The 56,734-nt window shown below is 69.1% G+C and carries 57 protein-coding genes, 1 tRNA gene and 1 pseudogene (1 of these 59 cut by a window edge); 43 read left to right on the top strand and 16 right to left on the bottom strand.

Features of this window, described 5'->3' with window-relative positions; genetic code table 11:
- From ADL08_RS33415 to ADL08_RS33330, 17 genes are all read left to right on the top strand, one after another.
- Positions 1–455, top strand: the final stretch of a protein-coding gene (locus ADL08_RS33415; protein WP_053649777.1) for a major capsid protein. The gene continues 556 nt to the left of window position 1, outside the view; only the last 455 of its 1,011 coding nucleotides appear in the window; its start codon lies beyond the left edge, outside the window; it ends in the stop codon at positions 453–455.
- The gene (locus ADL08_RS33410) at positions 455–670 is read left to right on the top strand and encodes a hypothetical protein (RefSeq protein WP_053649774.1); all 216 of its coding nucleotides are present in this window, start codon (positions 455–457) and stop codon (positions 668–670) included. The genes ADL08_RS33415 and ADL08_RS33410 overlap by 1 nt, the downstream gene beginning before the upstream one ends.
- 3 nt (positions 671–673) lie before the next feature.
- A complete protein-coding gene (locus ADL08_RS33405) occupies positions 674–1,072 on the top strand; it encodes a hypothetical protein (protein ID WP_053649771.1) in 399 nt (132 codons plus the stop codon).
- Positions 1,066–1,386, top strand: coding sequence for a hypothetical protein (locus ADL08_RS33400; protein ID WP_053649769.1), 321 nt, complete (start codon positions 1,066–1,068; stop codon positions 1,384–1,386). Before ADL08_RS33405 ends, ADL08_RS33400 begins: the two co-directional genes overlap by 7 nt.
- Complete coding sequence (locus ADL08_RS33395; RefSeq protein WP_053649767.1) at positions 1,383–1,730, top strand: hypothetical protein; 348 nt, start codon at positions 1,383–1,385, stop codon at positions 1,728–1,730. The genes ADL08_RS33400 and ADL08_RS33395 overlap by 4 nt, the downstream gene beginning before the upstream one ends.
- A complete protein-coding gene (locus tag ADL08_RS33390; RefSeq protein WP_053649765.1) occupies positions 1,727–2,158 on the top strand; it encodes a minor capsid protein in 432 nt (143 codons plus the stop codon). Before ADL08_RS33395 ends, ADL08_RS33390 begins: the two co-directional genes overlap by 4 nt.
- A gap of 11 nt (positions 2,159–2,169) precedes the next feature.
- Positions 2,170–2,682 (top strand): phage tail tube protein, encoded by a 513-nt coding sequence (locus ADL08_RS33385; RefSeq protein ID WP_053649763.1) that lies wholly within the window; start codon positions 2,170–2,172, stop codon positions 2,680–2,682.
- Entirely contained in the window at positions 2,682–3,164 is a 483-nt protein-coding gene (locus tag ADL08_RS33380; protein ID WP_053649761.1) for a DUF7426 family protein, read from the top strand. The genes ADL08_RS33385 and ADL08_RS33380 overlap by 1 nt, the downstream gene beginning before the upstream one ends.
- 239 nt (positions 3,165–3,403) lie before the next feature.
- Positions 3,404–5,812 carry a phage tail tape measure protein gene (locus tag ADL08_RS33370; protein ID WP_234352363.1) on the top strand — a complete coding sequence of 803 codons (2,409 nt, stop codon included), beginning with the start codon at positions 3,404–3,406 and terminating at the stop codon, positions 5,810–5,812.
- 2 nt (positions 5,813–5,814) lie between these two features.
- Positions 5,815–6,720 carry a phage distal tail protein gene (locus ADL08_RS33365; protein ID WP_053649893.1) on the top strand — a complete coding sequence of 302 codons (906 nt, stop codon included), beginning with the start codon at positions 5,815–5,817 and terminating at the stop codon, positions 6,718–6,720.
- Between the two features lie 13 nt (positions 6,721–6,733).
- Positions 6,734–7,717, top strand: coding sequence for a hypothetical protein (locus ADL08_RS33360; protein ID WP_053649755.1), 984 nt, complete (start codon positions 6,734–6,736; stop codon positions 7,715–7,717).
- 12 nt (positions 7,718–7,729) lie between these two features.
- On the top strand, positions 7,730–8,836 hold the full coding sequence (locus tag ADL08_RS33355) for a hypothetical protein (protein WP_053649753.1): 1,107 nt from the start codon (positions 7,730–7,732) through the stop codon (positions 8,834–8,836).
- On the top strand, positions 8,836–9,720 hold the full coding sequence (locus ADL08_RS33350; protein WP_053649751.1) for a hypothetical protein: 885 nt from the start codon (positions 8,836–8,838) through the stop codon (positions 9,718–9,720). Before ADL08_RS33355 ends, ADL08_RS33350 begins: the two co-directional genes overlap by 1 nt.
- 36 nt (positions 9,721–9,756) lie before the next feature.
- A complete protein-coding gene (locus ADL08_RS38615) occupies positions 9,757–11,691 on the top strand; it encodes a hypothetical protein (protein WP_053649749.1) in 1,935 nt (644 codons plus the stop codon).
- A gap of 71 nt (positions 11,692–11,762) precedes the next feature.
- On the top strand, positions 11,763–12,554 hold the full coding sequence (locus ADL08_RS38610) for a peptidoglycan-binding protein (protein ID WP_053649747.1): 792 nt from the start codon (positions 11,763–11,765) through the stop codon (positions 12,552–12,554).
- Between the two features lie 67 nt (positions 12,555–12,621).
- Positions 12,622–12,885: a hypothetical protein gene (locus ADL08_RS33335; RefSeq protein WP_053649745.1), complete on the top strand. Its 264-nt coding sequence runs from the start codon at positions 12,622–12,624 to the stop codon at positions 12,883–12,885.
- Positions 12,882–13,136: a hypothetical protein gene (locus ADL08_RS33330; RefSeq protein ID WP_053649743.1), complete on the top strand. Its 255-nt coding sequence runs from the start codon at positions 12,882–12,884 to the stop codon at positions 13,134–13,136. Before ADL08_RS33335 ends, ADL08_RS33330 begins: the two co-directional genes overlap by 4 nt.
- Before the next feature lie 127 nt (positions 13,137–13,263).
- Here ADL08_RS33330 and ADL08_RS37420 read toward each other — a convergent pair whose 3' ends face one another.
- Complete coding sequence (locus tag ADL08_RS37420) at positions 13,264–13,599, bottom strand: hypothetical protein (protein WP_159043159.1); 336 nt, start codon at positions 13,597–13,599, stop codon at positions 13,264–13,266.
- Entirely contained in the window at positions 13,596–14,018 is a 423-nt protein-coding gene (locus ADL08_RS33325) for an ATP-binding protein (protein WP_078968596.1), read from the bottom strand. Before ADL08_RS33325 ends, ADL08_RS37420 begins: the two co-directional genes overlap by 4 nt.
- Positions 14,019–14,269: 251 nt before the next feature.
- Here ADL08_RS33325 and ADL08_RS33320 point away from each other — a divergent pair, with 251 nt between their 5' ends.
- From ADL08_RS33320 to tgmC, 6 genes are all read left to right on the top strand, one after another.
- A complete protein-coding gene (locus tag ADL08_RS33320) occupies positions 14,270–15,124 on the top strand; it encodes a helix-turn-helix domain-containing protein (RefSeq protein WP_053649739.1) in 855 nt (284 codons plus the stop codon).
- A gap of 11 nt (positions 15,125–15,135) precedes the next feature.
- Positions 15,136–15,339, top strand: a complete 204-nt coding sequence (locus ADL08_RS33315) for a DUF397 domain-containing protein (RefSeq protein ID WP_053649737.1) — start codon at positions 15,136–15,138, stop codon at positions 15,337–15,339.
- Positions 15,340–16,106: 767 nt separating this feature from the next.
- Positions 16,107–16,970, top strand: a complete 864-nt coding sequence (locus ADL08_RS33310) for a hypothetical protein (protein ID WP_053649735.1) — start codon at positions 16,107–16,109, stop codon at positions 16,968–16,970.
- A gap of 39 nt (positions 16,971–17,009) precedes the next feature.
- Positions 17,010–17,276 carry a putative ATP-grasp-modified RiPP gene (gene tgmA / locus ADL08_RS33305; protein ID WP_053649733.1) on the top strand — a complete coding sequence of 89 codons (267 nt, stop codon included), beginning with the start codon at positions 17,010–17,012 and terminating at the stop codon, positions 17,274–17,276.
- A gap of 2 nt (positions 17,277–17,278) precedes the next feature.
- Positions 17,279–18,244, top strand: a complete 966-nt coding sequence (tgmB, locus tag ADL08_RS33300) for an ATP-grasp ribosomal peptide maturase (protein ID WP_053649730.1) — start codon at positions 17,279–17,281, stop codon at positions 18,242–18,244.
- A complete protein-coding gene (gene tgmC / locus ADL08_RS33295; RefSeq protein WP_053649728.1) occupies positions 18,241–19,401 on the top strand; it encodes an ATP-grasp peptide maturase system methyltransferase in 1,161 nt (386 codons plus the stop codon). The genes tgmB and tgmC overlap by 4 nt, the downstream gene beginning before the upstream one ends.
- A 76-nt stretch (positions 19,402–19,477) precedes the next feature.
- Here the strand turns inward: tgmC and ADL08_RS33290 are convergent, their stop codons facing one another.
- The 3 genes from ADL08_RS33290 to dcd are packed head-to-tail and all read right to left on the bottom strand — an operon-like array spanning position 19,478 to position 21,000.
- Positions 19,478–19,975 (bottom strand): phosphoribosyltransferase, encoded by a 498-nt coding sequence (locus tag ADL08_RS33290; protein WP_053649726.1) that lies wholly within the window; start codon positions 19,973–19,975, stop codon positions 19,478–19,480.
- 46 nt (positions 19,976–20,021) lie between these two features.
- Entirely contained in the window at positions 20,022–20,411 is a 390-nt protein-coding gene (locus ADL08_RS39290) for a phosphoribosyltransferase family protein (RefSeq protein ID WP_234352362.1), read from the bottom strand.
- A gap of 13 nt (positions 20,412–20,424) precedes the next feature.
- Entirely contained in the window at positions 20,425–21,000 is a 576-nt protein-coding gene (gene dcd / locus ADL08_RS33280) for a dCTP deaminase (protein ID WP_046910319.1), read from the bottom strand.
- Positions 21,001–21,422: 422 nt separating this feature from the next.
- Here dcd and ADL08_RS33275 point away from each other — a divergent pair.
- Positions 21,423–21,493: transfer RNA gene (locus ADL08_RS33275), tRNA-Gly, on the top strand.
- 233 nt (positions 21,494–21,726) lie between these two features.
- Here the strand turns inward: ADL08_RS33275 and ADL08_RS33270 are convergent.
- The 5 genes from ADL08_RS33270 to ADL08_RS33250 all read right to left on the bottom strand — a co-directional run bounded on the left by ADL08_RS33270 (position 21,727) and on the right by ADL08_RS33250 (position 25,752).
- Positions 21,727–22,881 (bottom strand): helix-turn-helix domain-containing protein, encoded by a 1,155-nt coding sequence (locus tag ADL08_RS33270; protein ID WP_053649724.1) that lies wholly within the window; start codon positions 22,879–22,881, stop codon positions 21,727–21,729.
- A gap of 30 nt (positions 22,882–22,911) precedes the next feature.
- Positions 22,912–23,553: a hypothetical protein gene (locus ADL08_RS33265; RefSeq protein WP_159048515.1), complete on the bottom strand. Its 642-nt coding sequence runs from the start codon at positions 23,551–23,553 to the stop codon at positions 22,912–22,914.
- 162 nt (positions 23,554–23,715) lie between these two features.
- On the bottom strand, positions 23,716–24,855 hold the full coding sequence (locus tag ADL08_RS33260; protein ID WP_053649720.1) for a tyrosine-type recombinase/integrase: 1,140 nt from the start codon (positions 24,853–24,855) through the stop codon (positions 23,716–23,718).
- Positions 24,855–25,073, bottom strand: coding sequence for an excisionase family DNA-binding protein (locus tag ADL08_RS33255; RefSeq protein ID WP_053649717.1), 219 nt, complete (start codon positions 25,071–25,073; stop codon positions 24,855–24,857). The genes ADL08_RS33260 and ADL08_RS33255 overlap by 1 nt, the downstream gene beginning before the upstream one ends.
- A gap of 184 nt (positions 25,074–25,257) precedes the next feature.
- Positions 25,258–25,752: a helix-turn-helix domain-containing protein gene (locus ADL08_RS33250; protein ID WP_053649715.1), complete on the bottom strand. Its 495-nt coding sequence runs from the start codon at positions 25,750–25,752 to the stop codon at positions 25,258–25,260.
- Between the two features lie 293 nt (positions 25,753–26,045).
- On the opposite strand from ADL08_RS33250, the gene ADL08_RS33245 reads away from it, so the two are divergent.
- The 4 genes and pseudogenes from ADL08_RS33245 (at position 26,046) to ADL08_RS38900 (ending at position 30,895) form a co-directional block, all read left to right on the top strand.
- The gene (locus ADL08_RS33245; RefSeq protein WP_053649712.1) at positions 26,046–27,248 is read left to right on the top strand and encodes a DUF3631 domain-containing protein; all 1,203 of its coding nucleotides are present in this window, start codon (positions 26,046–26,048) and stop codon (positions 27,246–27,248) included.
- 300 nt (positions 27,249–27,548) lie between these two features.
- Positions 27,549–28,493 (top strand): DUF2637 domain-containing protein, encoded by a 945-nt coding sequence (locus ADL08_RS33240; protein WP_053649710.1) that lies wholly within the window; start codon positions 27,549–27,551, stop codon positions 28,491–28,493.
- A 332-nt stretch (positions 28,494–28,825) separates the two neighbouring features.
- Complete coding sequence (locus tag ADL08_RS33235; protein WP_234352361.1) at positions 28,826–29,185, top strand: plasmid mobilization protein; 360 nt, start codon at positions 28,826–28,828, stop codon at positions 29,183–29,185.
- A gap of 4 nt (positions 29,186–29,189) precedes the next feature.
- Positions 29,190–30,895, top strand: a pseudogene (locus ADL08_RS38900) (relaxase/mobilization nuclease domain-containing protein).
- A 1,070-nt stretch (positions 30,896–31,965) separates the two neighbouring features.
- Here the strand turns inward: ADL08_RS38900 and ADL08_RS33225 are convergent.
- On the bottom strand, positions 31,966–32,574 hold the full coding sequence (locus ADL08_RS33225; protein ID WP_078968598.1) for a GNAT family N-acetyltransferase: 609 nt from the start codon (positions 32,572–32,574) through the stop codon (positions 31,966–31,968).
- 23 nt (positions 32,575–32,597) lie between these two features.
- Positions 32,598–34,139: an XRE family transcriptional regulator gene (locus ADL08_RS33220; protein WP_159048514.1), complete on the bottom strand. Its 1,542-nt coding sequence runs from the start codon at positions 34,137–34,139 to the stop codon at positions 32,598–32,600.
- 264 nt (positions 34,140–34,403) lie between these two features.
- Here ADL08_RS33220 and ADL08_RS33215 point away from each other — a divergent pair, with 264 nt between their 5' ends.
- The 6 genes from ADL08_RS33215 (at position 34,404) to alaS (ending at position 40,849) form a co-directional block, all read left to right on the top strand.
- Positions 34,404–35,234: an aspartyl/asparaginyl beta-hydroxylase domain-containing protein gene (locus tag ADL08_RS33215; RefSeq protein ID WP_053649705.1), complete on the top strand. Its 831-nt coding sequence runs from the start codon at positions 34,404–34,406 to the stop codon at positions 35,232–35,234.
- A 39-nt stretch (positions 35,235–35,273) separates the two neighbouring features.
- Complete coding sequence (locus ADL08_RS33210) at positions 35,274–36,146, top strand: hypothetical protein (RefSeq protein WP_053649703.1); 873 nt, start codon at positions 35,274–35,276, stop codon at positions 36,144–36,146.
- Entirely contained in the window at positions 36,143–36,751 is a 609-nt protein-coding gene (locus ADL08_RS33205; protein ID WP_234352358.1) for an LOG family protein, read from the top strand. The genes ADL08_RS33210 and ADL08_RS33205 overlap by 4 nt, the downstream gene beginning before the upstream one ends.
- Complete coding sequence (locus ADL08_RS33200; RefSeq protein ID WP_053649701.1) at positions 36,748–37,302, top strand: orotate phosphoribosyltransferase; 555 nt, start codon at positions 36,748–36,750, stop codon at positions 37,300–37,302. Before ADL08_RS33205 ends, ADL08_RS33200 begins: the two co-directional genes overlap by 4 nt.
- Positions 37,299–37,952, top strand: a complete 654-nt coding sequence (locus tag ADL08_RS33195) for an HAD family hydrolase (protein WP_234352357.1) — start codon at positions 37,299–37,301, stop codon at positions 37,950–37,952. Before ADL08_RS33200 ends, ADL08_RS33195 begins: the two co-directional genes overlap by 4 nt.
- 242 nt (positions 37,953–38,194) lie before the next feature.
- Entirely contained in the window at positions 38,195–40,849 is a 2,655-nt protein-coding gene (gene alaS, locus ADL08_RS33190) for an alanine--tRNA ligase (RefSeq protein ID WP_053649699.1), read from the top strand.
- Between the two features lie 56 nt (positions 40,850–40,905).
- Here the strand turns inward: alaS and ADL08_RS33185 are convergent, their stop codons facing one another.
- A complete protein-coding gene (locus ADL08_RS33185; RefSeq protein WP_159043162.1) occupies positions 40,906–41,370 on the bottom strand; it encodes a GNAT family N-acetyltransferase in 465 nt (154 codons plus the stop codon).
- A 281-nt stretch (positions 41,371–41,651) separates the two neighbouring features.
- Here ADL08_RS33185 and ADL08_RS33180 point away from each other — a divergent pair, with 281 nt between their 5' ends.
- From ADL08_RS33180 to ADL08_RS33145, 8 genes are all read left to right on the top strand, one after another.
- Positions 41,652–43,001 carry a hypothetical protein gene (locus tag ADL08_RS33180; protein ID WP_159043163.1) on the top strand — a complete coding sequence of 450 codons (1,350 nt, stop codon included), beginning with the start codon at positions 41,652–41,654 and terminating at the stop codon, positions 42,999–43,001.
- Positions 42,998–43,894, top strand: a complete 897-nt coding sequence (locus ADL08_RS36210) for a DNA adenine methylase (RefSeq protein WP_053649692.1) — start codon at positions 42,998–43,000, stop codon at positions 43,892–43,894. The genes ADL08_RS33180 and ADL08_RS36210 overlap by 4 nt, the downstream gene beginning before the upstream one ends.
- A 1,389-nt stretch (positions 43,895–45,283) precedes the next feature.
- Positions 45,284–47,503: an MMPL family transporter gene (locus ADL08_RS33170; RefSeq protein WP_078968599.1), complete on the top strand. Its 2,220-nt coding sequence runs from the start codon at positions 45,284–45,286 to the stop codon at positions 47,501–47,503.
- Between the two features lie 5 nt (positions 47,504–47,508).
- On the top strand, positions 47,509–48,690 hold the full coding sequence (locus tag ADL08_RS33165) for a sensor histidine kinase (protein ID WP_053649690.1): 1,182 nt from the start codon (positions 47,509–47,511) through the stop codon (positions 48,688–48,690).
- 1 nt (position 48,691) lies between these two features.
- Positions 48,692–49,336 (top strand): response regulator, encoded by a 645-nt coding sequence (locus ADL08_RS33160; RefSeq protein ID WP_053649688.1) that lies wholly within the window; start codon positions 48,692–48,694, stop codon positions 49,334–49,336.
- 749 nt (positions 49,337–50,085) lie between these two features.
- On the top strand, positions 50,086–50,370 hold the full coding sequence (locus tag ADL08_RS33155) for a hypothetical protein (RefSeq protein ID WP_159043164.1): 285 nt from the start codon (positions 50,086–50,088) through the stop codon (positions 50,368–50,370).
- A gap of 87 nt (positions 50,371–50,457) precedes the next feature.
- The gene (locus ADL08_RS33150; RefSeq protein WP_053649684.1) at positions 50,458–51,150 is read left to right on the top strand and encodes an ABC transporter ATP-binding protein; all 693 of its coding nucleotides are present in this window, start codon (positions 50,458–50,460) and stop codon (positions 51,148–51,150) included.
- Positions 51,151–51,365: 215 nt separating this feature from the next.
- Positions 51,366–53,426 (top strand): FtsX-like permease family protein, encoded by a 2,061-nt coding sequence (locus tag ADL08_RS33145; RefSeq protein WP_159043165.1) that lies wholly within the window; start codon positions 51,366–51,368, stop codon positions 53,424–53,426.
- A 275-nt stretch (positions 53,427–53,701) separates the two neighbouring features.
- Here the strand turns inward: ADL08_RS33145 and ADL08_RS33140 are convergent, their stop codons facing one another.
- The 3 genes from ADL08_RS33140 to ADL08_RS33130 are packed head-to-tail and all read right to left on the bottom strand — an operon-like array spanning position 53,702 to position 56,093.
- Positions 53,702–54,361, bottom strand: coding sequence for a response regulator (locus ADL08_RS33140; RefSeq protein WP_053649681.1), 660 nt, complete (start codon positions 54,359–54,361; stop codon positions 53,702–53,704).
- Positions 54,358–55,461 (bottom strand): sensor histidine kinase, encoded by a 1,104-nt coding sequence (locus ADL08_RS33135; RefSeq protein ID WP_159048513.1) that lies wholly within the window; start codon positions 55,459–55,461, stop codon positions 54,358–54,360. Before ADL08_RS33135 ends, ADL08_RS33140 begins: the two co-directional genes overlap by 4 nt.
- Entirely contained in the window at positions 55,458–56,093 is a 636-nt protein-coding gene (locus tag ADL08_RS33130; RefSeq protein WP_053649677.1) for a DUF998 domain-containing protein, read from the bottom strand. The genes ADL08_RS33135 and ADL08_RS33130 overlap by 4 nt, the downstream gene beginning before the upstream one ends.
- Before the next feature lie 472 nt (positions 56,094–56,565).
- Between ADL08_RS33130 and ADL08_RS37415 the strand changes: the two genes are divergently transcribed.
- Positions 56,566–56,730, top strand: a complete 165-nt coding sequence (locus ADL08_RS37415) for a hypothetical protein (protein WP_159043166.1) — start codon at positions 56,566–56,568, stop codon at positions 56,728–56,730.
- Positions 56,731–56,734 lie beyond the last annotated feature (4 nt).

Genomic DNA, 56,734 nt, shown 5'->3' with positions numbered 1-56,734 from the left:
AGTTCCTCGCCCTGCTCGACGGTGCCCCCTCGGCGATCTTCGGGAACAAGAAGACCATCGCCCGGGTGCGGTCGCTCGCCCGTCGGGCCGGCTACTTCTCCCGCAGCGAGAACTCGTTCGGGCAGCGCGTCGAGACGTACAACGGCGTCGCCCTGGTGGACCTCGGCGACAAGGCCGGCAGCACCAACCCGGTGATCCCGATTGAGACCCGCGACGTCGACGGCGCCGGAGCAGGCGGCAACATCACCGGTCTCTCGGACCTGTACGCGGTCCGCCTCGGGGTCGATGGGTTCCACGGTGTCTCGACCCTCGGCGGGCAGCTCGTGCGGCAGTGGCTGCCCGACTTCACCACCGCGGGCGCCGTCAAGGTCGGCGAGGTCGAGCTCGGGCCCGTGGCCGTTGCTCTCAAGGCGACCAAGGCCGCGGCGGTTCTCCGGAACATCAAGGTCCAGTGATGCGGTACGAGATCACCGCGCCGCACGACGGCGACGAGCAGATCGCCGATCTCACCCTCACCGACGGCCGCGGCACCGCGACCGGCCCGAGCGAGGGACTGCTGCTCTACCTGCGCAGACACGGCTACATCGTCGACCCGGTCGACGAGACGAACGCCCCGCCGGACGACGACAAGCCGGCGGGGCGTTCTGCTGCCCGCAAGACGAGGGGGTGAGCGTTGGCCCGACAGCCGTACGCGACCCCCGAGGCCCTCGCCGCGTGGCTCGGCACGCCGGCCCCGGCCGACGCCGAGCGGCTGATCGCGAGGGCGGGTGAGGACATCGACTCGGCGCTGCTGACCGCCGTCTACCGGGTCGACGAGGACGGCGACCCGACCGAACCCGACATCGCCGCCGCCCTGTCGGCCGCGACCTGCGCGCAGGTCGAATGGTGGCTCGCCACCGGCGACGACGGCAGCGGCGCGGCGGACCGATGGGGCTCGGTCTCCATCGGCCCCGTGAGCCTGTCCGACCGCAAGACCTCGGCCGCGGGCGCGTCCGGGGTCGAGCTCGCCCCGCGCGCCCGGCGAGCCCTGCGCCGAGCCGGACTCGAACCGGGGCGGGTGTTCGCATGGTGAGCCTGCCCGAGTTCCTGCTGCGGCACCGGATCACCGTCGAGGCGTACGAGGGCGACGGCGCGTACGGGCCCGTCTACGGCGCCCCCGTCCCCGAGGTGCCGGCGCTCGTCGCCGCCTCGGTCCGCATGGTGCGCGCCCCAGACGGAAGGGAGGTCACCAGCAGCGCGCAGATCATCGCCGCCCCCGACCTCGCCTGTCCGGTCGGCTCGCGCATCACCCTGCCCGACGGGCGGGTGACGACCGCGCTCTCGGTAGCCCGCCACACCGCGCCCGGTCTCCCAGTGCCCGCCTGCTCGGAGGTGATGTGCGAGTGAGCCGTGCCCGACTGCGCTGGAACGGGGCCGCCGCCAACGACGCGATCCGCGAGGCCGCGGCCCGGGGGCTACTGCTCGGCGCCGAGCACGTCCTCGCCGCCAGTAGGCAGCGTGTGCCGATCGCCGAGGGAACCCTCGAACGGTCCGGCGCCGCCTCGGTCGACGAGCAGCAGATGACCGCCGCCGTCAGCTACGACACGCCGTACGCCGCCCGGGTCCACGAGGACATGAACGCTCGGCACGCCCCGGGCCGGTCGGCGAAGTACCTCGAATCCGTGCTGCCCGAGACGTCCGGCGAGGTGCAGGCGCTGATCGCGGCGCAGGTGCGGCGGGCGCTGCGGTGAGCTACTCCACCGATCTCGCCGACGGGGCCGCGCGGCTGCTCGCCGCAGCCGGGGTCGGCATCTACCGGCCCGACGGCGTGTACGCCGCGGGCGAGACCGCGATCACCGTCGCCGCCCTTCCGCCCGCGCCCGACCGCGCGATCTGCCTTTCGACCTACCCGGTCACCGACTCGCCCGGTCTCACCGACACGACCACCGGCCTACAGGTGCGCGTGCGCGCCGGCGCGGACCCGCGCGAGGCCGAGGTGCTCGTCGACCAGGTGCACGACGTGCTGCACGCGTCCGGCCCCCACGTGTGGGGCGAGGTGCGGGTGCAGCTCGTGTTCCGCGTGTCGGCAGCGCCGATCGGGACGGACTCGGCGGGCCGGTGGGAGCGGACCGCGAACTACCACCTTCGCGCCCATCGGGCGCACCCCAACCTCGAATAGGAGGAACGCCATTGAGCACGCCGCCGCCGATCGACGACGTGACCCTGCTCGCCCGGCGGTACCGGCTTGAGCTGGACATGGGCACGAACACGCCCACATGGACCCTGATCCCGGGCGTGAGCGAGTTCGCGCCGAAGATCGAGCCCACTGTGCAAGAGCTGAACCTGTACGACGGCGAGGGCTATCCCGAGCAGGTGGTGACCATGCTCAAGTGGAGCGTCGAGACCACCCTCGCCCACCGCGCGAACCCGGTCACGCGGAAGTTCAGCAGCTCCCAAGAGGCCCTGCGCGCGGCGTCGATGTCCTTCGGGCCCGGCAGCTACGTGAAGGTGCGTTGGTTCGACCGGACCGGTCTCCCGGACGCCTACGAGGGGCGGGCCGTGGTCCAGTGGGAGCCGGACGGCGGCGACGCCGCCGAGGTCGACACCGTCAAGGTGACCTTGACCGGTTCGGGCCCGCTGACCGCGATCACGAACCCGGTCGCGTCCCCCGGGCTGCTCGCCGCCAAGGGGGGTGACAGCTGATGGCGTTCGAGGCCCTCGACGAGCTGCTCGTCGAATCGCTCACCCTCCCGATCGGGGGCCGGCACTACGCGGTGCCGGCCCCGTCCGCCGAGGTCGGTCTGCGCACGCAGGCCCTCGTACACGCCGCCGCGGTCGCCGCGGACGGCGGCCGAGCCGACGAAACGGTTCTCTCGGACGCGGCCGAGCGCGACCACTTCCGCGACGTCCTCGGCACCGCCTACGACGAGATGCTCGCCGACGGCGTGTCGTGGCCCGCGCTCAAACACGCGGCCCTCACCTGCATGGTGTGGATCGCGCAGGACAAGGTCGCCGCCGAGCGGTTCTGGAACTCGGGCGGCGACCCAAATCGTCTGGCCCCGAACCGAGCGGCGCGCCGGTCGGGCGGGGCGAATTCGACGAGGAATCCGGGCTCTGGGAGTGGTACGAGTACCCGGCCGGAACCGGGCCGCGGCAAGCGCAAGGGCGGCAAGCGTCGCAAGTGACGTGGGCTCGCATCCTCGACGACTGGCCGATCGTCGAGGCTGATCTGCACGAGACCTACGGGCTCGATCTCGGCACCCCCGGACTACTGCAATCCCGCTCGTGGCGGTGGCTGCGTGTTCGGGTGCTCGGCCTGCTCAGCACCGAGACGCGCCTCGCGCGCCTGCTCAACCCCCCGCCTGACTCGCCCGCTCGGTAGCACCGTGCGGCACGACCGACCGGGGGGTGAACTGTGGCCCTCATGGTCGGCGAGCTCGCCGCCACCATCACCGTTGACGAGTCCGGCGCCGTCGCCGGTGTCGCCCGCGCCGAGCAGGCGATGCGACAGGGCGGCGATCGGATCGCCGCCGAGGCCGACCGCGCCGGCGAGCAGGCCGGCGACGCACTCGGCGACGGGCTCGCGGACGGCGCGGCCGACGGCGGCGCGGAAGCGTCCCGCGGCATGGGTACCGCCCTTAAGGGGTTCGCCGTCGCGGCGATCGGCGCCGGTATCGGGGCCGCGCTCATGGCCGGCATCGGCAAGGCCCTCGAACAGGACAAGATTCCCGGGCAGCTACAGGCGCAGCTCGGCGCGACGGGCCCGGTCGCCGCCAAGTACGGCCAGGTCGCGGGCGATCTCTACGCCTCGGCGATCGTCGACTCGGTCGGCGACGGGGCCGAGATCATCAAGGGCATTGCCCGCGGGGGGCTGCTGCCGCCCGAGGCGACGCAGGGGCAGGTCAAGACCCTTGCGACGCAGGTCGCTTCGGCCGCCTCGGTCATGGGCGAGGACGTCTCGAAGGTGAGTCGGTCCGTCGGCACGATGATGAAAAACGGGCTCGCCAAGTCCGCCGAGGAAGCGCTCGACGTCCTCGTGAAGGGGTCGCAGAACGGCGTCGATGCCGCCGAAGACCTCTTGGACACTTTCGCGGAGTATCCGACTGAATTCCGGCAGCTCGGTCTCGACGCTCAGACGTCGATGGGGCTGCTACAGCAGGGCCTGCAAGGCGGTGCCCGCGACGCCGACACCGTCGCCGACAGCCTCAAGGAATTCACCTTGATGGCTCAGTCGATGGAAGAGGCCACGGCCGACGCCTATACGAGTCTCGGTTTCAATGCCGAGAAAATGCAAACGGTCTTCCAGAAGGGCGGGCCGGAAGCGGCAAAGGCCCTCGATCAGGTTCTCGACAAACTGCGGGGCGTCAAGGACCCAGCCAAACAGAGCGAGCTCGCCCTCGGCCTTTTCGGCACCAAGGCCGAGGACATGCAGAAAGCGATCTTCTCGCTCGACCCCTCGAATGCAGTCAAGGCTCTTGGCGACGTAAAGGGAGCGACGGACGCCGCCGGTAATGCGCTGCACGACAATGCGGCGACGAAAATCGAGGCGTTCAAGCGGGGCGTCGAACAGAAGCTCGTCGGCGCCATCGGGAATTACGCGATCCCGGTTATCGAGAAGCTCGCGAATTGGGTCGGGGCGGGTGGGCTCGGCGCTGCGTTCAGCGCGGGCGCTGCGTTCGTCTCGGAGCACTCGACGGCGCTCTCGATCGCCGCCGGCGTGATCGCGGTGCTGATGCTGCCGACGCTCGTCGCGCTCGGGGTCACCGCGTGGACGGCCACCGTCGCGGTGGTCACCGGATGGGCCACTCAGACCGCCGCAGGGGTAGCCGCAGCAGCGCGGTTTGTCCTGCTCAACGCGTCGATGCTCGCGGGCTGGATCGCCCAGGGAGCGGGCGCCGCGGCTGCTGCCGTACGAGTGGTCGCGGCGTGGGTCGTCATGGGCACGCAGTCCCTGATACAGGGTGCCCGGATGGCTGCGGCGTGGCTGCTCGCCATGGGGCCGATTGCGCTCGTGATCGCCGCGGTGGTCGGGATCGTCGCCCTGATCGTCGCCAACTGGGACACGATCGTCGGCGCAACAAAGGCCGCGTGGGATTGGGTCTGGGGAAAGTTGAAATGGGTCGGAGAAACGATCCTTCAATTCTTCTTGAATTGGACGATCGTCGGCCTGATCATCAAGCACTGGGACTCCATCAAGAGCGGAACCGTCAGCGCGTGGAACGCCACGGTCGATTGGGTTAAGGGTGTTCCCGGCCGGATCGTCGATTTCTTCCTTAACTGGACGTTGATCGGCCTGATAATCCGGCATTGGGATTCCATCAAGACGGGCACGGTCCGCAAAGCGGGCGAGATGCTCGACTACGTTCGCGGACTCCCCGGCTCGATCGCGGGCTACTTCGGCAACTTCGGAACCATGCTCTACGACAAGGGCCGCGACCTGATTTACGGGCTGTGGAACGGCATCAAGGGCATGGGCTCATGGCTCAAGTCGACCTTGATGTCTTGGGCCAAGAATCTGATTCCGGGACCCATTGCGAAAGCGCTCGGAATTCATTCTCCGTCGCGGCTCATGCGAGACAAGATCGGCCGCTTCATCCCCGCGGGAATCGTCGAGGGCATCAAGGCGGGGTCACCCGCCGTCGCCCGGTCCATGCGCAATCTCGTGCAGGTGCCGGCCGGTCCGCAGCTCGCCACCGCGGGGGCGCCCGCGGGCGGGGGCGCCTCGGCCGGTGGTTGGGGGCCGACCGTCCATATCGAGAACTGGCACGGCGGCGAGCAGTCCCCCGACCAGAACGCGACCGCGCTCGCGTGGCACATGAAGGCACGGGGGTGATCATGGCCCCCGGTGATCGCGTCCGCAGGCCCGGACACGTCCAGTTCGGCGAGCTGCTGCTCGGCCCCGGCACCCTGTACGGGTGGGAGTCGCTCTCAGGGTGGGAGGACTCCCCCGGGCTGGACTCGGGCACCGTGCCCCGGTCCGACGGCCACGGGGCCTACCCCGGGCGGCTGCTCGCGCAGTCACGGACGATCACGCTCGACGGGCTCGCAATCCGGACCGAGCCCGGACGGATGGGGGCCGCGGTCCGTGAGCTGTCGGCCGCGACCGCGCTCCGCGACGACGAGCTGCCGCTCGTCGTCCAGCTCGACGACTCCCCGCCCCTGCTCGTCTGGGCACGGTGCCTGCGCCGAGCGGTACCGGTCGGGGCCGGTGGCTACGCCCTCGGGCTCGTCACCGGGGGCGCGCTGCAATTCGAGGCCACCGACCCGCGTCGGCACGGCCTGATCGAGCAGCAGGCCGAGACCGCTCTGCCTGCGCCCGAGCCCGGTCTCGACTGGCGGACCACTCCGGGCCCGGAACGGCTGCTGTACCCACTGGACTTCGGGGCCCCCGGCAGCACGGGCGCGCTCCGCTCGGTGAACGAGGGCGACGCACCCGCGCACCCGTCAGTCACCTTCCGGGGCCCGGTCTCGCTCCCCTCTCTGACGAACGTCCGCACCGGCGAGGTGATCGAGTACGACATCGACCTCGCCGCCGACGACACGCTGCTCGTCGACACCCGCGAGGGCACCGTGACGCTGAACGGCAGCACATCGCGGCTCTACACCGCGACCGCCCGCAGCGTGCCCGAACCCGTTTTCATTCTTCCGCCGGGCGCGACCTCGCTCGCCTTCCGCGCGGCCCCCGGCTCCACCGACCCTCGCGCCTCGTGCGAGATCCGGTGGCGGTCGGCCCACTGGTAAGGAGGTATTCCCTTTGACCGTGCGCGCCGGATGGCTGCTCTCCGCAGGGCAGACCCGCGAGGACACACGGCTTGTCCCCCTCGGCGTCATGGCCCCCGAGGGCCCGATGACCACCCGAGACGGCGTGATCGCCGGCGGGGACGCGCTCAAGGCGACCGGCACCTCGGCCATGCAGGTGCAGATCGGTGTCGGCCGCGCCTTGGTGCAAGGCACCGACGCACAAGGCGCCTACCCGGTCGCCGTGACCGCCCCCGAGACGCTCACCGTCGGCGACGGACACGCGCAGTATGGGCGGATCGACGCCGTAGTGCTTCGGGTCTACGACGAGGCGTACGACAACGGCACTCAGACCCTCGCTCGCGTCGAGATCATCCGGGGCCCTGAGATCGCCACGCCCACCCCGCCCACGCTCCCCCCGGCCGCGCTGCGGCTGTGGGAAATCACCGTGCCCGCGGGTACGAGTGCGGGCACCGGCGGGATCACGTGGGGCTCGGCCCTCGTCGACCGGCGCAGGTACACCTCGGCGTACGGCGGGATCATCCCCCGCGGGTACGGGCTGAGCTTCTCCGGCGCGTATCCGGGTCAGTTCCGGGACAACGGCAGCGGCCTCGACCGGTGGGACGGCGCGGCGTGGCAGACCCTCGACCCGGTGATCGGGTGGACGGCGCCCACCCTCGCCGCCGGCTACACCAACGGCGGCAACAACCAAGGGACGCTGCGGTACCGGCGGATCACGCTTGGCGGAGTGCCTCACCTCCAGTGGCGCGGCGGGATCTCATGGGCGACCAACGCCTCGCCCCCCAACTCGGGTCAGCCTCTCGCCGCTGCCCTGCCTGCTGCTGCCCGCCCTGCGCTGCACACCTCCCTCTCGATCGCCGCCGGCGGCGTGCCGATCAAGGTCGATGCTCAGACGAACGGGCATCTCAAGCTGATCGGAAACCCCTCGCTGACCACGTGGGCCGCCATGTCCGGCCTGATCTACCCGCTCGACGCGTAGGGGGGTGCCCGGTTGGCGTTCCCCACGTACAGGGTTGTTCTCTGCGACCTGCGCAGCGACCAGGTCCTCGACGTCCTTCCGATCACCGACGTGTCGCTCGACGACTACATAGGCAAGGTGGGCACCGCCTCGGCCACGATCCCCCTGCCGAACCGCGCGGTCGCCGCCCGCGCCCGCGCCGCGGTCGAGCCTGGCCGAACCGCCGTGTGGATCGAGCGTGGCTCGGAAATCTGGTGGGGCGGCGTGCTCTGGACCGCCTCGCTCACCAGCAGCAGCCGCGGGTTTCTCGGCCTACAGGTGCAGGCGGGCGGGTGGGCGTCATACCTCGATCACCGCGCGATTCTCCACACCCAAGAAGCCAAGCAGGTTGATCAATTCGACATCGTGCGGGGGCTGCTCGACTACGCCGCGAGCCTGCCCGGCGGCGAAATCGGCATCGAGTACGACGCCGAGCAGCTCTCGGGCGTGCTCCGGGACCGGACCTTTCGCCGGTACGACGTGCCCCGAATCCGGGAGGTGATCGACCAACTCGCCGCGGTCGAATCAGGGTTCGAGTGGCGGATCGCGAGCTACCGCGACCCCGGTAGCGGCCGGCGGATCAAGCAGGTGCAGCTCGGCGCCCCCGTCATCCGAACCGGGGCGAGCGAGGTAGTCCTCGACCACCCGGGCCCGATCCTTTCCTACGGGTGGCCCATCGACGCCACCGTGCAGGCGAACGTGTGGCAGAGCCGAGGGGCCAGCGACAACCGCAACCAGACGAAAGAGTCGCTGCCGATCATGTCCGAGCTGCTCGAAGAGACCGGGCAGCTCACCGCCGGATGGCCTCGGCTGGACGGCACCAGCGACTACAGCACGGTGACCGAGCAGGCGACCCTCGACGCACATGCACGCGCCGACCTGGCCGCCGCTCTGCACCCGCAGACGATCCCCGAGCTCACGGTCGCACTCGACCGCACCCCCCTCTCGCCCGCCCTGCTCGGCGCCACCGTCCGCGTGCGCATCCGTGACCTGTGGTGGGCCGAGGGCCTCGACCGCCGGTACCGCGTGGTCGGCCTCGCGATCTCCCCACCCCTTCGCGGCCGGCCCGAGACCGCCCGCCTATTTTTGGAGGCCGCCTAGTGGCAGCAATCCCCCTCGACCTGCTCGACCGAATCCGCGAACTCGAACGGCGGGTGCGCGAGCTCTCCGGCCGCGCGAACATCCGCCCTGCCCTCGATCAGATCCTGCACGGCGACATCGTCATCGGCGAGGGAGGGCAGCTCATCGCCCAGACGCCCGAAGGGGTCGCGACTTTCAAAGTCGGTCAAACCGCTCAAGGGGACTGGGGGCTGTTCCTGCGTCGAGCCAACGGAACCCGCGCGCTGACCGTCGGCGACGACATCCTCGAAGACGATCAGATGATCCGCATATGGAGCCGCGACAAGGAACGCCCGACGCCCATCCTCATGGATGACGCCTTCTCCGACCGGTTTCTCGGCCGGCCCATGCTCCCCCTACAGCTCCACCCCACCGAGCGACAGAACACGGCACTCACCACCTATCAACCGGCGTGGTGGGGGTCCGGCCCGGCAACACACGCGGTCGCCGAGATCGAGCTCTACACCTACGCCAACACCGGCGGCGGACAGGTCAAGGTCACCATGAAGCCCGAGGGCGGCACCGCGATCACGGTCGCCGAATACGACTGCGCCCCCGGTACGTGGACCAACCGATTCATCCAGCAGCCCATGCACGACGTGGAATTCATGCAGTGGGTCGAGTGGACGGTCGAGCACCGCAACAAGGAACCGAACCGCGACGTCGAGACACGGCTCTATTCGGCGCTCTACCGCCACACCTACACGCCCGACGAGGCCCCCCGCGTGCCGACACGTCCCACAACAGCCACCGTCGCCGCGCAGCAGGGCACCGGCCCCGCGGCAACCGAGGCGTCTCCGTCCGAGACCAGGCGACGGCCCGACCCGGAGCGCGCCCCGCTGGGACTGCGCACGATCGACGACTAAGGAGGGTCCGCCCTGCTGCCACCGTCCATACCCACCGTGACCCTTCGCGCTCGCTTCCTCGCCCCCGACGGCACGCCGCTGTCGGGGGCGCTCATCGTTCGCTCACCCGCGACGCTGACCTTTCCTGCCGCCGACGTCATCCTCGGCGGGCCGGTAACCGTGCAGCTCGACGCGCAGGGCGCGGTCGAGGTGACGCTGCCCGCCACCGATGCCCCCGACATGGACCCGTCCGGGTGGGCGTACGTCGTGACCGAGCAGCTCTCGGGAATCCCCCTGGGCCGCTCGTACAACGTGCTGTTGCCCCGGGCGCGGCCCGAGGTCGACCTCGCCGATATCGCTCCGACGGACCCCTCGAAACCGAACTACGTCGGCGTACCCGGACCCGCCGGACCACAGGGCCCGGCCGGCTCGCGGATCTACACCGGCGCCTCGGCCCCGGCCGCCGGCCTCGGCACCGACGGCGACCTGTACGTGCGGTACGAGACAGCAACCGCACTCGGGGTCACCTCGACGACCGTCTCGACGTGGCAGCGCACCGCCGGTGCGTGGGCGCAGCTCGGCGGCGACGTGCGGGGCGCCGCTTGGTACGTCAACGACAGCACCACACCGACAGCCGGCACACGCGCCGGCGACATGCTGCTCCGCATCGACAGCGGCAACATCTACCAGCGTCAAACCTCGGCGTCGTGGGGAAGCGTCCTCGGCTCCCTCAAGGGTCCGAAGGGCGACAAGGGCGACCCCGGAGCGATCGGCGCAACCGGCCCCGGCGGCGTCGTGCAGTCCGTCAACGGCAAGAGCGCCGCCGCCGTGGTCCTGGCCGCGGCCGACGTCGGCGCCGTACCCGCGGCCGGCCCGGCCGTGGTCACGCTCCCTGCCGGATCGTCCGAGCTGCCGCTCGTCGTCAAGGCCGAGGACAAGGCGACCACCCTCTTTGAGATCCGGTCGACCGGCTCGGTTCGAGTCCAGACCGGAAACGTCTACATCGACCGCAATCTCAGGGTCGGCGACGCCACCGCGGACAGCGGCGGGGGCCTCGGCGTGATCGTCGTCAAGGACGCCACGACCGTACCGACCGCCGCCGCCGCGGGCGCCGCAGTCCTCTACAGCGAGGGCGGCGTCGCCAAGATCCGGCAGGGCGACGGACAGATCGTCACCGTGGGCGCGAGCGGGGGCGGCGCCGTAGCGTCCGTCAACGGCAAGACGGGCGTCGTCTCGCTCGTCGCGTCCGACGTCGGCGCGCTCGACCAGGCCGCGGCCGACGCACGGTACGCGCAGACCTCGGCCGCCGTCCTGCTCGCAGGAAGTCAGACGATCAGCGGAAGCAAGACGTTCAGCGCCGTCCCATCCTCATCTGCCGCGCCGACCACCGACAACCATCTCACCCGCAAGTCCTATGTAGACGCGCTCGGCGGGGGCGAGTTCCGCGCGAGCGACCACGGTCTGCTGACGTGGGCGTTCGACCCCGCCCTCGGTCACTCCGCCCCGCTCTACCCCGGGTCGGGACCGATCCGGGTCACAGCCGTATACCTGCGGTCGGCAGCGTCCGTGACCAAGATCGCGTGGCACTTCGGCGGATACGCGGGGGGACTCGCCAGCGGCTCATGGGCCGCGCTCTACAACGCTTCTGGGACGCGAGTCGCGCAGACCGCCGACCTGTCGACCGCGGGCGCCGAGCCGGCCGAGGTCCACAACACCGGCGGCGCTACCGTCTCGGTCCCGCTGACCGCTGCCTACTCCGCCCCCGCCGGCCTGTACTTCGTTGCCTGGCGCTTCCAGTACAACACCAGCACCGGCGACGGCCCCATGATGCTCGTCGCCGAGAGCTCGTTCGGCTCACCGCCGAACGTCTTCGGACTGACCCCGGTTCGCCGATTCGGCTCCTACGCGACCGGCGCCGCCACCGCCCCCGCCTCGCTCACCCTCGCCTCGATGGAGAACGGCTCCAACAGGTTTTGGACGGCGCTCGCCTAGCCCGTCCGCCCCCTCATCCACCGTCCCGCGCCCGATGTGGCTCGGGGCTTTTTCTATGCCCGGAGGGCCCTTTGAAGTTCGTCAGCCGCGCCCAGTGGGGCGCACGTCCCTCCCGCTACGCGCTCGCCTACATCGGCAGCACCCGCGGAGTGAAGATCCATTACGAGGGGTCGCCCGTCCCCGCGTCCCTCGCCCGCCCGGAGAACCACGGCCAGTGCGCCGGCAGGGTCCGGGCGATTCAGGCGAGCCACCTCGCCAACCGAGAGGAGGACTACAGCGACATCGCGTACTCGGCGATGGTCTGCCCGCACGGCTACGTCTACGAGGGCCGCGGCGCCCACCGTCGGACCGGCGCGAACGGGTCCGCCGCGCTGAACACCGGTCACTACGCCGTGTGCGCCATGGTCGGCGACGAGGGACTCACCACGCCCACTGACGCGCAGCTCGACGGCCTGCGCGACGCGATCGAGTGGCTGCGCGAGGACGGCGACGCCGGCAACGAGATCCGGGGCCACAAGGACGGTTACGCGACCGCGTGCCCGGGACCGGCGCTGTACGCGTGGGTCCAGCGTGGCGCCCCGCGCCCGAGTGGCGGGGGCGGTACGCCCTCGCCACAGTTCGAGCCGTTCCCGGGCGTCGCATGGTTCAAGCGCGCTCCGCGGTCGCCGATCGTCACGGCGATGGGGCGCAGGCTCGTTGCCGAGGGCTGCTCGGCCTACCGCGAGGGCCCCGGTCCCCAGTGGACCGAAAGCGACCGCCAGAGCTACGCCCGGTGGCAGCGAAAGCTCGGGTTCTCCGGTGACGACGCCGACGGGTGGCCGGGCGCGACCTCGTGGGCTGCGCTCAAGGTCCCCAAGAGCTGACCGATTCGCCCGCCCGGCAACCCGGGCGGGCGCCCGTCCCCACCCTGTGGAAGAAAGAGGTACACCCATGACCGATGCCACCCGCCGCACCGTTCGCACTGTGGTGCAGACCGTGCTCGCCCTCGCTGCCGGACTCCCCCTGATCATCGACGCAGCCGGTATCCCGCAGACCGCGGCCGGCGTCGGCGTCGCCCTCGCGGTCGCCGCGGGAATCACGCGCGTGATGGCGCTGCCGGTCGTCGAGAACCTGCTGCCGGCGTGGCTGCGCGCCGCCCCGCACCGCGACGCCGAGCTGCTCGCGCTCGACCGCGGTCCGGACGGCCGCCCGTGACCGATCCCTCGCCGTCCGACGTCGCCCTCGAACTCGAAAGGCTGCGCGGTGTCGTCGAGGCGGGATTCGCCCGCCTCGACGGACAGCTCGCCCTGATCATGCAGCGGGGCGATCAGGTCGACCGGCAGCTCGCCGATCACGAGACACGGCTCGACGCCCTCGAAAAGAACCGGTGGCCAGTGTCGAGCGTGCTCGCCCTGGTGGCCGTTCTCGGTTTCGCTCTCACCCTCTGGCAGATCGCCACCCGCTGAACGCAGCGCCCCCGCTACCGGCCTCGTGCCGGTAGCGGGGGCGCTCTTTGTCGTTCTCCGGAACACGAGGGGGCCCTCGGCGATGCACCGCCGAGGGCCCCCTCGTTGGGGTCACCGTGCGGGCGATCTACGCGACCGCGTGCACGGGAGGAACACCCCAAGGGCCGCCGACCGCCCCCGCGTGGGAGGCACTTTCCGGGCGAGCGGCGGGGTCTATGACGTAGCGGGTTCGGCGGCGCCTGCCTCCCCGGCGGCGCTTGCCGCCCACGGGTTCGGCGACGCGCACGACGATGATGTGTTTCCAGCAGTGGCAGCGGTAGCTCTCACCGGGGCGGGTCGGCGGGTCAACGAGCCATCGGCGTGTACTCGGCATGGACGCCCACACGGCAGTGAGTACCAGCAAACAGACGCTGCCCCCGATGATGATCGCGAGCAGGACGAGGGGGTTCTCGAAGGTGCTCACGCTGCCTCCCCGTAGGTAAGGGTGAAGATCACGCGCTTACCGTCGCCGTTCGGGACGGCGCGCAGGTCGGCGGCATGGGCCCGGATCAGAGCCAGACCTCGGCCCCGTTCCGCGCGCCACGCGGCCGGCGGGCGGGGGCTCGGGAGCCATCCGGGGCGGTCGTCGTCCACGGACACGGTGACGGAGGTCCGGCCGAGGGTGGCCTCGACCGTGATCCGTTCGACCCGGGTGTGCAGACAGGCATTCGTCACCGCCTCGGACGCGCAGAGTCGCGCCTGCTCGGCGATCTCACGGTGTCCGAACGACCGCAGCAGCATGGCGAGCCAGTCTCGGACGATTCTCGGCGTGGTGTTAGCGCGGGGCGCCGTCATGCGGTACGTGCGCTCGGGCGGGTCCTGCGGTAAGGCGGTTGTCGTCATCTCGTCGTCTCCCAACGCGGTCGAGCTCGCGCGCTGCGCGCCATGCGTGGCGATGGCCGCCCCCGGGGTGACTGCGCATCAAGGCGCAAGTCAGCGGCTGCACTTCGGACTTACTGGCGTGCGTCGCGGTGCTGCCCAGGACCATAGGGTAAAAGGTTGGACCGGTACAACCCTGTACCCCCAAGAATCTCTGCGGGTGGACCCGTGACGTCGGACCCGGCAAACTCAGGTAGGACAAGGGGAAGGGACACATGCCGCCGAGGGACAATCCGACCGCCCGACAGATCCGCTTGGGCTCTGAGCTGCGGAAGCTGCGGGAACGCGCAGGCATGACCGCACGTGACGCCGGCGGCTTGCTCTCCACCGACGCGGCCAGGATCAGCAACATCGAGGCAGGCCGCCTCGGCATCAGCGACGAGCGCATTCGCAGGCTGTTCACGTTCTACCAATGCGACGACGCCGCCCTGCTCTCCGCACTGTGCGTCATCGCCGGAGAGCGCCGCGGTACCCACTGGTGGGATGACTACCGCGGGATTCTCGCGCCCGGATTTCTCGACATCGCCGAACTCGAACACCACTCGCCGAAGCTGCGTTGCTTGCAGCCCATGACGTTCCCCGGTGTCCTACAGACCGAGGAGTACGCACGGGCCCTGTTTGCCGGCGTCATTCCCCAGGTACCGGGGGACGAGGTAGACGCCCGAGTCGAGCACCGTATGAAGCGGCGCGCGATCTTCGACCGCGACACACCGCCACGTTTCGAGGCGATCGTGCACGAGGCCGCACTGCGAATGCGAGTCGGTGGTCGCAAGGTGGCCCGAGCGCAGCTCGAACACCTGCTGCAAGCGTCCGAGCAGGAATGGATCACTCTCCGGGTGATCCCCTTCGCGGCCGACGACTTCATCGAGGTCACACAGACCGTGATGTACGCGACCGGCGCCGTCCCGCAGCTCGACACCGTCCATATCGACACGCCGTTCGGCGGTCGGTTCCTGGACACAGCCGCGGACCTCGACCGGTACAGGGCCCTGCTCGACTTCGCCGAGCAGACCTCGCTCGACCCCGGCGAGTCGCGAAGCTTCATTCACCACATCGCAAGAGAACTGTGAGAAATACAGGGATGAACAGCGAATTCAACTGGCAGAAGTCGAGCTTCTCCGGGGGCGGCGGCGAGCAGTGCCTGCACGTTGCCGCAGGGCACGACGGCGCGATCCTGCTGTGCGAGAGCGACGACCCCGCGAGCATCATCACCACGTCGCCCGAGAAGCTCGCAGCCTTCATCAAGGGTGTGAAGAACGGCGAGTTCGACCACTTCGTCAACTAGGGACGCTCGCGCGCTCGGCGCCCCACGCCGACAACCCCCCACCTGACCAGGGCCGGGGGGTTTTTGCATATGCCAGTCTGCATGTTTGTACCGGTCCACCCTTGCAACCGTTCAGCGCGTGGCGCTACGGTCTCCCTGCGTTACCACGGTGGGGCGGATTCACGGCCCTACACCGTGCCTGACGTGCCCTAACTCCGCTCTCTTGTCCAGCCATTGGGCGAGGGTCTCCCCAAAGTTGCACCATGGCCGCCGTTCCAACCGTGGTCCGGCAGAGCTCAGCCGAGACACCGTGGCAGGGAGGTACGAATGCAGGCATTACCGCCCCGCCCGGCATATGCGGGTACAAGCTTGCAGACCGTAGGGAGATTCGACCAGGCCGCGCCCGTGAGCGCCACGGTCGCTCGCGGGTTCGTACTCACCGTTGTGCGGTATGCGTCGCAGAACTCGACCCGTGCTGTACCTGTCGAGGCACCCCGCATCCTTCCAACGGCCGCAAGCACCGTTCGGGCGATGCGCGTTCAAATCCGGACAGCTCACGTGTTCGGCATGACTCCACGCGAGATCGCGCGAGCCGTCGAGTGGTCCGATTCCGGATGGCACTACGCCCTTGGGCTGCTCAACTCGGGCCATCACGCCGGCTTCACCGTGGTATTCGGGAGTGGAACGGTCGCCGAGTGGTCAGCGCGCCCCCTGCGGTACCTCGACCTACACACATCGAGCCCGTGCCGATTCCTCGAACGCCGCGCATCTCAAACGGAATTGAGCTCATGAGTACCACCATCATCACGGATCATCCGGCATGGCGGAGCCGCACGGAGGGTTACCGAGTGAGGCTCGTCGAGCACGATGGTTCTCCCTGGCTCGCTACGCTCAACCGGGCGCGCGGGCACCTGCTGCTGCAACCTGTCGGCGCGGGCGCGGCTGAACCACCAGCGTTGTCGTACACGTCGGCGATCACTCTCCCGCCGGCAACGGAACAGACCTGTTCCCTGCTCGACTCCCTTGTGCGGCTCGGAACGGTGGTCCGCCTCACAACGCCGTCGCTCTGGGATGCACTCGTCGCGGCCATCCTCCGGCAGACCGTGAGCGCCTCGATCGCACGGCGGAAGCACACCGCATTCTGCTCCGCCTACGGGCAGCACTTCACCACCCCCGCGGGCGAGCTCGCGCTCACCCCGTCCCCCGAGCGGGTGCTCGCCCTGTCCGTCGAGGGATTCGAAGCCGTGGGCACGAAGTTCAACGCGTGGGCCCTGCGGAGTGCTGCCGAGGCGTACCTCGACCGGGGCGAGAAGTGGGCCGGGCTTCACGGCGAGCGGCTGATCGCCGAGCTCGCCTCGGTGCCCGGGATCGGACCATGGACAGCCGCCGCCACCGCTGCCGACGCAACGGGCGATTTCTCGGTCTACCCACACAGCGACCTCGCCGTGCGCACGTGGGCGGGTCGCGCCGCCCCCGGTCTCGCTCTGCCGAGCGCCGAGAGCGAGTTCGCGGCGCTCTGGCGCGAGTGGGCACCTGCCCCTGCCCAACTGCACGCCCTGACCCTGTTCACCCTCGCCTACGGCAGCGACCTTCCCGAGGTTGACCAGGCGGCCCACCCCCAGACTTCCGGCCGCGCTCCCGCGGTCGGATAGCACCACCCGACAGAGTCCCGTCCACGGAAGAGAGAGCAGATGCCCGTCGCAGTGAAGCCGTGGGGCTTGCAGCGCTTAGCCCCGTACCCGAACACCGTGCACTACCCGTTCGCCCGGACCGAGATCGACGCCGAGACGCAGACGACGAGCTACTTCGACACCGCGGGGCAGCGCGTCGACATGGGCGGCGGCCACGGCACCAACCAGTCGACGTCCTCGCCGACCTCGACGGGCGCCGACGGCGGGGGCTCTCAGCCGCCCGCGCCCGCGGACTCGGACGCCCTCGAAGACCACGTGCCGGACTAGACATGACCGACTCGCCGGTTCTCGTCATCACCGCACTCGGTGACGTCACGGCGGATCTGGTGCTGAACGAGCTGTACGGCCGGGGCGTCCCGGCCGTACGGCTCGACCCTGCGATCGACTTCCCCGAGCCTGCCCGCATGAGCGCTCGCGTCGGAGGGTCCACACTCGCCGGGAATCTGACCACAGCAACCAGACACGTCGATCTCGCCGCCGTCCGCTCGGTCTACTGGCGGCGCCCCACGCCGTACGGTGACCCGAGGCAGGCCGAAGGGCCCGAGCAGCGGTTCGCCATCGAGCAGGCCCGCGCCGGATACACGGGGATGCTGACCGCACTTCCCGGAGTGCTGCACGTCAACCACCCCATCCGAAACCGGGCGGCCGACTACAAGCTTGCGCAGCTCGACACCGCCGCCCGCCTCGGGCTCGCCGTGCCTGAAACCTTGATCACGAACGTGCCCGAGGACGCACGTAAGTTCGCGGCCGCCCACCGGTCCGTGATCTACAAGCCGGTGCACGGCGTACACCTCGCCGGCGAGGACGGGCGCAACCGAACCATTTGGGTCCGCCCCGTCCACCCCGACGAGCTCGACGACTCGATCGCGGCGTGCCCCCACCTGTTCCAAGCCTGCGTGCCGAAGATCGCCGACATTCGCCTCGCCGCCGTCGGCAACGACCTGTTCGCAACCCGTATCGACACCGACGGCGATCACGTGGACTGGCGGCAAGACCAACGCCTGATCACATGCTCACCCGTACCGATACCCCGCACGGTCCGCGAGGCCGTCCGGTCCTACCTTCACGCGTTCGGGCTCACTTTCGGCGCCTTCGACTTCGCCCTCGACGAGGGCGGCCGATGGTGGTTCCTCGAATGCAACCCAAACGGACAGTGGGCTTTCGTCAACCCTGCCACGATCCAAGACATCACAAGCGCGCTCGCCGACACCCTTCAGAAGGGCGCCCCCGCATGACCCCTGATACGTCCACCGTCCTACGCCGCCGCCTCGTCGAGCAGCTCGTCGACGAGGATCTACTGCACGATCCCGACGTGCGCCGCGCCGCCGAGACCGTCCCGCGCGAGCACTTCCTCGGCCGCGCGATCTACAAGCCGACCGACCCCCCGGGCGTCACCGTGTGGACGCCCACACGCCGCGACGACGTACCCGCCGACGAGTGGCTGCGGCTCACCTACCAAAACACCACGTGGGTGACACAGATCGACGGTGTGCTCGCCGAGGATGCCGCGGGCCCGGTCACCGGAGGAACCCCGACGTCATCCTCGACCCTCCCCGGGGTCATTCTGTGGATGATCGAGCAGGCCGGCGTCGCCCGCGGGAAACGGGTCCTGATCATCGGGGCCGGCACCGGCCTGTCGACCGCCTACGTCTGCGAGATCGCCGGCGCCGAGAACACGACCGCGATCGAGACCGACGCCGCCGCCGCGGAACGCGCCCGAAAGGCACTCGCCGAGGCCGGATACTCCCCGACGCTCCTCACGGGTGACGGACTGCGCGGCCACTGGGAAGGCGCCCCGTACGACGTCGTCATCGCGTTCTGCTCCATGCGGCACATCCCCTACGGCCTGCTGCGCCAGATCAAGGAAGGGGGGACCCTGCTCGTCACCCTCGGCGGATGGGGGTTCGGTCACGGCCTGGTGCTCCTCACCGCGGACGGCGACGGCGGGGCGGCCGGCCGCTTCCTGCCCGGGTACACCTCGTTCATGATGGCCCGCACGCATGACCGGCCCCCGCACGGCCCCTTCGAGCTGCTACCGGGCGAGCAGCGGCACAGCCGCATCGACCCCGCTCTGCTCGACGACTGGACCGGCCGGCTCGTCGCACAGCTCGCCGCCCCTTCGGCCGAACGGCTCGGCGCAGGGTACGAGCAGATCCTGCTCGACGTCGCCACGGGCTCTCAGGCTCGCACGCAGGTCGCCGAGGACGGCGACGGCTGGACCGTGATTCAGCGGGGCCCGCTCAAGCTGTGGAACGCCGTCGAGGACAGCCTCGCCATCTGGCAGAGCAACGGCTCGCCCCACGTGTCCGGGTTCGGCATGACGATCACGGCGGAAGCCCAACGTGTCTGGCTCGGCACCCCGGAGGGGCCGAGCTGGACGCTACCCATCTAGCGGAGATCGGTACGGCACCGCCCGCCGGCGCAGTATGCGCTCGGCGGGCGGTGTCATGTTCAGTGGCGATCGCCGATCAGGCGTCGAGCACCTGGCCCTCGCGCTTGACGACCGGCGGCTCGGTCGACCACGGGAACTCGATCCAGTCGTCAGTCTTCTTCCACACGTACTCGCACTTCACGAGGCTGTGCGACTTCTCGTAGACGACCGCCGAGCGCACCTCGGCGACGTGGCCGAGGCAGAAGTCGTGCACGAGCTTGAGCGTCTTGCCCGTGTCGGCAACGTCGTCCGCGATCAGCACCTTTTTATCGGTGAAATCAATCGCTTCCGGGACGGGGGCCAACATAACGGGCATTTCAAGAGTCGTACCGACTCCTGTGTAAAATTCAACATTCACGAGGTGAATGTTTTTGCAGTCGAGCGCGTACGCCAGACCGCCCGCCACGAACACGCCACCGCGGGCAATGCTCAGGATGATGTCGGGCTCGTACCCATCGTCGGCGATCGTCTGCGCGAGCTCGCGCACCGCCCGACCGAAGCCCTCGTAGTTCAGCGTTTCGCGTACGTCAGTCACAGCGTTCAGTGTCCTTCGCAGCCCTTAGAGCCGCACTCGGGGTGAGTCAGATACGGCCGGCCGGGCGGCGAGCACCGGCACATCGAGCAGCGACAGCAGGGCGGCGGGTGGACCTGCGGGAAACCGAGCCACGCACCCGACCGTGTGATTTACTCGGGACAACCAACGTCATCCCGAGCTCGTCCCGGTGATGGCCAAACCGGTCCTTGCTCGGCATCTCCAGCGTGGTCCCCACCCCGGTGTAGAACTCCACGTTGACGAGGTGGATGTTCTTGCAGTCCAGGGCGTAGGCCAGCCCGCCGGCGACGAAGACGCCGCCGCGGGCGATGGAGAGCACGACGTCCGGCTCGTAGCCGTCGTCGGCGACGGTCTGCGCCAGCTCGCGGACGGCCTGCCCGAACCCCTCGTACGTCAGGTTCTCGCGTACCTCACTCATGACTGCGACCGCCTCACACCTGGGTCCGATGGAAGTTCATGTACGAACGGGAGGCCGTCGGCCCCCGCTGGCCCTGGTACCGCGAGCCGTACCGCTCGCTCCCGTAGGGGAACTCGGCGGGCGAGCTCAGCCGGAACATGCACAGCTGGCCGATCTTCATCCCCGGCCAGAGCTTGATCGGCAGGGTGGCGAGGTTCGACAGCTCCAGGGTCACGTGCCCGGAGAACCCGGGGTCGATGAACCCGGCGGTCGAGTGCGTCACGAGCCCGAGCCGCCCGAGGGAACTCTTCCCCTCCAGCCGGGACGCGATGTCGTCCGGGAGGGTGATGACCTCGTAGGTGGAGGCGAGCACGAACTCACCCGGGTGGAGGATGAACGCCTCGTCGCCCTCCGGCTCCACCTCGCGCGTCAGGTCGAGCTGCTCGATCGCGGGGTCGATGTGCGGGTGGCGGTGGTTCTCGAACACCCGGAAGAAGCGGTCAAGCCTCACGTCGATGCTCGAGGGCTGCACCATGGATTCGTCGTACGGGTCGATGCGCACCCGTCCGGCGTCGATCTCGGCCCGGATGTCCTTGTCTGAGAGAAGCACGCCCCCACGATACGCAGGGGGCGCGGACCTGCCCCAATCGGCAGGGCCCCGCGCCCCGGGCCGTTCCCCCGGCGTGCTCCTCAGCGCCGTTCGAGCTCCACGGGCACGGCGTGCCGCAGCCGCGCGCACCGAGGACACCGGACGAGCCGCCCGGGCCCGATCCGCCCGGCCCCGAGCTGCTGGAGCGGGAACGAGGCGGTACTGAACACGTGCCCTTCGGCACAACGGACGACGGTGCGCTCCACGGAACCCATCAAGTCCCTTCCCCTACACATGCGGTGGACGAGACAGCCACATTAGGGGACCGGACCCCCCTTCCCGTCACGGCACTCCGCACACGCCCGGGGGGGGCGGCGACTTCGCCTCAAGTGGCGCATGGGGTACAGTGTGCAACGATGCGGCAGGGATCATTGGGCCGCTGTGCGGATGTAGTTTAATGGTAGAACATGAGCTTCCCAAGCTTATAGCGCGGGTTCGATTCCCGTCATCCGCTCCTGCGCGAAGGCCCTGGTCAGAGACCAGGGCCTTCGTCGTTGTCTAGACCTGTCGGGGGCTGCCGTGCCCTCCGCGTGCCCCAACTCGAGGATATGCCCTGGAGAAAGGGCTGCCCCTGCACCACCTGGGTGGTGCAGGGGCAGCCCTTTCCCAGAACGCGAGCGCAACTTCGCTGTGACTCGTGCCACTTCCAACCGGCGGAACGTTCATCCGCACATGCAAAGGCGAGTGTCAGCGCACGACGGAGAGCTGCGGTCTACGGGAGGCAGCCGTACGGGCGGCACCGCGCCCGCCCTCCTGGGCGATGACCACCAAGCCGAAGATCAGGTCACTGAGGTCCGCCGGCCTCAGGTCGAGATCACGGGCGACTTCCGCCAGTGGGGTGCCTTCCGCTCGAAGGGCGGCGAAGACCTTGCCCAACACCTGGGAGGTCTCTCGCGTGAGTGTGCTCTGGGGTTCCGCCTTCCGGTAGCCCATGCGGCTGAGGTCGACGCAGTGCGTGCGGTACTGCCATTCGGTGGTGAGGTTGAGTTCGTGCAGGCGGTGGGCGAGTGCCATGGCGGCAACTTTCCAGCGGCGCTTCGCCTGCAGGATCCAGGCGGTGCTCGGGTTGCGAGGGGCGTGCGCCAAGACGTCTGCGGCTGGCATGAGCAGGGCGGCCGCGAAGCGGTGCGCTTCCCCTTCGGCCTGGGGCCCATGGGGGACCTGTTCCTCGCCATGCAGAACAAGGTGGCCCAGCTCGTGTGCGGCGTCGAAGCGTCCGCGTTCGGCAGTCTTCCCGGTGTTCAGCAGTACGAACGGGATGCCGCGGTCCCAGAAGGAGAAAGCGTCCACTTCCGGGCAGTCCCGGGACAGCGAGAACACGCGCACGCCGTGCGCTTCGAGCAAGTGAACCATGTTGGGAATCGGGGCCACTCCCAATCCCCATCGAGTGCGAACCAGTTCGGCTGCGCGCTCGGCAGGACAGTTCTCGGCACCGGCCTCGCCGGGAAACACCGGTTCATCGTCGCTGCCAAGACGACTGAATGAGGTCAAGGACGGGAGGTCTGGCGCCGGCAGCTTGAAGCGAGCCCGGATCCAGTCCTGCAGGATCCGGGCGAGGCGACCACTGCTCAGTGCGATGTCCCGTTGTGAGGCCGTCATCTTACTGAGCGCCCTGAAGCTGACCGACTCGACGGGCAGGTCGGCAACCTCTTCGGCGACGAAGAAGGACTCTGGGAACTCCAGAGCCTCGGCAAGGCTGGCCAGGGAGGCCGGGGGAGGGTAGGCCCGGCCGTTCTCGTAGTCGGACAACCGGCGGGCGGTGAGTCCGACCATCTGGGCGAGACGGGTGACGGTAAGCCCGCGGCGCTTGCGCGCCAGGACGAGCCGGGATGCGGTGGTCATGGGAGTGCCAATGGGTTGTGGGGTAGACGATCAGCGGCCCAGACGCTCGATCGGGATGTCGATGCCGTCTTCGCCGTCGTCGTCGTTCGGGAACGGGTTGAAGCCCTCGAAGTCGATGTAGGGGAAGATGATCCGCTCGTGCCAGCTGTCGATCTTGCCACGGCTCCCCGGGTTGGTCGGCAGCGACAGCTCGTAGTAGAGCCGCGTGCCCGTCAGGGTGTTCACGTGCTGGTACAGGAGGAACCAGGTCGGGATCCCCTCGCCGACTCCCTGAGGCTCGGATTCGGCCTCGTAGCCAGGGAACATCAGCTGCCGGTTGGTCTCAACACGGCGAATAACCGCCGTGCCCTTCGAGTAGCGGGTGGTAGGGGTGAGCGCGGCGTAGCCGGTGGCCTTGTTACCGCTGGAGGCGGTGATGGCGAAGTCCTCTTCCGGCGACAGCAGGAGCGAGACGTTCTGAGGGCTCACGCTGCGCCATCCGTCAGGGATGTACGCCTCGCGCAGGAAGCGGATGGTCCTACCCCAGAAGATGTTGCCCGGGAGCGAGACCGGGTCGAGGGGCGTGCAGAAGTTGCGTTCCGCCTCAGCGCGCCGCAGCACGTTCTCGATGGTTTCGGCCGAGAGCCCCAAGTCTGCGAGACGGTTCTGGCCGCGTGAGTCCTCAACGTGCATGACTGCCATATTCAGCCCCTGACCACGGAGTGCGATTTCCGGAAATCCTCCCTCATTCGAGGGAGAAAATCAAGAAGCACTGCTGGTCAGTCGACTGTCGAGCTTCGGCCATCCCCGGTCAGAGCTGATCGTGAATCGCTCTGACCGGGGACGTAACGGATCTCAGTCGGACGCGACGTGAGCCGCACGTCCGCGTAGCTCACGGACCTTGGCGTCGATACCTCCGGCGACCTCCTGCTGACGGGCGTCATCGGAGTGCTGGTAGATCATCGCCGCCTTTTCCGAGGACTGGCCGGCCCGGACCATCGTGTCCTTCAAGGTAGCGCCGGACTGGGTGGAGAGGGTGTGGCCCGTGTGCCGGAGGTCGTAGAAACGGAAGTCCTTCGGCAGGCCCACCGCCGCGCGGGCCTTCGCCCACTTCCGGCCGAAGGTGGTCCGTCGGAAGGGCGCTCCCTTCTCCCCGATGAAAAGCAGCCCGTCGGGCTCCTTCTGCGCGAACCAGTCCAGGTGCCGCTTGACCTCGATATAGAGGAACGTGGGCAGGTGGATGGTCCGGACACCGGCCGTGGACTTGGTGTCGCCCTCGGCACGGCGGCCGGTGTTCAGCTCCGGGGCAGCCTCCGTGACCCGTACGGCCAAGGGGTCGAGGGTGATCGAGCTCCGACGCAGAGCCGCCAGTTCCTCCGGGCGCATCGGGCCGTAGGCGCCGAGGTACACCATCAGCCGCCAGCGGATCCCGATGGCTTCGGCGAGGGCGTCGACCTGCTCGACCGTGGCCGTCGAGCGTTCCTTCGCCTTCTCGCTTCCCGCGCCCCGGATCCGGCACGGGTTGCGGCGGATCAGCTCGTCGTCCGCCGCCGTCTCCATGATCGCCTTGAGGAGACGGTAGGACTTGGCGACGGTTGTGGCCCCCGTGGCGGCCAAGCGCTCCGCGCGCCAGGTCCGCACCGTCGGCGGGGTGATCGTGTCGAGGTCTACGTCACCGAAGAAGGGCAGGAGGTGCAGCCGCAGTAGGCGGCGATACAGCTCGTCCGTGGTGGCGGACAGGCCGCGCTCCGCGACCCACTTCAAGGCGTATTCCTGGAAGTTGACCGCTCCTGCCTCCGGGTCTACCCAGACGTTGCGCTGGATGTCGGCCTGCGTGAGGACGAGCCAGCCTTGGGCGTCCGTCTTCGTCTCGAAGGTCTCGGGTGCTGTGCGTCGAGCCCCGTCCGGTGCCCAGTACCGGGCCTGCCAGCGGCCGGAGGGGAGCTGCCGGACGCTGCCGAACTCACGCCGCCGCTGCGGCTTGCGGGCCGCCATCAGGCCGCCTTACCGAAATGGGAGCGCACATCGCGGAGGGCGGGGACGGTGCGCTCCTCGACGTACGCAATCAGCACGCTGTCGGCAATGCGAACGTGCTTGCCGAGCTTGACGTAGCGGATCCGGCGTTCCTGGACGAGTCGGCGGATGAAGCGCACGCCGGTGCCGAGGCGTTCGGCGGCCTCGTCGACCGTGAGCAGGCGGTCGTTGTTGTTCACCTCCTTCGGCGTGTGGGGGTGGGTGGAGGCGTGAGGTATTGCCGTCTGGCGCAAGCGGGGTCCTCTCCTGGCCTCGGCGGGTGGGGCGGCAACCCCGGCCGGACCGGTGTCGTTCAGGGATGGGATGGGCGTGTGGTGCGGCCGGGTCCTGGGGTTTGCGGTCCAGGGCGGCCGGAGGAGCGGGTTACGGCTGGGGCGGGAGCCCGAACTCCTCCTGGTTGATCTTCATGGTGTTCTCGGCGATGGCGTTGCTGACCATCACGTCGGCTTCCTCGCGGATGTCCGGGTGCTCGTCGAGGTAGGCGGCCAGGTCGTTGGTCGCCCGGCGCCACGCGTGCTGGGCTCTCTGGGCGGCCAGGTTGGCGGCCACGACGGTGTCGATCAGCTCCATGGCGCGGCCGGCGGCGGCCAGGGCCGGCGGGCCGACGAGGTTGGACAGCGAGACCCCGAAGACCTCGGCGAAGCCGATGGCCTCGTCGAGGTTGATGCGGCGCTTGCCGTTCTCGATCCGCCACACCGCCGACGGGTTCATCTCGTAGCCGGCGTCGTTGAGGCGGTCGGAGAGCGTGGTGGTGCTCCAGCCACGGTTCTCGCGCTCGGCCTTGATCCGCTTGGCGGCGTTGTCCTCGCCCTTGAGCAGGACGCCCTCGGGCTCGCTCTCGTGGTCGTCGTCGGACATTCCCTCTCCTTCCTCTCGCAGCATGTTCCTGCAATTCGCATCACCCTAGACGGTACACCATGTTCTGCCGCTTGCAAAGCACCTATGCCTAGTGCATAGTGATAGATGTGCCGCACCGCTGCGATCCGCTGGAGACCGCCATCACCTAGCCCGACAAACAGAAAGCCCCCCGGTGCTGAAGACACCGAGGGGCTCAGAGCGCAAACCTCACGCCGCCCATCCCTGAACGACCGATCGCAAGGCCGGGATTGCCGTCCCATATGGCCTGCAGATTGAGGAGCTCAATGTCCAGTATGGACGAACCCACCCCGAACACGCCATCGCGTCCCGTCAAGTGGCCGCCGACGGCGATCCCCGGCCGGCCGAACAGCCCGTCGCCCACCGCGGACCCCGAGGGCATGGAAGTCCTGGACCTGGTCCGGGACGCGATCCGGCGCTACGTCGTCATGCCGAGCGACGAAGCCTTGACCGCCACCACGCTGTGGGCCGCGGCGACCCACCTGCAGACCGTGTGGCAGCACGCGCCGCGCCTGGCGGTGGTCGGACCGGCCAAACGGTGCGGAAAGTCGCGGCTCCTCGAAGTCCTGATCGAGGCGGTCCACGAGCCGCTGATCACGGTCAACGCCTCCGCCGCAGCGATCTTCCGGTCGATCGGCGAGGGCGACCCGCCCACGCTCCTGGTCGACGAGGTCGACACGATCTTCGGCAGCGCGAAGGTCGCGGAGAAGAACGAGGAGATGCGCGGCCTGCTCAACGCCGGCCACCAGCGCAACCGTCCCACCCTGCGCGTCACCGGCCCCAACCACGAGGTGGTCAAGTTCCCCACCTTCGCCATGGCCGCCCTCGCCGGCATCGGCGACCTGCCCGACACGATCATGGACCGGTCGGTCGTCATCCGCATGCGCCGCCGGGCCGAGACCGAGAAGGTCAGCTTCTGGCGCTACGGCCGCGACGACCTGGCGGTCCGCGAGCTCCGCACACGGCTGGCGGCCTGGCTGGCCTCCGTACGCGAGAAGGCCCTCGCCCTGGAGCCGAAGCTGCCGGTCGAAGACCGTGCCGCCGACACCTGGGCGCCGCTGGTCAGCATCGCCGACCTCGCGGGCGGACACTGGCCCGTCCTGGCACGCACCGCGTGCACGGCCATGACCGACTACGAATCCGGTCGCGACGAGGACGGCGGCCTGAAGATCCGCATCCTCGCCGACATCCGCCGCGCCTTCACCTCCGAAGGCGACCAGCCGGTACTCCGCACCGGCCGCCTCCTGGACATCCTCAACGCCGACCCCGAGGCACCCTGGGCCGAACACGGCCCCCACGGGCTCACCCCGCGCGGGCTGCAGATCCTGCTCCAGGACTACGGCATCAAGTCGGCCAACCGCCGCTTCCCCGGCGGCCACCAGGCCAAGGGCTTCAACCGCGCCCAGTTCACCGACGCCTGGACCCGCTACTGCCCTCCCGAGGCAGTCACCACCCTCCCGGCCGAGCCCGGCGCCTGACCCTCCCCGACTCGTCCCACTCGTCCCCGCGCAGGTCAGCGCGGGGACGGGTCACCGACCCGCAACGAGTCGACCCGACATCACCGCCCCACCCGTACCTGCCCTGACCAGCGACGGGACGAGTGGGACGAGTCCCAGTCGCCCCCCGCCGGGCGCCCACGCCCTGCACAGGCACTCCTTCCGCACTCTGGAGAACCCACCCCCTTGCACTCCCCTGTCCTGAACACCCCGCCAGCCATAGGCAGCGCCCCCGCCGGCACCGCCCCGCCCGCCTCGGCCGAACCCTCTGACGGTCGGCCCGTGAACCGTGCGGGACGGATCGCTCTCGTCATCGGTCTGGTGGCCGTCGTCCTCATGGCCTTCCGGGTCTCGTGGAACGCCCTGTCCGACGTGGCCCGTGCCATCGGCGCCGACCCCACCGCCGCCCTCCTCTACCCGATCGTGGTCGATGGGCTGATGGCCCTCGCGCTGGTCGCCGCGCTCGTGCTGACCGGAACCGACCGGACGTTCGCGCTGCGAGTCCTGGCGACCTACACGGTCGCAAGCCTCCTGCTGAACTACGTGCACGGCCTCGTACCCGACCTGCACACCGACTCGATCCGGTGGGGTCGACTGACCGTCCTGGACTACGCGAACTGGGCCCTCGTCCTGCTGGCAACCTCCCTCCCGGTCGGGTCGATCTACTTCGGGTCGGACCTCGTGGCCAAGGTGCTGCACCACAACCCCGAGTCGGCCGACTCCCCCGATACGGCCTCTGCCCGGTCGGTCGGCGATCAGGCCCCACGGTCGATGCCTGACCGGCCCAAATCGGCCTCTGAGCAGTTGACCGAATCGGCCCCCACAGAGGTCACCGAGGCACCTGCCACGGGGCTGACCGAGGGAACCGAAGCGGCTCCCGACACCCGACCGCCTCGGCCGACCACGGTGGCGGAGTCGACCGGAGCCGCCCCACGTCGGGCGACCGGTCGGGTCCCCGACGCCGCCAAGTCAACCGCCGACCGCACCCGCACCGACGCCGAAGTTCTCGACAAGGCTCGAGTCCTGACCGCCGACTGGACCGACGACCAGCTGACCGCTGAGCGTCTGCGCCGCGAACTACGGATCGGCCTGCCCCGGGCCCGCACCCTGCGCGACCAGCTTCAAGCCGAGCGCACCAGCCAGGCCCAGCCCGCCACGGACGACGACTCCAAGGCCGGACCACTCGACGGACTGAACGAAGCCGCCTCCCCCGACGGCACCGGCTGACCCTCACAGCGCCCCGAACTGCCCTCCGGCGCATTCCGTGTCCCCGTGCAACCGAGCGCGGGGACACGGGGCCGGCCGCACACAGCCAAGCACCCACGGAGAACCGATCCATGCACGACCCGAACCACGAACTCCCCACCACCCAGCAAGAGACGGCCACCGGCCTCGACCGCGCAGCAAGTTGTCGGGTAAGGAGTCCTTACCCGGCCTCCGCCCCCAGGGTGGCGGAGGTTTCCGGCGCCGAGGGGGCGCCGGTGTCGGCCGGCCCGGGGGAGCCGACTCGGGAAGAGACCTCGCCGTCGTCCGTGCCGCGTCGTCGTCTGCGTGAGCCCATGCTGCGTGAGAAGCGTGTCCACCCGCGCTTCAGCGACAACGAGTTCGCCCTCCTCGTGACCGCCGCCCGCTTGAGCCGCATGTCGGTCGGCGGCTACGTCGCCGAGACCTCGCTCGCCGCCGCCCGCTCCGACGACCCCGCTGCCGCGGTCGCCGACTACCGAGCCACGGTCAAGGCGCTGATGGCCGCCAACGGGCGGCTTGCCCAGGTCGGCAACAACCTCAACCAGCTCACCCGCCACCTCAACCAGGACGGCCCCTGGCCCGAAGCGGACCTCGTGCGGCGGCTGCTGAGCCACATCGAGACGTCGATCGCCGACGTGGACGTGGCCGTCGCCCACGTGACCTCGGGACGGTGACCTCGTGATACCGAAGATCATCCTCGGCAAAGGGGCCCGCGCCACCCGCCGCCTGATCGGCTACCTCTACGGCCCGGGCTCCGCCAACGAGCACACCGACCCCCACCTGGTGGCGTCCTGGAACGGCTTCGCCCCCGACCCCGGCCGCAGCCCCCACCGCAACGCCAAGGACGTCGAGGACCAGCTCGCCGCGCAGCTCGACCAGCCCGTGAACATGCTCGGCAACAAGGCCCCGGCCACCACGGTGTGGCACTGCCCGGTCCGCGCCGCACCCGAGGACCCGATCCTGACCGACGCCCAGTGGGCGGACATCGCCCGCCGGATCGTGGCCGCCGCCGGCATCGCCCCCGAAGGCGACGAGGAAGCCTGCCGCTGGGTCGCCGTCCGGCACGCCGACGACCACATCCACATCGCCGCCACCCTCGTCCGCCAGGACGGCCGCCGCCCCGCCGCGACCACGACATCCGCGCCGCCCAGCACGAAGCCCGCAAGATCGAGATCGACCTCGGCCTGCGCCGGCTCAACCCCGGCGACGGCACCGCCGCCAAACGCCCCACCAGCAAGGAACACTTCAAGGCCAAACGCCAGGGCCAGGACACCACGACCCGCCAGATCCTGCGCCGGCGCGTCCGCCGCGCGGTGGCCGCAGCCTCCACCGAGACCGAGTTCTTCGCCCTGCTGGAAGCGACCGGCGTGAACGTGCGGCCCAAGACCGGACCGTCCGGCGACACCCTCGGCTACAGCGTCGCCCTGCCCGGCGACCTCAACAAACACGGCGAACCGGTCTGGTTCTCCGGCTCCACCCTCGCCGGTGACCTCTCCCTGCCCAAGATCCGCCACCGCCTCACCACCACCAGCCCCGAACCCGTCCCCGCGCGGCCGGTCGACCCCTGGCACCAGGCCACCGCCGCCACCGAACGCATCCCCGACCACCTCACCCACAGCAGCGACCACACCGCCCAGGGCCAGCTCGTCGCCCTTGGAGAAGCCCTCGACCTGTTGCCGCTCACCGCACCGGCCGAGGCGAAACGGGAACTCGAACGAGCCGCCGCCCTCTTCGAGCGCGCCACCCGCTCCCGCATCACCGCCGACCTCGACAGCACCCGCGTCCTGCGCCGCAGCATCCAGACCATCCTGCTCACCCCCGCCACAACGCGCGAGGGGTCCGGGCTGGCGATGCTGCTGGACGCCGTCCTCATCGCCGTGGCCTTCGCCCGGCACTGGCACCACACCCACCAGCACGCCCAGCAGGAAGCCGCCGCGGAACAGACCCTCACCCACCTCCAGGCCGCCTACGCCCACGTCGCCGCCCCGGTCCTGGACGGCCTCGCCCGCTGCACCCCCGGCGCCCAGACCAAACAGCGCTACGCCCGCCACCTCCAGCAGGCCATCCCCGAGCATGCCGACCGCATCCTGAAGGACCCCGCCTGGGACGCCCTCGCCACCGTCCTCGCCGGCGCGGAAACCGCCGGCCACAACCCGGCCACCCTCCTCGACCAGGCTCTCGGCCAACGCCCCCTCGACGACGCCCGCAACCCCGCCCGCACCCTGACCTGGCGCATCCACCGCCTCGGCCAACGCCACACCCCCAGCCCCCGCGCCCAAGCAGCCATGGCCCGCAGCACCACACGACGCCCCGGCACCCCGGTCCACCCTGCGACGGGCGCGCCCGCCGCCGTGCAGCCGCCGTCGCATGCGCGGCGGCGCTGATCACCTTGCTGCGGCAGTACGCCCTCAGCGAGACCGGTGCTGCCTGAATGCCGTAAGCAGAATCGCCACAAAGTCAAGTGAGAGGTCACCGTCAGCACCTAGAAAGACTCAGTGGCGCTTTTCGTGTGACACCAGAGGGTGCCGGATTGGCGCTCCCGCTGGGAGTAGGGGGAGGATGCGGCATCGGGAACTCCCGACCCTCGGTAGAGATTTACGCCAGGGGCGGGGGCATCGGAGCGCTCCGTGTTCCCGTAAAGCTCCCGCACGGCGAAGAGGAGCCCCAGCACTGCACCCCAGCTTGCCGGCAAGGTGCAGCGCGGGGCTCCCCGAAACCGCACAGGAGGCCGTATCCGATCCGTACCAAAAGGACTGAATATGAACCCTGAAGCGGCAACAACCGACCGTACCGCAATTAGTACAGCAAGTGGCGCGGCAGACCACCTTGAGCGCGCTGGCCAGTGGCTTCCTGGGCTGGTGGCGCTTCTGGCGATGGCCGTTGTGCTTTTCATGGTCGCTCTCGGCGAGACGGAGCAGATCCCCGCAGTCGCGTGGTTCGGCGGTTCCGTGTTCGCCGGGGGCACGGTTGCCAGCACGGTTCTCACCGTGACGGTCCATATCCGTAGGTAACAGAAGATCATGGAGTGCCCCGGCCCCACAGGCCGGGGCACTGCCATGTTGGCGGCCAGGCAGTTCGCTAGCGACGTAGAAGTTTGCTGCGGCCTCGATGGCGGCCGCCCCTCGTTCCGGTACGCGTAGCCGCTTCGACAGGAACGTCACACGGTGCCGTCCGAACAGGCTCATCACGGTGAAGGATGGATCGCCAGACCCGCTGTTGAAGTTCCTCGATGCAGGGAGCACAGGCGTACATCGGGGCCTGGGCACCAGCCACGCTCGCCGGCCCGATCCACAAGACACGGGTCCACTGCTCTCCGCAGTAGAGCCAGCAGACCCCGTCGACCCAGTCGTTGCCGTCGTCGGTGGCCGGTGAGGCGGGCAGACCGCCGCGCGCGAATTCGGCGATGCCGGGGATCACCAGATGGTGCAGTAAGCCCGCCTCGGTGATCACCGGTTCACCCCTCTTGGCCGTAGTTCGCGTCGGGCGAGGCAGCGGACGGGCAACCTTCGGCATCGATGCCGTCGATCGGGGCCCACTCGTGCTCCAGGATCGAGTAGGTGATCGAGTCCCGCCACGCTCCGCGGACGAAGACGTGGTCGCGGATCCGGCCGTCCTCGGTCATGCCCGCCCGCAGGAGGGTTCGCGCGGACGCCTCGTTGAGGGGCGAGCGAGCTGCCCAGATGCGGTGCAGACCGAGCGTCCGGAAGCCGAGCGCGCACAGCAGGTGGACGGTCTCGGTGCCGAGGCCCTTACCCCATTCGGCCGGGTGCAGAGCGAATCCGATCGTGGCCGCTTGCTGTGGTTCGGTCGCCAGACGCGCGTAGCCGATCAAGCGATGCTCACCACGCCGGGTGATGGCAAGGCAGTACTCGGTCCTGGGCGTGTCCGAGGCGGAGGTGACGGACCGGTCGACGATCGCCTGGACCTGCTCGAGGGTACGTGGTTCGAAGCTGAGGTGCCGGGTCGCCTCGGGGTCGCCGTAGACGGCCAGGAGCGCATCGGCGTCCTCGGGTTCGACTTCGCGCAGGGCCAGGTGGGGGCCGGTCAGATGGACTGGGGTCATGGGCGCGGAGCCTATCTGCGGGTTCATCGGACGAGGACGGAGGTCGGGGTGGCGGTGAAGGCTTCGATCTCCCCGCGCAGGTCGGCCGCAGCGCCGGTGTTCCGCCGCCCGTCGGCGTGCAGTGCGGCATGGACGCGCTGGGCGCTGCTCGTGATGCCGAAGTTCCTCTGCTCGACGGGAAGGTCGAGTACGGGCCGTACGGCCTCGATGGCACCCTCGATCTCGCCCCGGGCGATGCGTGCGAGCGCGAGGTCGGTCTGCGCGCCGGCCTCGTCGCCGAAGGCCCACTCGTCCTCGGAGGCGTTCCGGTAAGCGCTGACGGCGGCCTCGGAACGGCTCTCGCCGAGCACAGGATCCTCGCCGAGGTGCACGGTGGCCTCGGCGACGTAGTAGAGCTGCCGGGGCTCCGGGAAGGTCATGATGCCGCCGAAGGCGTCGAGGTCGTCGGGCACGACGGCGGCCCGGGCGTCCTCGGCCTGCTGGATGGCGGTACGGGTGGCCTCGGCGTCGCCGATCAGAGCGTGCGCGCGGGCGGAGAGACAGGCCAACCAGACGCTGGTCGTGCCGCGGACGTCGTCGGCCGTGCTCTGACCGAGGAGGGCGTAGTCGGCCGCCTCGGCGGGGCGCCCGGCCCAGTAGGAGATGAGCGATTGCAGGGAACGGACCCAGGCGCGCATGGCCTGGTGGTCGGCGTTGTCGGCGCAGACGAAGGCAGTACGGGCCTGCATCATCGCGGCGCTCGGGTTGCCCAGGTCGTGGCTGGCCTTGGCGAGCATGCCGGACGTGATCCCGGCGAGCAGGTACAGCTCACGGGCCTGCAGGGGCTTGACCCGGCCGTGTTCGAGCAGGCGGAAGGTGAGGTCCTGCACCTCGACCAGGTCGCCGAGCAGGGTCGGCAACGCCAGCCTGGGGTACGCGGCGGTGAGACGCCGCACTTCGTCATGGATCTGTCCCAGGGTCTCAGGACCGATGCTGCTGCCCTCTGCCATCGCGGTGAACCGAAGCGCACGACGAGCCGCCATCGCGACCTGCCTTTCCAATTCCGTTGTGCCCGCGTTGAAGCGGGGCTCGCTGCTGAACGGGCCGCCGACAGGCAGTGCCGCTGCCTGCTCGGTGGGGAGGAGGACAGGGGCTGACCGGGGCGGCGGGATGACGAGCGGGGATTCGGACGCAGGCGTGGTCCGTTCGACGGCCTGCGGCGCGGGAGCGAGAAGGAGATCGACGCCGACGCCGAACATCGCTTCCAGCACCCTGCACTGGTCGGGATAGGGTCGGGTCTTCACGGCGCCGCCGTACCAGCGCTCGAACTGCCGCTTCGAGACCGACAGGCCCCGGAGCCGCGTGTCGTTCTCGTCGTCCGCGATCGACGTCGCCGTCGCTTCGAACCGAAGGCGGAAGGTCTCGTAGACCTGCCAGTGCCGCCGGAGCGTCAAGACCCGTAAAAGCGTGGGAGTTTCAGCCACGGCAGATCCTCTCCGTACCCGTTCGTCTCCACCCGACGATAGCCCTGTCCGATCGACGGAAAACCCCTTCGGTGGCTCGCCGACGAAGATGACGGCAGCCATGACGGCAGTCATGACGCGCGACGGTCAGAGAGCGTCGCCGACCGGGTCGCAGGCCATTCGGCGATGACGGCTCCGTGACGGTGGTGACGTCGTATCCATGCCCTGCCGTCCCCCCTCATGCTGAACGCCACTTCGCCGTGCGTGCACCTCCGGCGACGAAGCGTGAGATTGCGGGCCGCCTCGGCGACTACGCCCGATCACCCCCATCCAGCACCACGTGCCCGCCGGCCCGTTCACGGGCGGGCCGGCGACGGGAGGGAACCGATGGACACCTTGACCGCCCTTGCCGGGCAGATCGCCCAGCTCGACACCGTCGACTCCGTTCAGTTGGAACGGATGCGCCACGAGGCCCTGACGGCCCGGGCGCCATGGAAGGCCGAGTACGGCGCCTACCAGTCGGGAGGCTGGTTGACGACATCGCTGATGAACGCGTCCGGCGACGCCGCCGACGTGACGATCGGCGACTGCGCGGCCAGGCCGACCGACCTGCTGTCGCAGATGCCGGCCACCGCCGCCCTGCTGACCGAACTCGGCCTGGACTACATGTGGGTCCGGCTCGCCCGGCTGGAGGCCAACGCCTTCCTGTGGGAGCACCGCGACTACGACGAGCTCGACCAGATCGAGCGGCACCGGCTGCACATCCCCCTGCACACCAACACGTCGGCGTTCCTCGTCACCGGCGGCACGAAGGTCCACATGACCGGCGGACGGATCTGGCGGCTGACGCCGACGTACGCCCACGGGGTGTGCAACCTGCTCGGACCGGCCCGGATCCACCTGATCGCCGACGTGTACGCCGACGACGCCTACCGGCGCCTCGCCCGCCGGCCCGCACTCCAGCCTGAATCGGCCGAGCCGCTGCCTACGGCCGACCCATCGGTGCTCGCCGAGCGGCTCCAGGCGGCCCGCGGCATGGCCGGTCTCGGCTACACGGACGCGGCCGAGCGGATGCTGCTGCGGCTCTTCTACACCTACGCCCTGCCGGAGGGGGCGGTCTACGACCTGATCGCCGAGCTCCACACATCGCTCGGCGACAAGGAGGCCGCCATGCGCTGGACGTCGGCCAAGCGCCGCCTCCTCGCCCTCACGGCCTGACCGCCACGGCTCACACCAGCATCCGATCGGAGGACGCACGTGCCCACCCTGCACCTGGCGGAACTCACCTTCGCCAACCGCCCGTCCCAGCTCCCGCTGCTGTCCCGGCTCGCCGACATCCTGGCCACCTCGCCGGCCGTCACGCACCTGATGGTGAGGGGATCGCTGGCCCACGGAACGGCCGACCGCCTTTCGGACGTCGACTTCGTCGTCGGCGTCCAGGACGCCGACCTGCCCCCGTTCGTCGAGTCCCTGGACGACCTGATGTCCACCGAGGCCGGCGCCCTGCTGCCCGGGTGGCGCGACACGATCGTCGCGGACCTCGGCGGCGTCGGCATGGTCTTCCTCGTCCCGGACGAGGGGCGCCTGCACCAGATCGACATCTATCTGGTGCCCGCGTCGCGCATCCCACGTCTCCGGGCGACGGTCGACACCGCCTTACTCCTCGACCGCGAGCCGGCGCTCGTCCCGGCCGAGGGAACGGCGGTCGCCGAGCGGTTCGCGGCCGAGTTCCTCGCCCGGCCCCGTACCTGTGCCGAGCTGCTCATCGAGCACCTGGTCCTGGCGGTCCTGCTGCACAAGCGCATCAGGCGCGGCCAGCGGTTCGTCGCGTACTCCGAGTGGCACCGCCTCCACACCGCGACGAAGGACCTGATCAAGGCCGCTCTGGCACCCGCCTCGCGGTTCTGGGGCTGGTACCAGTTGCGCGAGGAGATCGCCATCACCCCGATCGGCCGGGCCTGCCTCGGCGACCTGGAGGCGGCGATCGGTGCACCGGCCGTTCCCCTCGCCGCCGACGTCGACGCGGCCGTCGAACGGACGCTCGCCCTGGTTGAGCGGGCCTGCCCCGAAGCCCTGCGCGGCCTGGAGGACGCCATCGCCGCGTACCGCACCTACCTGGAGCTGATGTGAACGCGCTCCACCTGGCGGGCCCGGCCGCAGACCGGGCCCGCCAGGGCCTGACCGCAGTCTTCTTCGGCGGGGTCCGCCCCGCCTCCGACGACGAGGAGAGGCTGGCCGAGGAGATCGGCCGCGCCTTGGCAGGAGCGGGCTACCAGCTCCTGCACGGCGGCTACAACGGCCTGATGGAGGCCGCCGCGCGTGGTGCGTCGTCCGGGGGCGCCCTGGTCACTGCGGTGACCTTGATCGGCAAGCACGATGAGTGGGGCGCGTTCAACCCGTACACCACCACGTCCGTCCACCTCCCTGACCTCGGCGCCCGGCTCAACCACTATCTGAACCACGCCGACCTCGTCGTCGCCATGGGCGGAGGCGTCGGCACCCTCCACGAGCTGACCGCCGCCATGTACTACGCGACCACCGTCCGGCCCGTACCGGTCTTCCTCGCCGGGGCCTCCGCGCGGCGCCTGCTCACCCTCCTGCGCGAGGAGGAGTGGCTGTACGAGACCCCGACCCGGCCCCTCGGCTTCCTCGGCACCGCCGAGTCCGCCGAAGACTTCCGCGACCGCCTCGTCGCTCTCGACTTGGTTGAGACGGCACCGATCGGAGGAGCATGACCACCAGCACGCGCCCGCCCGACCTCACCGTCCGGCTCGCCGAGACCGCCCTCGTCACCGCCCCCTTCCACCTCGCCGACGGCGCGAGGCTCGACCGCTACTTCGACGAGTACCGCCTGGCCGCCGATCCCGAGCTGCTGCGCGACACCGCCGCCGCCATGGTCCCCCTCGTACCCGGAGACACCCAGCTCCTCGCCGGCATCGAACTCGGCGGCGTTCCCCTCGTCGTCGCCCTGTCCGCCGCCACCGGCCTGCCCGCCGTCTTCCTGCGCCGCCGGCCGAAGGGATACGGCTCCCGTCGGCAGATCGAGGGCGCCGCCTTCACCGGCCGTCGGACCGTCCTTGTCGACGACGTGGTGCGCTCCGGCGGACAACTGCTCGCCATGGCCCGCATCCTGCGGATCGCGGGTGCGCCGGTCAGCAACGCGTTGTGCGTCCTCGAGCGCCCACTCGGCGGACGAACACTGCTGGCCGAACACAACGTCACCCTCCATTCCCTGCTCACCGAGGCCGACCTTCCGGAAGCGCCCCGAAGGGGTGATTCCACGTGAAGCGGGCCGTGCTGTTCGACCTCGACGGCGTTCTCGTCGACAGCCGACACGCCCAGCTCGCCACCCTGGCCGGCTTCGCGACCTCCGCCCTCGGCCGACGCGTCACCGTCGCCGACCTGCCGACCTGGGCCGCGACCACACCACGCAAACACGTACTCGCCGAACTCGGACACACTGGAGTGATCAGTCAGGACGGCTGGGACGCGGCGACGGCCACCGCCACCCTCGCCGCCGAGGTGTTCCCATTCGTCGCCGACACGCTCTCCGCGCTCCGTGCTGCCGGCGTCGCCACCGGCATCGTGACCCTGCGAAGCCGCCAGCGGGTCCACTGGCTCCTGCCACCCACCGTCCTCGAACTGATCGACGTCGTCGTCTGCTACGAGGACGCGGCACCGAAGCCCGCGCCGGACGGCCTCCTACTCGCTCTCGACAAGCTCGGTGCGTTGCCCGGCGACGCCGTGTTCCTCGGTGACATGGAGTCCGACATGCACGCGGCCCGGGCAGCGGGCGTGATGCCGATCGGCTCCGGCTGGGGGTTCTCCGCCCCCTCCACACTCACCCGGGCCGGAGCCGTCGTCGTGCTCCCCGACGCCGAGGACCTCGCCGGGACGCTCCTCTCCCTGATGGGCACAGGGCGACGGAGCGCATAAAGCCAAGCGATCTTGACTCCAAGGCCGCTACGCTGGGTGGTGCAGTCGCAGCGGACCGTTGCGTCCGGTGTCGGCTGCGCCACCTCAAGCAACGGATCTGGAGTCATGGTCTACACCGTGGGGGCGCGAGCTATCTGCGTCGAGCTGGAGAACTGAGAACCCCTCAGTCCCTGTTCTCGGCCCGGCTCGGCGTGTGATCGACCCCCATCTCTCCACGACTCTTCCGTGAGGGCCACACCACCATGCGCTCGACGCAGATCCGCTCCACCTTCCTGGACTTCTTCACCTCGCGCGGTCACCGCCAGGTCCCGTCCAGCCCGCTGATCCCGTCCGATCCGACGCTGCTGCTCGCCAACGCGGGCATGAACCAGTTCAAGCCGTACTTCCTCGGCGAGGTCGCCCCGGACTTCCCGCGCGCCACCACCATCCAGAAGTGCGCCCGCACCTCCGACATCGACAACGTCGGCCGCACGAACCGGCACGCCACCTTCTTCGAGATGATGGGCAACTTCTCCTTCGGCGACTACTTCAAGGCCGACGCCATCGCCTTCGCCTGGGAACTCCTCACCCAGGGCTTCAACCTGGAGAAGGACCGCCTCTGGATCACCGTCTACCAGGACGACGACGAGGCCGAGCAGCTCTGGCGCAAGATCGGCGTTCCTGCCGAACGTATCCAGCGCCTGGGCATGGAGGACAACTTTTGGTCCATGGGCGTCCCCGGCCCCTGCGGCCCCTGCTCGGAGATCAACTACGACCGCGGGCCCGCCTTCGGCCGCGAAGGCGGCCCGGCCGTCGACGGCGAGCGGTACGTGGAGATCTGGAACCTCGTCTTCATGCAGTACCAGCGCGGCGAGGGCGACAAGAAGGGCGACTTCCCGATCCTCGGCGACCTCGCCCAGCAGAGCATCGACACCGGCCTCGGCCTCGACCGCCTGGCCGCGATCCTTCAGGACGTCGAAAGCGTATGCGGCACCGACCTCCTCAGTCCCACGCTCACGACCGTCCAGCAACTCGCCGGCCGCGACTACCCCGGCAGCGGCGAGGAAAAGGTCTCCTTCCAGGTCGTCACCGAGCACGCCCGCTCGATCGCCTACCTGATCGCCGACGGCGTCCTGCCCGCCAAGGACGGCCGCGGCTACGTCCTGCGCCGCCTCATGCGCCGCGCCATCCGCCACGCCCGCCTGCTCGGCGTCGACCAGCCCGTCCTCGCCCCGGCGATCGCCAGCGTCATCGCCAACCTCGGCAGCGTCTGGCCCGAGCTGACCGCCCAGGCCAGCCTCATCGAGCAGGTCGTCACCGCCGAAGAGGAGTCCTTCACCCGTACCCTCGCCCAGGGCACCCGGCTGCTGAACGCCGCCCTCACCCGCAGCCGCGAAAGCCGGTCCACGACCCTGACCGGCGAGACCGCCTTCGAGCTGCACGACACCTTCGGCTTCCCCGTCGAGCTGACCATCGAAGCCGCCCGCGACGCCGGCCTGACCGTCGACGAGGACCGCTTCACCGACCTGCTCGCCGAACAGCAGCGGCGCGCCAAGGCCGGCGGCAAGACCAAGACCGCCGAGGCGCTCCGCCGCCAGGACGCCTACCGTGAACTGTCCGCCCGCCACGGCCGTACCGACTTCGTCGGCTACGACCGCCTCGACGCCGAGGCCACCGTCCTCGGCCTCGTCTCCGACGGCACAGTCGTGCCCGGCGCCGACCAGGGCAGCACGCTCGAACTGGTCCTGGACCGCAGCCCGTTCTACGCCGAGTCCGGCGGCCAGGTCGGCGACACCGGCACCATCCGGACCTCTGGCGGCACCCTCCTTGAGGTTCTGGACACCAAGCCCGGCCTGGAGGGCTTCCACGTCCACACCGTCCGCGTCGCCGAGGGCGAGGTCCGCACCGGAGAGCAGGCCGAAGCCCGCGTGGACGGCGCCCGCCGCGAGGCCGTCGCCCGCTCCCACTCCGCCACCCACGTGCTGCACGCCATGCTCCGCCGCACGCTCGGCGACCACGCCCGCCAGCACGGCTCCCTCGTCGACGCCGGCCGCCTCCGCTTCGGCTTCGCCCACTTCTCCGCCGTCGACCGCGCCCAGCTCTCCGCCATCGAGACCCTCGTCAACGACAGCCTCCTCGCCGACCCCGAGGTACGCGTCTGGCACGCCTCACGCGCCGAAGCCGAGGCCGCCGGAGCGACCGCCCTGTTCGGCGAGAAGTACGGCGACCATGTCCGCATCGTCGACATCGGCGACTTCTCCCGCGAACTCTGCGGCGGCACCCACATCGGCCACGGCTCCAACGCCGGCCCCGTCCGCATCGTCGGCGAAGCTTCCATCGGTTCCAACCTCCGCCGCATCGAAGCCCTGACCGGCCGAGACGCCCTCGACTACTACGACACCGAACGCCGCCTCCTCGAAGAACTCGCCACCCTCCTCGGCACCCGCCCCCAAGACGCCCCCGACGCCCTCCGCAAGCGCCTCGACACCCTCGCCTCCGCCGAGCGAGAGCTCGGCCGCCTCCGCGAGGCCGAGCTGCGCGACCGCGCCCAGCAGCTTGCCGCCTCCGCTCGCACGGTCGCCAGCGGTCGGGTCGTCACCGAGAAGGTGAGCGGACTCGGCCCGGAGGAGCTCCGCACGCTGGCCCACAACACCGCCGGTCTCCTCGACACCGGCCACGCCGTCGTGGTCCTCGGTGCCGAACACAACGGCAAGGCTCTCCTGGCCGCCGCAGTCACCCACAGCCTCCACGACAACGGCACTGACGCCAGCCGGATCCTTCTCGCCGCCGCCCGCGCGGTCGGCGGCGGAGCCGGTGGCAGGGGAGCGCTGGCCAGCGCCGGCGGCCGTCGCACCGAGGCGCTCAACGAGGCCCTCACCGTGGCCGCCGAGGACGCCGTCCGCGCCCTCGACCAGTAGCACTCGGACGGCCGGTGCCACCAAAGGCGGCACCGGCCATCCCGTCATCGACCGTGTCAGGCCCGCCCCAGCTCCTTCAGGAGCACCACGCTCTCGTAGTTCGTCACGCCCCACCGCCAGGACCCGACCGGCACGTAGCCGCGCCTGCGGTACCAGCCTAGGAGGTCAACCGCCTCTGCCGACGTGTCGATCACCACCTGCGCAGAGCCAAGCGCGGCTATACGCTCCTCCGCCAAGGAGAGCAGCCGATGCCCAAGGCCCATTCCCCGGTACGAAGGGTCCACCGCGAGCTGCCAGAACGACCCCGCCCCTGCCGGAGCGGGATATCCCTCGGGCGCGGCGTAAGGAGCAGCCACGGTCACCGAACCCACCAGCTCATCTCCCCGGAAGGCGAGCCAGCACTCACCCCGCCCTGCGCGATGTGCAGTGTCCTCAGCCGACTGGTACGAGGCGAAGAACAGCCGACCAGCCGCCGCATGACCTGCGTATGAGCGATGCAGCAGGGACGTCAGCTGCTTCACCGAGGCATCCCCGAAGAGCCGCCTTACCATAACGGTCCTAGTCGGCGAGCTTGCCGCGCCTTGCATGGCTTACCACCTCCCATGCCTGAGCGCCCAAACCGACATCAACACATCCATATTGCCGCAAATCACACCAAGACGCCCGCGAAGCCCGACCGCACCTTCAGCTTGCACGCCGGCCTCGCGCCAATGTGGCTGGTAAGAGCCCTCTACTGACGAGTACCATGCAAATTTCATAAATGCGGTGCGCGGCACGGGGTTGAACGGGGATCATCAGCAACATGAAGCAAGCAAGCATGCACGTGGCGTCTTTGACGCTTGACGAGACCAACCCCCGGCACGCAAGTAGGACCTCGAGCCTTGAGGAGTCCATTGCCGCGCTCCTCGAGAAGGGGCCGGAAAAACTTCTCAGGCTGGCCCGGGACATCTGCCAGCACGGCGTGAACCCTACGGATATGGTGATCGTTCTCGTGGACGGTGACCAAAACGTAGTCCTCGAAGGTAACCGGAGAGTTGCAGCTCTCAAGTTGCTCCACAATCCGAAGCTAGCGCCGACTGAGAAGCTGCGCAAGCAGTTTACTGCCATCGCCAAGACTGGAGAATTCCCACGGCGCATCATGTGTGTGATCACGGACAGTCGGATGCAGGCAGAGCACTGGATCAGACTCAAGCACACCGGTGAGAACAGCGGCGTTGGAGTCGTCAGGTGGAGCACTGGCGAAGCAAGCAGGTTCAGCGGCCGGTCCACTCCCACCGAAAAGGCGAGACTCTTCATCGAAGCAGTCAACGACTGGTTTCCCGATGATGCAGAGTTGCGGTCTAATACCCAGACCGTTCGGGACGGGCGGATCACTAATCTTGGCCGTATGATCGCAGACCCTGCGGTTCGGAACAGGCTCGGGATCGCCTTCGACGGGGACGTCGTACTGAGAAGCTACCCCGCCGCCAAACTGTTGCCAATCCTCACCCGAATCTTTCACGATCTCGCTGGACCCGTTTCCGTGGACCAGATCAAGAATAAGAGGCAGAGAGAGGACTACCTGCAGAAGGTAGAAGACGAGCTGCCGAAGCTGGCCGATCGACTCGAAGAGGATGAGAAATACTCCAAGTCTGCTGCTGGCGAGAAGCCCACGGTCTCGGGTGACGCAACCGGCAAGGCCGAGGATGGGACTAAGCCGGCGCGGCGGAAGCGCCCCGACTTTGAGAAAAAACTCTTCCAGGGAGTATCGCTGCGTCACGTGAGCCTCCGGACCTCCGAAGTACTGGAAGAGGCCCAGCGGATCAAGATTGACGAGATGCCCAACGTCGCGGCGATCATGGTCCGGGTCGTCGTGGACATCGTCGTCACAGAAGTTGCAGAACAGCTGGGGTGGAGGCGCAACCAGGACAAGCTCAAGGGTAGAATCGGCGCCGTGCTGCACCAGGTGGACCCGAACAAGGACGACCCTCACCTGTCGAACGCCTGGCGGTTCTCGCAGGAGGAAGACGGAGCACTAGTCCTCAAGACGCTTCACATGTTCGTGCACTCCTGGCAGAACAATCCCCTAATCTCTGAGGTGCGGAAATTGAGCATGGCATACGGCCCTGTCTTGACTAAGGCTGACGAATTGCTTGAGAAGAAGAAGCGATGAGATACATCAGTCCCCTCCGATACCCCGGAGGAAAAGCACGCCTTGCCCCATATATCGCCCACCTCATTGCGCGACAACGCCCGCACCCCAAAGCATATGCAGAGGCATTTGCAGGGGGTGCGGGCGCCGCGCTGCGCCTACTAGTTGACAATGAAGTCGATCACATCTACATCAATGATCTCGACCCTGGCGTTGCCGCCCTTTGGCGATGCATTTTCAATCATACTGAAAATCTCGCAGAAGCAGTAGCTCGCGAAGAAGTGAGCATTGACGCCTGGCATCGCCATTCAGAAATTTACCGAAATCCCGTAGGGAAGAGCGATCTGGAAGTAGGCTTCGCGACTTTCTTCCTGAATCGATGCAATCGATCGGGAATTCTGCGAGCACGCCCTATTGGCGGACTTGACCAGACAGGCGACTGGAAGATCGACGCCCGATTTAACCGAGACAGCTTGATCGAAAGAATTCGCTATCTTGGCAAGCACGCCGGGCGCGTCACTCTTTCCGAGATGGATGCACGCTCCTTCATCAAGGGGCTCGAACCTCAGCGTGATGACGTTCTTCTTTACGTCGACCCCCCCTACCTGGTGCAAGGGGACCGCCTTTACCTGGATTCCCTCACAGAGCTGGACCACCAGGAACTGGCCACCGTACTTCGTAAAACACCACTCCGATGGCTGCTGACGTACGATGCGGATAAGCGCATCACCGAGGAGCTTTATAAGGGATTTCGATGCGTCGAATTTAATATTCTTCACACGGCCCAGATACAGCGTACGGGTGTCGAGTACGCGATCTTTGGAAATGAGCTAACCCTACCGGAAGTCACGGGGATCATCGGCGAAGGGAATTATCGATGGATGACCTCTAAGCGCAAAAAGAAGATGTCCTAACTTTTCTCACGTGCCCACATTCTCGGGATTCTCGTGACAGTGGAGTGCCCCCTCAGGTCCCGACACTAGAGGACCACCAAATCGATGGGATGCACATTAGGATCCTCGATCTGACTGAAGGCCGCATTTCCTGCCAGGTGTCCGCCTGTATGAGCTATACGGGTGGCGTCTGCGACCAGTTCAGTGCATGTCGTCGGTCATCGACCAGCCCACGACCTCCCGCGTGCACAGGTCGGCCACGGCTGCAGGATAGGCCGTCCCACGGCCGTCGGCAGATAGGTAATGTCCCCGAAGAATTTCAGACTTGGCGGACGCGATGAAGTCCCACAGGATCAGATCCGGCGCCGGCGGCGCCGTGTGCGGATCACCGTGTCGTCTGCCGCACGAAACAAGGCAGCAGCCTTCTGGAAGATCTCCTTGTCCTCCTTCAGCTGGGCGCTCGCCCGCCACAGGCGCCTGAGCTCTTCCTTCTCGTCACCGGTCTCGCCGGCGTCACCCCGCCGTCCGCTGTTTAGATACCGGCCCGGTCGGCGAGGACACACTTGCGCAGGGTCTCCAGAGCACCGCCCCGTGGGTGGTGCCGCTGACGGGAACACTCCGGCGAAAACTGGTTTTCCCGCTTTTTCGCCTTGAATCACTTCCCCTGGATGACGAAACATTCTGCGCCCAAGTGCCAGTTTCGGGGGCACGCCACAAGCCCGCCGCGCCGCACGGCTCAGCGGTTGCCTCCCCGTGCCATCGTCGACCTGGACGCGAGCCACGCCTCCCAACCCGGCCCCCGTCGTCGACCTCACTGAGAAGGCCGCGAACAAACTCGCCCCGTAGCGCGGACGCCTCGGCCGCAGTCCTGTCTTTAATGACCCGCACCGCACTCGATGGCCGGTCCCATCTGCAAAGCGGCGGGTGGGGCCCAAGCGAGCGGGCCCCGACCTCACGACGATGCCCACAAGTCCGCCAGTGCCGCCATACCTGCGGGGCGCGTGCCCCATCCGTGCCCTTCACGGCGGTGAACAGCGGCCAACGCGGGTATCTCAGGACCAGCGAGAACCCCCACATGCGAGGGCGTTTTCGCAGGTCAAGGGCCAGATGATCGAGCTTGGGAACGGTGATTCCCAAGCTTATAGCGCGGGTTCGATTCCCGTCATCCGCTCTTCAGAGAAGGCCCAGGTCAGCGACCTGGGCCTTCTTCGTTGTCCGTGCCTGTTCCGGCGTCCCGCACCACTTGTGCACCATTTCCCTCCTGGCCGGCCTGCTCGGCGGGCTTCTACCGGGCGTTTGCGAGGTCGTTGGCAGCGGTGGCGCTCCCCCCGCCGTCCACCGACCGGTGGACGGCAGGTTCAACCGGCCGGGCGTGTCGGGCTGCGCCCCCCGCCGACCAGGATCTCCGGTATGAGTCAACTCCCTGTGCGGATAGCCCGTTGGAGCGCCCGGCACGCATGGCGTGCGATCGCCGGCTGGTTCGTGTTCGTCGTTCTGTGCCTCGGCGCCGGCATCGCGGTCGGCAGCAACGAAGCCACTGTCGAGGACTTCCGGGTCGGTGAGGCGGGGCGCGCCGAGGCGATGGCGGCCGAAGGGGGCCTGCAGCGCAGGCCCACCGAGCAGATCATCTTCTACGCCAAGTCCGGACCGCCGGACATGGCCGCAGCCGACTCCGCGGCCCGGGACCTCACCGAGCGGATGCGGAAGCTGCCCGAGGTGGAGAGCGTGGCGGCCCCGGTCCGCTCCACGGACGGCAAGGTGCTCAGGGTCTCGGTGGTCCTGAAGGGCCCCGAGCTGGACGGCAGGAAGAACGTCGTCCCGCTCCTCGAACAGACGGCGAAGGTGCGCGACGACCACCCGGACCTGGTGGTGGAGGAGACCGGTTCCCCCTCCATCAGCAAGGGCGTCAACGATCAGCGAGGGGAGGACCTCGCGCTCTCCGAGCGCATCACGCTGCCGGTCACGCTCGTCACCCTGCTGATCGTCTTCGGATCGGTGGTCATGGCCAGTGTGCCGCTGCTGCTCGCACTCTCCTCGATCGCCGGCGCCCTGGGGCTGTCCATGATCGCGTCCCACGGCCTCCCCGACCCCGGTGTCGGGACCAACATGATCCTGCTCATCGGCCTGGCCGTGGGAGTCGACTACACGCTCTTCTACCTCAAGCGTGAACGCGAGGAACGGGCCCGTGCCGGTGGCCGGCTCGGCTCGGAAGCCCTGGTGGAGCTGGCGGCGGCGACCGCGGGCCGGTCCATCGTGGTCTCCGGCCTCGCCGTGATCGCCTCCACCGCCACCTTGTATCTGGCCGGGGACGTCATCTTCTCCTCGCTGGCGACGGGAACCATCCTGGTCGTGGCGGTCGCCATGGTCAGCTCCCTCACCGTACTTCCCGCGCTCCTCGTGACGATCGGCCGCCGGTCCGAGCGCCGTTCGGCCCGCAGGGCCGCCCGCCGGGCGAGCCGCGGCAAACCGGTCCGTACGAAGCGGGCGGCGGCCGAAACGGGCCGGTTGTTCGGCGCCCTGCTGAGGCCCGCGCAGAAGCGTCCCGCCGTCACCCTGGGCGTATCGGTGCTGGTCATGCTCGCCCTGGCGGCGCCCGCGCTCGGCATGAAGCTCATCGACCCGGGCAAGGACACCTTCTCCCGCAAGATTCCGGCCATGCAGGTCTACGACCGACTGAACGCGGCCTTCCCGGAGCTTCTGGTCAAGCACGAGGTCGTCGCCCGCTCCACCCCGGACCGGGCCGCGGAGGTGAGGCGGGCTCTGGCGGATCTCGGCCGACGGGCGCAGGCCGATCCCCTGTTCGCCAGGACCGCCGAGCCGGAGGTGCGTACGTCGGCCGACGGCCGGATCAGCGTGCTGGAGCTGGCCGTCCCGTACCCCGCGCCCTCCGACGAGGCGACCGAGTCGCTCGGCCATCTCCGCAAGGACCATGTGCCCGCCACGGTCGGCATGCTGTCCGGCGTGGAGACGGGGGTGAGCGGTGACGTGGCCCGGGGCCACGACTACGTGCACCACGAGAGGAGCAAGCTGCCGCTGGTCATCGGGTTCCTGCTGCTGGTGACCTTCGGGATGACCGTGTGGGCGTTCCGCTCGGTGGTCATCGGCCTGATCGGCGTCGTACTCAATCTGCTGTCCGCCGGGGCCTCGCTCGGCCTGCTGGTCGTGTTCTTCCAGGGGACGTGGGCAGAGGGCCTGCTGGCCTTCGACTCCCTCGGTGCGATCGCGTCCCGCGTGCCACTGTTCCTCTTCGTGATCCTCTTCGGTCTGTCGATGGACTATCAGGTGTTCGTGGTCAGCCGAATCCAAGAGGCCGTACACGACGGAATGTCAGCCCGCGAGGCGGTGCTGGACGGCATCACCCGGTCGGCCAAGGTGGTGACCAGCGCGGCGATCGTGATGGTGACGGTGTTCGGCGCCTTCGTCGCCCTGCACCTCACCGAGATGAAGCAGATGGGCTTCTGTCTGGCGGTGGCCGTACTGCTGGACGCCGTGGTCATCCGGCTCATGGTCCTGCCGTCTCTCCTGCTTCTGCTCGGCGAGCGGGCGTGGTGGCCGCTCCGGCCGACCCGGTCGTCCCTTACGGGGCCGAGCACCACCCCGGCCGCCCGTCCGTGCGAGAAAGTAGTCTGACGATCGTGCTTCAACGGCCGCAGCGCGGGGACCCGTTCTGGATATGGACGCTCCACTGGTGGGACGTCACGTCCTGGATGATCATCGGTCTGCTGGCCGTGATCACCATCGTGGGAGACACCCCCCGCACGACCGGGTACGGGTCGCTGGCGCTGCTGGCACTTCTCGGCATCTGTTACGGGCTCGTACGCAGACGCCCCGGCAATCCGGTGCTCGGCGCGTACGCCTATCTGGCCCTGCTGGTCCTCGTCCTGGGCGGACTCTCCTACCTCCGCGACGGCTTCGGGGTGCTGTACACGCTGACGCTCCCGCAGTTCGTCATCTTCGTGAACAGTCTGCGGTCCTCGATCGTCTACAGCGGGCTCGGCGCCGTGGCCATCACGGTCGGCGGCAGCCTGCGGGAGGGGCCGAACGCCGATGTCCTCACCACCAACGCCATCTCTTCGTTCGCCGTCTACGCGGTGGGCATCCTGATCGCCGTACTGACGCCCCGGGCCCTTGAGCTGCGCGACGAACGCGCCCAGTTGCGCGCCGAGTTGAAAAGCGCCCAGCTGAGCCTGGCCGAGGCACACCGGCTCCAGGGCGCCGCAGAGGAACGCGAGCGCCTCGCACGGGAGATCCACGACACCCTCGCCCAGGGCTTCGCCTCCATCATCGCGCTGGCGGAGGCGGCCCGCTCCGGCCTCGAAACCGATGCGGAGAGGAGCGCGCAGCAGTTGCAATCCATCGAGCGGACCGCCCGCGACAACCTCGCCGAGGCACGCGTCCTCGTCGGCTCGGCCCCCCGGAGCGGCGTGGCTCCCGGCTCGGCGGCCAGAACCCTGCGGCGGACCCTGGACCGCTTCACCGAGGACACCGGGGTCACCGTCACCGCGGACCTGCCGGACATCGAGTGCGACCAACCGACTCGGATCGCGCTGCTCCGCTGCACTCAGGAGTCCCTCGCCAACATCCGCAAGCACGCGGCGGCCTCCGCCGTGGACGTCGTCCTGGCACGGCAGCCGTTCGGCATCGAGCTGGAAATCATCGACGACGGAAGGGGCTTCGTGGTCGAGGAGTCCCGGGGCTTCGGACTCAACGGCATGCGCAAACGCCTCGCCGAACTGGGCGGCGAACTCACCGTCACCAGCTCGGTCGGAGACGGCACCCGCATCCTCGCCATGATTCCCACGAACGGTCAGGTATGACATGACGACATCGGCAGACGCGCTCCGCATCATCCTGGCCGACGACCACACGGTGATGCGCGCCGGCCTGGTCGCGCTGCTGGCCTCCGAGCCCACCATCGAGATCGTCGGCGAAGCGAGCGACGGCCGGGAGGCGGTCGAGCTGGTCGACCGGCTGCGGCCCGACCTGGCGCTGCTGGATCTGCGGATGCCGGTGCTCGACGGGGTGGGTGCCACCGCCGAGATCGTCGCGGGCCGTCAGGGTACTCGCGTGCTGATCCTGACCACCTACGACACCGACACCGAGATCGAGCATGCGGTGGAGGCGGGCGCGACCGGCTACCTCCTCAAGGACGCCACCCGCGAGCAGCTCGTCGAGGCCGTTCACTCGGCGTCCCGGGGCGAGACCGTCCTGGCCCCGCGCGTCGCGCAGCGTCTGGTGGCCAAGATGCGGCGGCCCTCGCCGGTGACGCTCACCGCGCGCGAGGTGGACGTGCTGAGTGCCGTCGCGGACGGCCTGTCCAATCCGGAGATCGGCAAGCGCCTGGTCATCTCCGAGGCCACGGTAAAGACCCATCTGCTCCGGATCTTCGCCAAGCTGAACGTCAGCGACCGCACGCGCGCGGTCGTACTGGCCCTGGAAGGGGGTCTGCTGGAACGGCCTTAGCCCGCCTGACGAACTTTCAGTTCTCAAGAGGTGCGAGACCTCGGACTACGTGATGGAGCGGCAACCCGTTGGCGCGGTGCTGTCTCCCGACGCCGAATTCGGCCCGTTCGAGCAGCTGTTGCCGTCCCGGCTAGAACGACAACGGTCACCACTGACAGTCCACCTGTGCAGAAAGCCGTCGCGAGACGTCACGAGTTGGGCCTCACCGAAGGGAAGACTCCATGCCTGCTCACCCGCGCGGCCTTGCCCAGGTGGTGGGCTGGAGGACCCTCATCGCAATGTCCGCAGCAGCGAGGTTCATGCCACGGCGACCAAACCCGTAAGTAGCTTTCAGCCAAATCGCGTCTTACAGCTAATGTCTAATTTGCCCTATTTTTACCTTTGCCTATACCCCTTGCAGGGCGAGGTCAGCGAACCGTCCTTCATGGTGACGTGAGCGAATTCGACCTGGTCAGCGCCGCTCTCGGGTCGACTTCCCCCATACATGAAGAAAGCAAAGCGGAATGGGTGATCACCAGTGTGCAAGTCGCTTGCCCGGCTGGGTCGGCCGTGCGATCTTCCTTCGGGCTTCTCGTCCTGCACATGGGTCACCACTCTGTGTGGGGCGGGCCGCCTGAACGCAACGGTGGGCACAGCATTCGCAGTGCCGTGCCCACCTGACCTGTCGCAGTCCATCCCGAAGAAGGAGAACCTCTATGCGAAGGCGTGCGGGTATCGTAGCGGGCCTGTTTGCCACCTCGGCGGTGCTGATGGGCGCCCCGATGGCCGAGGCCAAGGTGTGCACGTACAACACGTGCTCGTCGGCCATCAACTCCTGGAAGGCCGTGCAGATATGTGACGGCGACGCCGACGGCAACTCGGTCGAGAGCAACTACTACCGCGACAGCGGTGGTCACGGTGCTGTGCAGGAGTACAGCGGCAAGGACAACTGCGAGGCCAGCGGCTCCAGCAACGACAAGGTGTACCGCCACCAGGCTCACCAGATCAGGGACTTCGCGCCCAACTCGTGGTCGAGCTGGGAGTACCGCTACTAGAAGTTGAGGTGGAGGGTGCGGAGTCGCCTGCCGATTCCGCACCCTCCACCGCTTCTTCACTTCCCGATAACGAGCCGGAGCCGCCACATGCAGAAGACAAACATCGCCGGCGTGGACGTCCGTGACCTCCACTACGACGTCGCCGGGCGGACCATCCTCAGAGGGGTGGACCTGTCGGTCGGCCCTGGCGAGAGCGTGGCAATCACCGGCCCAAGCGGCTGCGGAAAGAGCACCCTGCTCAGTTGCCTGTCCGGCCTGCTCGAACCCACCGGCGGCAGCATCACCCTCGACGGCCAGGCACTGACCGGTGTGTCAGCGGGCCAACGAGCCGGGGTCCGGCTTCGCTCCATCGGCATGGTCTACCAGTTCGGGGAGCTCCTTCCCGAGCTCAGCCCCCTGGAGAACGTGGCACTGCCAGCCCTCATGGCCGGTGCCTCGGCAGGCGAGACCTACACCAGGGCGCAGGCGCTTCTGGACGAGTTGGGCGTAGGCCATGTGGCCGCCGGGGAGACCGGGGTCATCTCCGGCGGTGAACGCCAGCGCACCGCTGTGGCCCGCGCCTTGATCGGAAACCCGCGGCTGGTCCTCGCCGATGAACCCACGGGGGCGTTGGACGGCGAAGCGGCACTCGCCGTGGCCGACCTCTTGTTCGCCCTGCCCCAGCAGCGCAGTTGTTCGCTGGTGGTCGTCACCCACAACCCCGAGATCGCCGCGCGTGCCGACCGCGTGCTGGTCATGCGCGAGGGAAGGCTCCACCAGGACGGTGTGGCCGGCCGATGACGAAATGCACACCTCGTACGACCGAACTTCCCAGCTCCGTCGGGAATACAGGAGCCACACCCGTGGTCGGGAGGTGGGGCGGTCGTACCGGGCTCGCCCTGACCGTGGGCCGGCGTGGTGGCCGCGGCACAGGCGGAGGCGTACATCGCGCCTCGCTGATGTGTGCCGCGTTCCTCGCTGTGATCACTCTGTGGGCACTCGCAGCCGCCCACTCCGTGTACGCCGAACGCGACGCCCGCATGACGGCACGCAACCCGGTCCCCGTGGCCGAGGGGTCAGCGGATACCGCGATCGCGCGATGGTGGGAGCGTCCCGACTCCGTCAACGAGCGCGCCGTATCCGTCATCTACGTGCGCCCGCTTCAGGCCGATGCGGCCCTGCCGCCCGGGCTGAGTGCCTGGCCGAAGCCCGGACAGGCGTATCTGTCGCCCGCACTCCTCGACGAGGCACCGGAGATGGGCAGCCGGTACGGGAAGCTCGCGGGGACGGTCACCCCCAGCGGTCTCGCTGACGCCTCCGAGCTCATCGCCTACGTGAATCCCGCCCGGACTGACTTCTTCGACGAGGTCTTCGAGCCCACTTCCCGTATCCGGGGATTCGGCAACCCGGACCGGCGCATGTTCTTCGTGTCGTCCCACCAGTTCGACAGGGGGCTCGGCGAACTGGACCTGCTCGTACTGATCATGGCGGCACTGCCTTGCGCCGCGCTGGTCATGGTCGCCGTTCGCAGCCGAGCGGAGACGCGCGACCGGCGTCTGGCCCTCCTGGACGCCCTCGGAGCGCCGACGACCACACGTGCACTGGTCGTCGTGGGTGAAGCCTGGGCACCGATCGGCCTGGGTGTGCTCGTGGCAGGACTGCTCCTGGGCACGGTTGCCTGGAGCTCCTCGCCCACCCTCCCCTTCACGGGCTACCAGGTGTGGTCCGCCGATCTGCAGGCAGCTCTGCCGCAGTTGCCCCTCGTCGTACTCGCCGTATTCGCGGCCCTGATCCTCTTCACCGTGCTGGCCAGCATCCGCCGACCCGAACGTAAGGGCTCCCGCCCTGCCAGGGCCGGCCGGGGCAAGGCCCGCCGACCTCTGTGGATCTTCCTCCTGGGCTTCCTCGTCACAGCCTGGGGTTCGCAGGAGCGCGGCGCCGGCGGACGCATCGCCTTCGTCGCCGGTGCGGTACTCACCTTGGCCGCCCTGCCGCATTCCGCAGGTCAGCTGGCCCGCCTCATCGGCCGACGCGTGGCAGGGCGCGGCCAGAAGGCAGGCGATCCCGTCCGCATCGTCGCCGGACGCTGGCTCCAGGCCCGCCCCGCCACGTTGGCGCGGCTCAGCGCGGCCCTGGTCGTCGGTCTGGGCATCGTCACCCTCGGACAGGTCCTCACCACACAGTTCGCGGGTCCGGTGGAGGCCGCACGGGAGCGCTACCAGGCATCTGGAGCGGAGCTCGTACAGGTGCGCTCCAGGAACATCCCCGTAACTGCTCCGGCATTCATCCAAGCGGTCGGACCGGACCGGGTCCTCAGGTACTCACCGGAGTTCCAGCCCAGCCAGGGCGAACCGGAAATCAGGCTGACCGGTACCTGCGAAGCTCTCGGGCACCTCGGTGAGCTGCGTGAATGTCCTGCCACGCCCCAGAAGCCCGAGCAGGTGTTCTCCAGCCTCAGCGCAGCCGGCGTGCAGGTCTTCCGCGCACAGGACGTGACCAGCGCCCCGGTCACCTCCGTCTGCCAGTGTGCCGCGCCGGAGAACGGGGACAAGGTCATGTACGGCTTCCTCGTCATCAACCGGGACGGAGACACCGGGATCAGCGGCATCGAGGAGGCCGCGTATGCGCACCTCGTCGGTCCCATGACCGCGCTGCCGGGGCAGGGCTGGGTCCTCGGCTCGGCCGCACAGGCAGCTCAGATCCGCTGGATGCTCGACATCGCCCTGCTCGGTCTCGTGGCACTCGCCGCCGCGGGGGCGCTCGGTGCGGCAGGCATCTTCCTTGAGCAGGCCAAGGCTCTGGGGCCGCTGTCAACGTACCGCACCGATCAGGCGTTCTACCGCCGTATCGCCCTGTGGAACCTGGCTCTCCCCCTCAGCGCCGTAGGAGCGATCGGCGTACTGGTCGCTGCGGCACTGGGCGGTCTGCTGATCAACCTGGGCAAGGGCGGCTGGATGTCGACCTCACTCCTGCTGGTCGGGCTCGGAGCCGTGTCACTGGCGGGCCTGGGCGTGGCGGTCGTGTGCGGACGTGTTGCCAGTCGGCAGGCCGTTGTCTGGAAGCCCCAAGGCGACTGACGAGTGGCGTGGAGGCAGGGGCCGTGCGTTCGCCGCTCCTGCCTCTGTGGCGCGGTCGTGCCCCAGCCGTGCCCTTCGGGGCGGTCAACAGCGGTCAACACAGGTATCGTCGAGCCAACAAGAAGCGCCGTTTCAGGGGCCGTTTTCGCAGGTCAGGCATTAGGTACCCGACTCGGGCGGCGGTGATTCCCGAGCTTGTGGCGCGGGTTCGGTTCCCGTCATCCGCTCTTCTTACGAAGCCCCAGGTCAGTGGCCTGGGGCTTCGTCGTCGTCCCTCATGGACCGTCGGCGCGCGAGGTCCTGACGAGACCGTGCTCGTAGGCGGTGATGACCAGTTGCACGCGGTCGCGCAGGCCCAGTTTGGTGATGGCCCGGGAGATGTGGGTCTTCGCGGTCAGCGGGCTGATCACGAGTGCGGCGGCGATCTCGTCGTTGGACAGTCCTTCCGCCACCAGCCTGACCACCTCGTTCTCACGCGCCGTCAGTGCGTGCAGGGCGGCGGTGGGCCGGGGGCGGTGGGCGAAGCGTTCGACGACGCGGCGGGTGACGCCCGGGGACAGCAGGGAGTCGCCCGCCGCCACGACCTCGACCGCCCGACGCAGTTCGGCCGGTTCGACCTCCTTGGTGAGGAAGCCGCTCGCGCCTGCTCGTAGCGCCTCGAAGACGTGCTCGTCGGTGTCGAACGTGGTCAGGATGATCACCCTGGTCGTCGGCAGCTCGGCCAGGATGCGGCGGGTGGCCTCGATGCCGTCCATGCCCGGCATTCTGATGTCCATCAGCACGACGTCCGGCCCCAGCAGGGCGGCCTGCCGTACCGCCTCCTCTCCAGAGGCGGCCTCGCCGACGACGGTCAGGGCCTTGGCGCGGCCGAGCAGGCTGCGGAACCCCGCCCGCACGAGCGCCTGGTCGTCGGCGAGCAGCACACTGATGGTCATGGCGCCAAGCCTGTCACGCGGTCCGTCAGGGGCAGGACGGCACGTACCGCGAAGCCGCCGCCGGCGTCGACACGCAGTGTTCCTCCGAGGGCCGTGACGCGCTCGCGCATCCCGGTCAGACCGTGCCCCTCCGTGAAACCCGCCGCCGGGCGCCCGTCGTCGGTGACCTCCACCGCCAGGGTCCGCGGCCGGGCCCGCACCCGGATGGTGAGACGCCCGGCGTCGGAGTGGCGCAGGGTGTTGACCACGGCCTCCTGGACGACCCGGTAGGCGGTGAGCGCCTGGGCCGCCGGAACGGCATCGGGGTCGCCCTCCGAGTCGTAGCGCACCTCCAACCCGGCGGCCTCGGCCTGCGAGACCAGGCCGGCGACGGACTCCAAGCCGTGTCGCGGCACGTCGCGGAGCCCGCCCACGAACGTCTTCAGGTCGGTCATGGCCTGGTTGCGCACGGCGATCGCGGTGCGCAGGGAGGCGCGCGCTTCCTCGGGCGAATCTTCCAGGGCCTCGACGGCGACGTTCAAGTGGACACCGACGACGGCCAGCGTATGGGCGACCACGTCGTGAACCTCCCGGGAGATGATCAGGCGCTGCTCGACCAGCCGGGTCTGTTCCAGTTGCAGGAGACGGGCCTGGTGTTCGGCCCGCCAACGGCCGTACTGGCGCCAGGAACTCGCCGCAGCCGACACCAAGGCCAGCCAGAGCAGCTCGACGCCCCCTCGGGCGAGGACTTCGGAGGCGTCCAGCCCTTGCGGGGCCAGGACGCATGCCAGGGTGAGGGCGCCGACGGCGGCGGCCCGGACCGGGCGGCCGAGCGCGGCGGTGAACAGGGCGACGGACAGGGGCCAGACGGCGCCGCCCTCGAACAGGCCGGCACTCTGGTAGCCGACGAGCGCGGCGGCGGACAGGACGAGCACGAGCACGGGGCGGCGCCTGCGGACCAGCAGCAGGCCGCCCAGGATCACGCCCAGGCCGAACGTGCCGTGCCACGACGGCGGTGCGCCCATCGCGGCGGGACCCGCACCGACGCCCACGGCGGTCAACAGCGCCAGGGCCGGGTCCACCAGCCGGGGGTGCCGCCTGGTCCGCGGACGGGGGCTCACTCGACGATGCCTGACGTCACGCGCCCCATCGTGTCCGACGCCGAGGGCCGGGACTCCGGCGAGGTGGCGGCCAGGGCCAGCCAGGCCAGATTCAGGGCGAGGACGATGCGTTCGGCCAGGCCCAGCGGGGCCGTGTGGGTGAGGGCCGCCTTGTCCACCAGCGCCACGGCGAACAACACGAACGCCACCGACGACGCCCACGCGAGCGCGGTCAGCCCACGCGCCTTCGAGGCCCGTGCCGGCTCGCGCCGCCATACGACGGTCAGCCGGACGATCGCGATCGCCAGCGCGAGGAATCCCGCCCAGGCCGCGACTCCGTGCACCCCGTCGGAGAGCGAGGGGCGGCTCCAGTCGCCCGGCGGGTCCGCCGGAAAGACGGCGGCGACCAGCACGCATCCCGCCCAGCAGCGCAGCAGCCACCCGCCCCATCCACTGCCGGTGACCCGGACGGCCACGGCCGCCGACCCGACCGCGACCGCCAGCAGGCCGACGGTCACCAGCCAGCCGTGCGGCAGGTTGACGTACCTGCTGATCGTCTCGGTCAACGGGTCGTACCCCTCGTTGACCGCATCGGACACCGCGAAGGCGAGGACGGCGACGGCGAAGCCCGCCAGAGAGAACGTCTTGGTCATAGGGCCGGACGATAGGCCCGGTCTCCCCCCGGGGACATCGTCCCCGACGCGTCATTCGAGCCTGCGCCAGCGGAGTACGCGACTACTCCGATCGATGTACGCCTGGCCGACGCCTGGCCGGCGCCAGACCGGCGGCCCGCTGTCCCGCATCACCACGACAGGCTGCGCCTTCCCGTCAGGGCCGGCCCCGCACGGTGTCGCCGCCGATTGCCTCACTGCCGGACTCGCGAAAATCTGTCACGGCCACAGTAGACATTTGACGGGAACGTGGTTATGTTTTCTCTCGTAGCCGAGGAAGACAGTGGGCCTGGCAGAGACGAACTGCCGGCAAGCGGTATCAGCGGTACACGCAGTCGCAGGACGGTACGGCGGTGGAGTTCCGAAGCCAGGGTTGTCGCAGGACGGCGACGGGGCTGACGGCCGGACCGGGTGGCCCGCGGTGATCAGGGGCCACCGGCGCGAGACCGCGGTCATGGCAGATGCGGTACTCGCGTACGCGGTACGCAGCAGTGACGTCAGTGAGCAGTACCCCAGTGGTGAGCAGTTGATCACCGAGGAGAGGACGGAGGAGCGCAGCGCCATCAGGATCGCCCGGACGCACGTACTGGGTCCGGGTACCGCAGGACATCGTCAGTGAGGTG

It is taken from the genome of Streptomyces sp. NRRL F-6492, from assembly GCF_001280125.1.
Classification (GTDB): domain Bacteria; phylum Actinomycetota; class Actinomycetes; order Streptomycetales; family Streptomycetaceae; genus Streptomyces.
The sequence above is the reverse complement of the archived record's forward strand: the minus strand, read 5'-3'. Positions and strand labels throughout refer to the sequence as shown.

What these genes read in the sequence shown, in the direction of transcription:
- ADL08_RS33410 (WP_053649774.1), top strand. Translation starts at nt 455, where the DNA reads ATGCGGTACGAGATCACCGCGCCGCACGACGGCGACGAGCAGATCGCC.
- ADL08_RS33400 (WP_053649769.1), top strand. Translation starts at nt 1,066, where the DNA reads ATGGTGAGCCTGCCCGAGTTCCTGCTGCGGCACCGGATCACCGTCGAG.
- ADL08_RS33380 (WP_053649761.1), top strand. Translation starts at nt 2,682, where the DNA reads ATGGCGTTCGAGGCCCTCGACGAGCTGCTCGTCGAATCGCTCACCCTC.
- ADL08_RS33370 (WP_234352363.1), top strand. Translation starts at nt 3,404, where the DNA reads ATGGTCGGCGAGCTCGCCGCCACCATCACCGTTGACGAGTCCGGCGCC.
- ADL08_RS33365 (WP_053649893.1), top strand. Translation starts at nt 5,815, where the DNA reads ATGGCCCCCGGTGATCGCGTCCGCAGGCCCGGACACGTCCAGTTCGGC.
- ADL08_RS33335 (WP_053649745.1), top strand. Translation starts at nt 12,622, where the DNA reads ATGACCGATGCCACCCGCCGCACCGTTCGCACTGTGGTGCAGACCGTG.
- ADL08_RS33325 (WP_078968596.1), bottom strand. Translation starts at nt 14,018, where the DNA reads ATGACGACAACCGCCTTACCGCAGGACCCGCCCGAGCGCACGTACCGC.
- ADL08_RS33320 (WP_053649739.1), top strand. Translation starts at nt 14,270, where the DNA reads ATGCCGCCGAGGGACAATCCGACCGCCCGACAGATCCGCTTGGGCTCT.
- ADL08_RS33315 (WP_053649737.1), top strand. Translation starts at nt 15,136, where the DNA reads ATGAACAGCGAATTCAACTGGCAGAAGTCGAGCTTCTCCGGGGGCGGC.
- ADL08_RS33310 (WP_053649735.1), top strand. Translation starts at nt 16,107, where the DNA reads ATGAGTACCACCATCATCACGGATCATCCGGCATGGCGGAGCCGCACG.
- tgmA (WP_053649733.1), top strand. Translation starts at nt 17,010, where the DNA reads ATGCCCGTCGCAGTGAAGCCGTGGGGCTTGCAGCGCTTAGCCCCGTAC.
- tgmB (WP_053649730.1), top strand. Translation starts at nt 17,279, where the DNA reads ATGACCGACTCGCCGGTTCTCGTCATCACCGCACTCGGTGACGTCACG.
- tgmC (WP_053649728.1), top strand. Translation starts at nt 18,241, where the DNA reads ATGACCCCTGATACGTCCACCGTCCTACGCCGCCGCCTCGTCGAGCAG.
- ADL08_RS39290 (WP_234352362.1), bottom strand. Translation starts at nt 20,411, where the DNA reads ATGAGTGAGGTACGCGAGAACCTGACGTACGAGGGGTTCGGGCAGGCC.
- ADL08_RS33270 (WP_053649724.1), bottom strand. Translation starts at nt 22,881, where the DNA reads ATGACCACCGCATCCCGGCTCGTCCTGGCGCGCAAGCGCCGCGGGCTT.
- ADL08_RS33265 (WP_159048515.1), bottom strand. Translation starts at nt 23,553, where the DNA reads ATGCACGTTGAGGACTCACGCGGCCAGAACCGTCTCGCAGACTTGGGG.
- ADL08_RS33260 (WP_053649720.1), bottom strand. Translation starts at nt 24,855, where the DNA reads ATGGCGGCCCGCAAGCCGCAGCGGCGGCGTGAGTTCGGCAGCGTCCGG.
- ADL08_RS33250 (WP_053649715.1), bottom strand. Translation starts at nt 25,752, where the DNA reads ATGTCCGACGACGACCACGAGAGCGAGCCCGAGGGCGTCCTGCTCAAG.
- ADL08_RS33245 (WP_053649712.1), top strand. Translation starts at nt 26,046, where the DNA reads ATGGACGAACCCACCCCGAACACGCCATCGCGTCCCGTCAAGTGGCCG.
- ADL08_RS33235 (WP_234352361.1), top strand. Translation starts at nt 28,826, where the DNA reads ATGCTGCGTGAGAAGCGTGTCCACCCGCGCTTCAGCGACAACGAGTTC.
- ADL08_RS33225 (WP_078968598.1), bottom strand. Translation starts at nt 32,574, where the DNA reads ATGACCCCAGTCCATCTGACCGGCCCCCACCTGGCCCTGCGCGAAGTC.
- ADL08_RS33220 (WP_159048514.1), bottom strand. Translation starts at nt 34,139, where the DNA reads ATGGCTGCCGTCATCTTCGTCGGCGAGCCACCGAAGGGGTTTTCCGTC.
- ADL08_RS33215 (WP_053649705.1), top strand. Translation starts at nt 34,404, where the DNA reads ATGGACACCTTGACCGCCCTTGCCGGGCAGATCGCCCAGCTCGACACC.
- ADL08_RS33200 (WP_053649701.1), top strand. Translation starts at nt 36,748, where the DNA reads ATGACCACCAGCACGCGCCCGCCCGACCTCACCGTCCGGCTCGCCGAG.
- alaS (WP_053649699.1), top strand. Translation starts at nt 38,195, where the DNA reads ATGCGCTCGACGCAGATCCGCTCCACCTTCCTGGACTTCTTCACCTCG.
- ADL08_RS33180 (WP_159043163.1), top strand. Translation starts at nt 41,652, where the DNA reads ATGAAGCAAGCAAGCATGCACGTGGCGTCTTTGACGCTTGACGAGACC.
- ADL08_RS36210 (WP_053649692.1), top strand. Translation starts at nt 42,998, where the DNA reads ATGAGATACATCAGTCCCCTCCGATACCCCGGAGGAAAAGCACGCCTT.
- ADL08_RS33170 (WP_078968599.1), top strand. Translation starts at nt 45,284, where the DNA reads ATGAGTCAACTCCCTGTGCGGATAGCCCGTTGGAGCGCCCGGCACGCA.
- ADL08_RS33160 (WP_053649688.1), top strand. Translation starts at nt 48,692, where the DNA reads ATGACGACATCGGCAGACGCGCTCCGCATCATCCTGGCCGACGACCAC.
- ADL08_RS33155 (WP_159043164.1), top strand. Translation starts at nt 50,086, where the DNA reads ATGGGCGCCCCGATGGCCGAGGCCAAGGTGTGCACGTACAACACGTGC.
- ADL08_RS33150 (WP_053649684.1), top strand. Translation starts at nt 50,458, where the DNA reads ATGCAGAAGACAAACATCGCCGGCGTGGACGTCCGTGACCTCCACTAC.
- ADL08_RS33140 (WP_053649681.1), bottom strand. Translation starts at nt 54,361, where the DNA reads ATGACCATCAGTGTGCTGCTCGCCGACGACCAGGCGCTCGTGCGGGCG.
- ADL08_RS33130 (WP_053649677.1), bottom strand. Translation starts at nt 56,093, where the DNA reads ATGACCAAGACGTTCTCTCTGGCGGGCTTCGCCGTCGCCGTCCTCGCC.
- ADL08_RS37415 (WP_159043166.1), top strand. Translation starts at nt 56,566, where the DNA reads ATGGCAGATGCGGTACTCGCGTACGCGGTACGCAGCAGTGACGTCAGT.